The organism is Jannaschia sp. Os4, from assembly GCF_016820245.1.
Lineage (GTDB): Bacteria > Pseudomonadota > Alphaproteobacteria > Rhodobacterales > Rhodobacteraceae > Jannaschia.
On sequence record NZ_JAFCAR010000006.1, the window covers coordinates 57,672 to 114,188 of the forward strand.

Here is a 56,517-nt window from a genome sequence, read left to right on the forward strand (position 1 = left end):
GCCGATGTCGTTGGTGAAGAACTCGGCGATGTCCTCGTAGGCGGACCAGTTGACCGGGACGCCGAGGTCGTAGCCGTACTTCTCGCGGAAGGCGGCCTGATACTCCTCGTTGTCGAACCAGTCCTTGCGGAACCAGTAGAGGTTCACGAACTGCTGGTCGGGCAGCTGGTAGAGCTTGCCGTCCGGGCCGGTCGTGAACTCGATCCCCATGAAGTCGTCGAGGTCGAGCGTCGGCGAGGTGACGTCGGCCCACGGGCCTTCCATCATGTCCGACAGCGGGTAGGCCTGCTGCAGGCGCGAATGCGTGCCGATCAGGTCGCTGTCGTTGACGTAGGCGTCATACAGGTTCCGGTTCGTCTGCATCTGCGTCTGGACGGCCTGCACCACCTCCCCCTCCCCGAGGATCTGGTGGTTGACCTTGATGCCGGTGATCTCCTCGAACGCCTGCGTCAGCACGTCGGATTCGTACTGGTGCGTCGGGATGCCCTCGGAGAGCACGTTGATCTCGAGGCCCGCGTAGGGCTGCGCCGCCTCGATGAACCAGCGCATCTCCTCGAGCTGCTCCTCCTTGGAGAGCACCGAGGGCTGGAACTCGTCGTCAATCCACCGCTGTGCCGCGGCCTCGTCGGCCCACGCGGGGCCGTTGGCCGCGACGACGGCCAAAGCCGCCACGGCCGAAAGCAGATGCGTCCGCATCGCTGATCCTCCCTGTTTCATCCGGACCTGCCGGATGCCCGCGAGGCGACCATGCCGTTCACGCATCTGTCAACTATGAAATTAGTATCTACGAAGGAATTCGCAGTTGACCCTCGGTCGGCCTTGCCCGAATCCCGGAGGCGGGCCAGCGTGCGCCCGTGGACGAGGGACCCGTGCGATGGCGCGACGGCGCAGCGAACTCCTGACCGGCGTCGAGCTGGAACTGATGAAGGCGCTCTGGTCCTTAGGCCGGGGCACCGTGCGGCAGGTGATGGCCGCGCTCGCGCCCGCCGCCGACGGGGCAGGGGGGCGGGCCTATACCTCCGTCGCCACGACGCTGCGGATCCTCGACGACAAGGGCTACCTCACCTCGGAGCCGCAGGGCCGCGCGCTGATCTACGCGCCCACGCTCACGCGGCGCGACTACGAGGCGCGCTCGCTGCGCAGCCTCGCGCGCTCGCTCTTCGGCGGCGAGCCCTCGGCCCTCGTCGCGCGGCTGGTCGACGACGAGGCGCTGGACGAGGCGGAGATCGCTGCGATCCGGGACGTGATCGACGCGCGGATGGGGCGCGGCGATGGCTGAGACGCTGGTGGAATGGACGATCGCCGCGAACGCCGCCGTCCTGCTGGCGGCCGCGGCCCTCGCGATCGCCGACCGCCTCGCCGTCGCCTCGGGCCGCCGCCGCGACTGGACCCTGCGCAGCTGGCTCACCTCCGCCGCGTGGGCCTTGGCCCTCGCGCTGACGCTGATCTGGATCGCGCCGCTGCCGCGCGGCGGGGTCAACGGGACCGACCTGCTGGTCGGGCAGTACCTGCGCGGCAACCTCGTGGTCTCCGCCTCCGACCTCTCCGCGCTGCTGGCGTGGCGGGGGGCGCTGGCCCGCGAGCTCGCCGCGCTGGAGCAGCCGCTCCACGCCGCGCTGGCCGCGGTGATCGTGGGCGCCGCGATCCTGCGCGCGGGCGCGGTGGCGCTCGCGGCGTGGCGGCTGCGCACGCTCTTGGCGGGCGCCCGCGTGCTGCGACGGATCGGACGGGTCCGCATCCTCGCCACCGGCGCCTGCGCGGTGCCCTTCGCCGCCGCCGGGCCGCGCGCCCGCCATGCGGTGCTGCCCGAGGATCTGCTCCGCCGCCCCGGGGAGGCGCGGCTCGCCCTGACCCACGAACTGCAGCACCTCCGCAACCGCGACCCCCAGCGCGAGGTGCTGGTGGCGCTGCTCTCGCCGCTCTTCGCCGCGAACCCCGCCTTCTGGTGGCTGGTCCGCCACGCCCGCCGCCTGCGAGAGCACGGATGCGACGCCGCCTGCCTCGCCCGCGCGGACGTGGACGCGCGGGCCTACGCCATCAGCCTGCTCTCCGCCTCCCGGCGGGCGGCGGGGGCGGCGGCGCCCAAGGTGCTGACCGCGCCTCTGTTCCGGCGCGCCGCGCCGGGGGCGCCGGGCTTCCTGCGGTCCCATCTCGGACGCCGGGTCGATGCGATCACGCGTCCGCCTCTCGCGCGCCCGTTGGGCGGCGCCGGCCGGATCGCGGCCTTCGCGCTGCTCTGCGCATCCGTCCTCCTCGCGGGGTGGATGCTGCGTCCGCCGGGGGACTGGAGCCACGAGCGGCTGATGCTGTCCTCCGTCACCAACCTCGAGCGCATGGCCGGCGGCGGCCTTGGCCAGCGACCGCTGCGCTGAGTCGACGGTCCGACCGCATCTCGATGACATAACCGCGCTTATTCGAGTGTCGCGCGGTCGTGACCGGGATGTCCCTGTCCGGCGTGGCCCCCGTGGCTCGGCGACCCTGTGGAGATGATGCCGCCATCGGACGTGGCGGAGCTGATACGAGCCGCCGGGCGCCCGTCCGTCAGGCACACCGCACGAAGCTCGGCCTCGGTCTCCTCGCCGATGGGGCCGGTCGCCTCGCCGTCGGGACGGCCCGCGACCGTCTCGGTCCGGTCGGCGGCCACGTCGAGTTCGGAGGCATCGCCCGAAGGTGACGTCGTCGCCGAACCCCGCCCGGCGCATGGCTGGATTCCCGGCGAGGCGGCATGCGCGAGGCAGCGGAACGTGCTCCGCAACCGGGCCGGCCTACTCGGCCGCCGTGGCGCGCGTGGACATCAGGCGGCGGAACTTCTCGCCCTGCACCGCCACGTGGTCGCGGGTGGCCGTCGCCGCGCACGCCGCGTCGCCCGCCTCGAGCGCGGCGATGATCTCGCGGTGCTCGGCCAAGGACTGCGCCATCCGGCCCCGGAGCCGGAGCTGGAGGCGGCGATACGGCTTGAGCCGGCGGTGGAGACGCTGTGCCTCGCCCTCGAGGAAGCGGTTGCCCGACTCCGCGTAGAGCCGGAGGTGGAAGCCCTCGTTCGCCCGGTAGTAGCCGTCCGCGTCGCCCGCCTCGACGGCGGCGGCGCAGGCGGCGTTGGCCGCCGCCAGCCCGGCGAGCGCGTCGTCCTCGATCCGGGCGGCGGCGAGACGGGCGCAGACGGCCTCGATCTCGGCCATCACCTCGAACATCTCCAGTAGCTCGACCGGGCCGGGCTGCCGGACGAAGGCCCCGCGCCGCGGGCGCAGGTCGACGAGGCCGGTCAGGGACAGCCGCTGGATCGCCTCGCGCACCGGCGTGCGCGACACGCCGAAGCGTTCGGCCAGCGTCGCCTCGTCGAGGCGATCCCCGTCCGCGAAGGCGTCCGAGAGGATCAGCTCCTCGATCTCGTCGGCGATGGTCTCGGCGCGTCGCTGCTCCATGCCGGGACTCTAGCGGACGAAGCTGCGTGTGCAATAGCATGCAGATTGTATGCAAGAACGTTGACAGAGCATCCGGCGATCGCGCAGTTTGGCCGCCAGGACCGGGAGGAAACGGGTCCATGGGAGGAATGACATGACGATGAAGACGACGCTTTCCGCGCTCGCGGTGGCCGCGCTCGCGCTGCCCGCCGGCGCCGCCGAGTTCCGGCTGTCGCACCAGTGGTCGACCTCGGACGTGCGCCATCAGGTCGCGCAGATGATCGCCGACGAGGTGGCCGACGACGGGATCGACATCACGATCTTCCCCTCCGCGTCCCTGTTCAAGGCGCGCGAGCAGTATCAGCCGCTGACCCGCGGCCAGCTCGACATGACGGTTCTGCCGCTCTCCTACGCCGGGGGCCGCCAGCCCGCCTTCAACCTGACGCTGATGCCGGGGCTCGTGAAGAACCACGACCACGCCGCGCGGCTCAACGACTCGGAGTTCATGGGCCGGATCGAGGAGAAGCTGGCCGAGGACGACGTGGTGGTCCTCGTGCACGGCTACCTCGCGGGGGGCTTCGCGGGGAAGGACGGCTGCATCACCTCCCCCGACGACATGGAGGGGCTGCAGACCCGCGCGGCCGGCAAGGCGTTCGAGCAGATGCTCGCGGGCGCGGGCGCGTCGATCGCGTCCATGGCCTCGTCCGAGATCTACAACGCGATGCAGACGGGCGTGCTGGACGCGGCGAACACCTCGTCCTCGTCCTTCGTCTCCTACCGCATCTACGAGCAGGTGGCGTGCTACACCCCCGCCGGCGACTACGCGCTGTGGTTCATGTATCAGCCCCTCCTGATGAACAAAACGGCCTTCGACTCGCTGACCGAGGAGCAGCAGGCCGCGCTGATGGAGGCCGCCGCCAAGGCCGAGGCGTTCTACCTCGAGGAGGCGAAGAAGCAGGACGCCGAGTCCGCGCAGGTCTTCGCCGACAACGGGGTCGAGATCGCCGAGATGTCCGCCGAGGAGTTCGAGGCGTGGCGCACGCTCGCGCAGGAGACGTCCTACAAGGCCTTCGTCGAGGAGACGCCCGACGGGCAGGAGCTGCTCGACCTCGCGTTGTCGGTCGAGTGACGTGACCGGGGCGGGCCGCGCGGCCCGCCCCTCCCAACCTTCGGAGGGCCGCCCGATGGCGACCGCATCCTCGGCCCACGCCGCGCGCGACGGGGGCAACCCGTTCCTGCGCGCGGTGGGCTGGATCAGCACGGTGGCGGGCTGGGCCTCTGCGGCGATGATCGTCGCCGCCGTGGCCATCACCTGCCAGATGATCTTCGTGCGCTTCGTGCTGAACCAGTCGACGGTCTGGCAGACCGAGAGCGTGATCTACCTGATGATCGCGGCCACGCTGGTCGGGCTTCCTTACGTCCAGCGCCTGCGCGGTCACGTGAACGTCGACCTGATCCCGCTCGCCCTCAAGGGCGGGGCGCGGCGGGCGATGTTCTACGTGACGATGGGCCTGTCGATCCTGATCGTCGCCATCATGCTCTTCTACGCGTGGGAGTTCTGGCACATGGCCTTCTCGCGCGGGTGGAAGTCGGACACCGTCTGGGGCGTCCGCCTCTGGATCCCGTACCTGTCGCTGATCGTGGGCCTCGGGCTGCTGCTGCTGCAACTCGTCGCCGACACGCTGGCGGTGATGCTGGGGCACGACGCACCCTACGGCCTCGACGAGCCGCTCGACGCGGCCCCGGTCGCCCGCGACGTCATGGAGGGCCGCTGATGGACCCGCTCGTCCTCGGCCTCCTGGTCGCCGTCGCCACCATCGTGGTGCTCTTCTCCGGCGTCTCGGTGGCCATCGGCCTGCTGATCGTGTCGGGGGGCTTCCTCGTGATCTTCGACGGGATGCGCTCGCTCGAGCTGATGCCCGAGATCATGTTCGGCAAGCTCGACAACTTCGCCCTGCTCGCGATCCCGATGTTCATCCTCATGGGCGCCTCCATCGCGTCCACCCGCGCGGGTGCCGACCTCTACGAGGCGCTGGAGCGGTGGCTGACCCGCGTGCCCGGCGGGCTCGTGGTGTCGAACCTCGGCGCCTGCGCGCTCTTCTCGGCAATGTCCGGGTCCAGCCCCGCGACCTGCGCCGCCATCGGCAAGATGGGCATCCCCGAGATGCGAAAGCGCGGCTATCCCGACGGCATCGCCGCCGGGTCCATCGCCGCGGGCGGCACGCTCGGCATCCTGATCCCGCCCTCGGTCACGATGATCGTCTACGGCATCGCCACCGAGACGAGCATCGGGCGCCTCTTCCTCGCCGGCGTGTTCCCCGGACTCCTGCTCGTGGGGCTGTTCATGGCGTGGTCGCTCTATGCGACGTGGCGGTCCGGCGACGCCGCCGTCCTGACGCCCACGACCTACACCCTGCGCCAGCGGGTCGAGGTGCTGCCCCGCGTCCTGCCCTTCATCGCGATCATCCTCGGCGTGCTCTACGCGATGTATGGCGGCATCGCGACGCCCAGCGAGACGGCGGCCATCGGCGCGCTGCTCTGCCTGCTGATCGCGATGGTGATCTACAAGCTGTGGTCGCCCGCCCGCATCTGGGACGTGCTGCGCGACACGACCAAGGAGTCGGTGATGATCCTGTTCATCATCGCCGCCGCGGGCGTGTTCTCCTACATGCTGTCCTCGCTCTTCATCACGCAGAGCATCGCGCAGTGGATCGGCACCTTGGAGGTCAACCGCTGGGTGCTGATGGGGGCGGTGAACGTGTTCCTGCTGGTGGCGGGCTTCTTCCTGCCGCCCGTGGCCGTGATCCTGATGGCGGCGCCCATCCTGCTGCCGATCATCACGACGGCCGGCTTCGATCCGATCTGGTTCGCCGTGGTCCTGACGATCAACATGGAGATCGGGCTGATCTCCCCGCCCGTGGGCCTGAACCTCTACGTGATCAACGGCATCGCCCCGGACATCAAGCTGAAGACCATCCTCACCGGCTCGCTGCCCTTCGTGGGCTGCATGGTGGTGGCGATCGTGCTGCTCTGCCTGTTCCCCGGCATCGCGACGTGGCTGCCCGACGCGGTGATGGGGCCGTCGCTGTGAGCCTGCTGGCCGACATCCTGTCCGGCCTCTTCGACCGCCGCCGCGCGCCGCCGCCCGTGGACAAGGACGACCGCCGCGCGCCCTCGGACCTCGCCCGCGCGCTGATGCGGGCACCGGGCGAGGACGCGCAGCGTGACCTCGCCGCCCTGCTCCTGTCCCGCTACGCCGAGCAGGACGACGCCGGGAAGCGCGCCCTCTTCCTCGCGCTGGCCCGGGACATGGACGTGGACGCCGCCGCCGTGCGCGCCGCCGTGGAGGCCTACGCCGCCGCGCCCGACCGCGACACGTACCGCGCCTTCGCCGCCGCCGCCGAGCCGCCGCGCCAAGACCTGATCCGCCGGGTCAACCGGGTCACCGACGCCACGGGCCAGATCGTCCGGATGCGCGCCGACCTCCTGCGCCTCATCCGCGCCGGCGGCGGCGACGCCCCGGCCCTCGCCGCGCTGGACGAGGACTTCCGCCACCTCCTGTCGTCGTGGTTCAACCGCGGGTTCCTCGTGCTGCGCCCGATCACGTGGGAGACGTCGGCGGCGCTGCTCGAGAAGATCATCGCCTACGAGGCGGTGCACGACATCGGCGGCTGGGACGACCTGCGCCGCCGACTCCAGCCGCCCGACCGGCGCTGCTTCGCCTTCTTCCACCCGGCCATGCCCGACGAGCCGCTGATCTTCGTCGAGATCGCGCTCACCCGCGGCATCCCCGCCTCCGTGCAGGGAATCCTCCACCCCGAGCGCAGCCCCATCCCCGCCGCCGAGGCCGACACCGCCTGCTTCTACTCCATCTCGAACTGCCAGCCGGGCCTGTCGGGCATCTCCTTCGGCAACTCGCTCATCAAGCAGGTGGTGGCCGACCTGCGCGAGGCGCTGCCCAACCTCTCGACCTTCGTCACCCTGTCCCCCGTGCCGGGCCTCGCTCGCTGGGCCGAGGACGAGGGGATGGGTCCGCCGCCGGACGCGCAGAGCGCCCGCCGCCGCGCCGCGCGCTACCTTGTGCGGGCCAAGTCGTCCGCGGGGGCGCCCCGCGACCCGGTCGCGCGCTTCCACCTCGGCAACGGGGCGCGGCTGCACGCCGTCCACGCGGGCGCCGACACCTCCGAGCGGGGGCAGCGGCAGTCATGGGGCGTGATGGTGAACTACCTCTACGACCGGCCCGAGATCGCGGGGAACCACCGCCGCTTCTCCGAGACCGGCGAGATCGCCGCCAGCGACGCCGTCCGGGCGCTGGCGGCCGAGCGCCCCGCGCCCCAGCCTGAGGAGGTCCGATGACCGCGAACCACGGATACGACGCCCTCGTCGGCCGCCACGCCGGATCGGACCGGCCGTTCCTCCGGGCGCCCGACGGGACCGCGTGGAGCTATGCCGACTTCGCCGACCGCGCCGCCCGCCTCGCCGGGGCGCTCGCCTCCCACGGCCTCCGGCCCGGCGACCGCATCGCGGTCCAAGTCGCCAAGCACCCGGACGCCCTCGCGCTCTACGCGGCGTCCCTGCGGGGCGGGCACGTGTTCCTGCCGCTCAACACCGCCTACACCGCCGCCGAGCTGGACCACTTCGTCGGCGACTCCGGCGCGGCCCTCGTGGTCTGCGACCCCGACACGCACGAGGCCGTCGCCCCCGTCGCCGACCGCTTCGGCGCGCGCACCGCGACCCTCGCCGCCCTCGCGGCGGACGCGGACGGCGCGGACCCCGCCCCCGTCGCCGCGCGCGCGCCCGACGACCTCGCCGCGATCCTCTACACCTCGGGCACCACGGGCCGGTCCAAGGGCGCGATGCTGACCCACGACAACCTGCTGTCCAACGCGGCCACGCTGAAGGACGCGTGGCGCTTCACGGCGGACGACGTCCTGATCCACGCCCTGCCCATCTTCCACACCCACGGCCTGTTCGTGGCGACCAACGTCACCCTCGCCGCCGGTTCGTCGATGATCTTCCACGACCGCTACGACCCCGACGCCATCCTCGCCGCCATGCCGGAGGCCACCGCGATGATGGGGGTGCCGACCTTCTACACCCGCCTGCTCGACCACCCCGGCCTGACGCGGGAGGCGACCGGAGGAATGCGCCTCTTCGTGTCCGGCTCCGCGCCCATGCTCGCCGAGACGCACCGCGCGTGGACCGACCGCACCGGCCACCGCATCCTCGAGCGCTACGGCATGACCGAGACCAACATGAACACCTCCAACCCCTACGACGGCGACCGCCGCCCCGGCACCGTGGGCCTGCCGCTGCCGGGGGTGGAGGTGCGCGTGGTGGACGGCGACCGCGCGCCGGTCCCCGCGGGCGAGACCGGCATGATCGAGGTGCGCGGACCCAACGTGTTCCCCGGCTACTGGAACCTGCCCGAGAAGACGGCGGAGGAGCTGGGCCCGGACGGCTGGTTCGTCACCGGCGACCTCGGGGTGCTGTCGGACGACGGCTACCTCTCGATCGTGGGGCGTCAGAAGGACCTCGTCATCACGGGCGGCTACAACGTCTATCCCAAGGAGGTGGAGGAGGCGCTCGACGACCAGCCCGGCGTGCTGGAATCGGCCGTGTTCGGCGTGGCCCACCCCGACATGGGCGAGGGGGTCGTGGCCGTCGTCGTGCCGGAGGCGGGCGCCGCCCCCGACCCCGACGCGCTGCGCGCCGCGCTGGAGGACCGCCTCGCCCGCTTCAAGCAGCCGCGCCGGATCGAGGTGATCGACGCCCTGCCCCGCAACGCGATGGGCAAGGTCCAGAAGGCGGCCCTGCGCGAGCGCTACGCCGACAGCTTCGCCTGAGCTAGCCCACCGCCTCGGCGGGCGCGCCGTAGCCTGCCACGGCGGCATCCACCGTCCACAGCGGCAGCCCCTCGGCCCGCGCCTGCGCCAGCAGCAGCCGGTCGAACGGGTCCGCATGGCGCGGGGGCAGCCGTCCCACGCCCAGCACGTGGGGCGCCTCCACCGCCAGTTCCTCGTAGCCCCCCGCGACCAGCCCGCGGCGCAGCGCGGCGGCGTCCACCGTGAAGTCCGCGCGGCCCAGCCCCGCCTTGATGACCACCTCCCAGAGCGAGGCCACCGAGAACGCGGGGCGGAACCCCGGATCCCGCAGCGCATCCGCCACCGCGCCCGGCAGGCGGTCCGACCCCGTCGCCGCCCAGAGCAGCAGGTGCGTGTCCAAGAGCGCCGTGCGCGCGCTTATCCGCCGAACGCCGCCGCGATCTCGTCCCCGCCCATCGTGTCGAAGTCGTCCGGCACCGCCGCGTCGAGGAAGCCGATCCGCCGCCCCGCCGCCTCCTCGGCCGACAGGCCCACGATCTTGACCAAGGGCGTCCCCGCCTTGGCGATCACGATGTCCTCGCCCCGCCGCGCCGCCTCGACCAGCCGCGACAGGTGCGTCTTGGCCTCGTGGATGTTGACCGTCCGCATCGCGCCCTCCAAGGGTTGGTCCACTGGACTTAGTCCATCCGCCCCGCCCGCTCAAGCCACGCCGCCGCTGTTGCGCGCCCGTCACCGGCCTGTCACGACTTCGTTGCGAACCGGCGCCATCGCGCACCGGACGCACGGGCCGCCGGCCCCAAAGGGAGGAGACACACACATGACCCACGCCAAGCTCTTGGCCACCGCCGCCCTCGCCGCGCTCGCATGGGGGATGCCCGCCCATGCGCAGGACTGCGAGCGCGGCACGCTGGACGACCGCTACTGCGACGCCGACGGCGACCTGATCGCCGACATCCCGACCGACGAGTCCCAACTGGTCGATCCCGACACGCTCATCTTCGCCTACACCCCCGTCGAGGACCCCGCCGTCTACGAGGCCGCATGGTCCGACTTCCTCGCCTACCTCGAGGAGCAGACGGGCAAGGACGTCGTCTTCTTCCCCGTCCAGAACAACGCCGCCCAGATCGAGGCGATGCGCTCGGGCCGCCTGCACATCGCGGGCTTCAACACCGGCTCGAACCCGCTGGCCGTCAACTGCGCGGGCTTCCGGCCCTTCACCATCATGGCCGCCGAGGACGGATCCTTCGGCTACGAGATGGAGATCATCACGCACCCGGATTCGGGCATCTCCTCGGTCGAGGACATCGCGGGCGGGCAGCTGGCCTTCACCTCCGAGACGTCGAACTCCGGCTTCAAGGCGCCCTCGGCGATCCTGGCCAGCGAGTTCGGCATGACGGCGGGCGAGGACTTCGAGCCCGTGTTCTCCGGCAAGCACGACAACTCGATCCTCGGCGTCGCCAACAAGGACTACCCGGCGGCGGCCATCGCCAACTCGGTCAAGCAGCGGATGCTGGAGCGCGACGTGGTCTCCGACGACCAGCTCGTCACGATCTACACCTCGCAGACCTTCCCTACGACGGGCTACGGCACCGCGCACAACCTGACGCCGGAGCTGCAGCAGTCGATCCGCGACGCGTTCTTCTCCTTCGACTGGGCGGGCACGACGCTGGAGGAGGAGTTCGGCAAGAACGGCGAGGCGCAGTTCCTCGAGATGACGTATCAGGACTTCTGGTCCGTGATCCGCCAGATCGACGAGGCGAACGGCGTCTCCTACAACTGCTCCTGACGACCTCGGCGCGGCGGCGGACGTCGCCGCGCCCCCTCCCGGAAGGACCGGCATGCTCGACCTCCAAGGGCTGACCAAGACCTACAAGACCGGCGACCAAGCCCTGAAGGGCATCGACCTGACGGTGCCCTCGGGACAGGTGCTGGCCCTGATCGGCCCGTCCGGCGCGGGCAAGTCGACGATGATCCGCTGCATCAACCGCTTGGTGGAGCCCACCGGCGGGGCGGTGATGCTCGACGGCACGGACCTGACCAAGCTCGGCTCCGGCGCGCTGCGCAAGGCCCGGCGCGAGATGGGCATGATCTTCCAGGAATACGCGCTCGTGGAGCGCCTCACGGTGATGGAGAACGTCCTGTCGGGCCGCCTCGGCTACGTGGGCTTCTGGCGCTCCTTCCTGCGCCGCTACCCGCAGTCGGACGTGGACGAGGCGTTCCGCCTGCTCGACCGCGTCGGCCTGCTGCACATGGCCGACAAGCGCGCCGACGAGCTGTCCGGTGGCCAGCGCCAGCGCGTCGGCATCTGCCGCGCCCTGATCCAGGACCCGAAGCTCCTGCTCGTGGACGAGCCGACCGCCTCGCTCGACCCCAAGACCTCGCGCCAGATCATGCGCCTCATCTGCGAGCTCTGCGCCGAGCGGGGTCTCGCGGCGATCATCAACATCCACGACGTCGCGCTTGCGCAGATGTTCGTGCCCCGCGTCGTCGGCCTGCGCTTCGGCGAGATCGTGTTCGACGGCCCGCCCGAGGGGCTGACCCCCGACCGCCTGACCGAGATCTACGGCGAGGAGGACTGGGAGGCGACCATCGAGGCCGTGGACGAGGACGACGCGGTGGAGGCGGTGGCGTGACCACCGCCACCCACCGCGAACTCGACGACATGCTGGGCCGGGGCTGGCGCAAGCCGCCCCTCGTCAGGCGCCCGTGGCTCCGCTGGACCCTCGTCGTCGGCTCCGTCCTCTACCTGATCGCCGCCGTCTCCACGATCGAGGTCGACTGGAACCGCGTCTACGAGGGGCTCGACCGCGGCGCGCAGTTCGTGCTCGCCTTCACCTCGCCCGACTTCACCTCCCGCGCCTCCGACATCTGGAAGGGTCTGAGCGAGTCCATCGTGATGACCATCGCGTCGTCGGTGGTCGGCATCCTGATCTCCATCCCCATCGGCCTCGGCGCAGCGCGCAACATCGCCCCCCTGCCCGTCTACCTCGTCTGCCGCGGCATCATCGCCGTCTCCCGCGCCCTGCAGGAGATCATCGTCGCCATCCTCCTGGTCGCCATCTTCGGCTTCGGCCCGCTGGCGGGCTTCCTGACGCTCAGCTTCGCGACCATCGGCTTCCTGTCCAAGCTGCTGGCCGAGGACATCGAGGCGATGGACCGCGTCCAAGCCGAGGCGATCCGCGCGTCGGGCGCCCGTTGGACCCAGTGGATTAACTACGGGGTCCAGCCACAGGTGATGCCCCGCCTCGTCGGGCTGTCGATCTACCGCGTCGACATCAACTTCCGCGAATCCGCGATCCTCGGGCTGGTCGGCGCGGGCGGGATCGGGGCCACGCTGAACACCGCGTTCGACCGCTACGAGTACGACACGGCGGCGGCGATCCTGATCCTCATCATCGGCATCGTCATGGTGCTGGAATACCTGTCCGGCGTGGTCCGGGCGAAGGTGCAGTAGGGTGCCCGTCCTCGAGACCGACGCCGGCCCGATCTGGCGCCGCCGCACGCCCAAGCAGGCCCTCGTCCGCTGGTTCGGCTGGCTCGTGGGCCTCGCCGTGTTCCTGTTCTGCTGGCAGCGCATCTCGGACGCGACGACGTGGTTCTTCGTGTGGGACGCGCCGCGCATCGCGGGCGACATCTGGGACCGCGCGACCCCGCCCCGGTGGGAGTACATCGCCCGCCTCGGACGCCCGATCTGGGACACCATCAACATCGCCACGCTCGGCACGCTGATCGCCCTCGTCCTCGCCGTCCCCGTGGCCTTCCTCGCCGCGCGCAACACCACGCCCTCGGCGCTGATCGTGCGGCCCGTGGCCCTCCTGATCATCGTCGCGACCCGCTCGATCAACTCGCTGATCTGGGCACTCCTGCTGATCGCGATCATCGGGCCGGGCGTGTTCGCGGGCGTCGTCGCCATCGCCATCCGCTCCATCGGCTTCTGCGCCAAGCTGCTCTACGAGGCCATCGAGGAGATCGACCGCACCCAGGTCGAGGCGATCACCGCCACGGGCGCGTCGCGCTGGCAGGTCATGGCCTACGGGATCGTGCCCCAGATCGCCCCCGCCTTCGCGGGCATCGCGGTGTTCCGGTGGGACATCAACATCCGCGAATCCACCGTTCTCGGCCTCGTCGGCGCGGGGGGGATCGGGCTTCAGCTGCAGGGCTCGCTCAACACGCTGGCGTGGCCGCAGGTCTCGCTGATCCTGCTCGTGATCCTCGCCGCCGTGGTCATCTCCGAATGGGTCTCGGCCAAGGTGCGCGGCGCGATCATCTAGTGGACCTCGTCGCCGCCTACGAAGCCGTCCGCCCCCGCCTTCCCCCCGCCACGGCGGGCGGGGCCTGCGAGGAGGTGGCGGACCTCGCCGCCCTCGCCGACCGCTTCGACACGTTCCTGCTCGACGCGTTCGGCGTGCTCAACGTGGGCGAGACCGCGATCCCCGGCGCGGCCGGGCGGATGGCGGACCTGCGCGCGAGGGGCAAACGCCTCGTAATCGTCTCCAACGCCGCGGGCCTCCCCCATGCCAAGCTGATGGAGAAGTACGACCGGCTCGGGATGGGCTTCGCGCCCGAGGACGTCGTCACCTCCCGCCACGCCCTGCTCCACGCGCTGCGGGCCGAGCCGCCCCGCCTCTGGGGCGTCATGGCGGACCCGGCATGGCCGCTCGACGGGTTCGGGCGGACGATCTTCCTCGAGGACGACCCGGCCCCCTACGCCGCCGCCGAGGGCTTCCTGCTCGTCGGAGCCGCCCGCTGGACCGAGCGCCGCCAAGCCCTGCTGGAGGACGCGCTGCGCGAGCGCCCCCGCCCCGTCCTCTGCGGCAACCCCGACCTCGCCGCCCCGCGCGAGGGCGGCCCCTCGCGGGAGCCGGGGCTCTGGGCGCACCGCCTCGCCGATCGCACGGGGGTGGAGCCCACCTTCTACGGCAAGCCGTTCCGCGCCATCTACGACCTCGCCTTCGCCCGCGTCCCCGATCCGGGCCGCGTGGTGATGGTGGGCGACAGCCCCCATACCGACATCCTCGGGGCGCAGGTGGCGGGCGTCGCCTCGGCGCTGATCACGGGGCACGGCATCCTGCGCGGCGGGGACTGGCGCGCGGCGGTCGAGGCGACCAGCCTGCGCCCCGACTTCGTGATGCCCGACCCGTAGGACCCGCGCCTCAGGTCCGCGCCGCCTCGAACGCGGCCCATGCGGTGCGGAGCCGCTCAATGTCGAACCCCGCTTCGCGGGCCGGGCCGAGGATCAGCGCTTCGCTGCGGTGCAGCGTGGCGATCGCCTCCCCCAGGTCGGGCAGAACGCCGGGCGGGACGACCACCGCGCCGTGGCGGTCCGCGTGCACGAGGTCGCCGTCCTCGACCCGCAGCCCCATCACCGTGGCCCCGGTCCCGATGCCCGTGACGTGCACGAACCCGTGGCTCGGCCCCACCCCGCCCGCGAGCACCGGGAAGCCCGGGTCGAGGTCGCCGAGGTCACGCACCAGCCCGTTGGTCAGCGCGCCCGCCATCCCGAGGCCGAGATGCACGGCGACGTGCACCTCGCCCCACCACGCGCCGAGCGGGGCGTCGTCCTCGTCCTCGATCACCGCGACGGCGGGACGCGGCCCGGCGGCCATGTGCTCGAAATAGGCCATGCGGCGGGCGCGGATCTCGTCCTTCGGCTCCGTCGGAGCGGTCGTGCCCCGGATGCGCGCGGTCCGGGCGTAGCCCACCATCGCGGCCCCCGGCTCGGAGGCGACGGGCGTGCCCCGCGTGAAGGCGTCGAACCCGCGCCGCCCCTGCGCGACCTCGATGGCGTTGCAGACGGTCGGCGTGTCGACCGACCGGAGCAGGTCGAGCAGACTGGTATCCAAGATTCGCCTCCCGGCCCGCGTTAATCGTTGCAATCGTATGCACCCCCGTTACGCTCGCCCGCAATGGGAGTGCTGGATTGGGAGGTCCGCAATGAAGACTTGGATTTACGGCGCGTCGGTGGGCGCGCTCGTCGCGGCGGGGGCCGCGTATGCGGACGGGCACCAGATCGAGTACGGCCTCCTGCCCGACAAGCCGTTCGAGGGGACGACGCTGAACGTTCTGTCGGTGGTCACGCCGCAGTTCGACGGGCTGATGCTGCGCGACGACGAGTTCACCGACCTGACCGGCATCGACGTCGAGTGGACGTTCATCCCCTTCGGCGGCCTGCAGGAGAAGCTCAACGCCGAGGGCGTCGCCGCCAACGGCACGTTCGACGTGGTCAACTACCTCGACACGTGGGGGCCGCCCAACCGCTACTGGCTGCGCCCGATCGACGACCTGCTGGAGCGCGACGGCATCTCCATGGACCGCTACCCGTCGGCCTTCGCGGCCTCGGCCTCGTTCAACGGCGAGACGATGGGCTTCCCGCTGCGGGCGCATCCGCAGCTGATGTTCTACCGCTCGGACCTGATCGACGAGGCGCCGCAGACGTGGGACGACGTGATCCGCATCGGCAAGGAGTTGAAGGAGTCGAACCCCGACATCGCGCCGCTCGCGATGTACTACGTCAACGACGGCAACCGGCAGAACCTGTTCGTCTGGCTCAACTTCGTGTGGGCCGCGGGCGGCGACATCCTGAACGACGACTGCACACCCGCATGGACCTCCGAGGAGGCGCTGTCGGCCACGGAGGACTACATCGCGCTGCACACGGTGCACGGGATCACCAACCCCGATTCCGTCGGCTTCAACGAGGCGGACGCGCGGATCAGCTTCCAGCAGGGCAACAGCGCGATGATGCCGGTGTGGTGGTGGGCCTACTCGCCGATGACCAACCCCGAGCAGTCCACGCTCACCGCCGAGCAGGTCGCCTTCACGGGGATGCCCTCCTACCAAGGCCGGACGGAGACCTACGCGATCTCCATGCCGTTCTCGATCTCGACCTACTCCGAGAACCAGGACGCGGCGTGGGAATTCATGAAGTGGCTCTCCAACCCCGAGATGGACAAGGCCAACGCCATCGAGCGCGAGGTCGAGGGGCAGGCCATCGTCAACAACGTGGTCACGCACATCTCGTCGCTGCAGGACCCGGAGGTGAACGCCGCCAACAACGACATCCAGCAGGCGGCGTGGGCGTCCCTCGAGAACTCGGACATCATGCCCCAGATCGAGGAATGGCCCGAGGTCGGCGACCTGCTCTCGGCGGCGATCGCCGAGGCGGCGGCGGGCGGCGACACCCGCCAGCTGATGACGGACGCGGCCGAGCAGGCGACGCGCGTCCTGACGCGCTCCGGCTGCATCGCGCGCTGATCCACGGGCGGGCCGTCCTGGCCCGCCTCCGCCGCCCCGCCAGCGGGGCGGCCCTTCCCGGCGGATGGACCGATGCGCGACGACACCCTGAAATACCTGCTCGTCGCGCCCGCCGTGGTCGTGGTGCTGGCGACCGCCATCTGGCCCCTGTGGGAATCCCTGCGCCTGTCCTCGACCAACGGCCGCCTGTCGCGCCCCGGCTCGATGGACCAGTATATGGACCCGCTCTGGGACCAGTACGCGTGGGCCTTCCTCTACGAGCCCGCCTTCTGGAACTCCGTGCAGGTGACGGCGGTCTATACGGTTGTCACGGTCGCCGCGACGACGCTGCTGGCGCTCGGCCTCGCGCTGCTGCTGGCGCCGGGCGGGCGGTTCCGCTCGGGCGTCCAGACGCTGCTGATCCTGCCCTTCGCCATGAGCCCCGCGCTGATCGGCGTGTCGTTCCGCTTCATGTTCAACCCGGAGTTCGGCCTCTTCGACGCGTTCTTCGGGGTGATGTTCCCGTGGCTTGCCGACATCTCGTGGCTGGCCGACCCGACGCTCGCCTTCGCGGTCTGCGTGATGGCCGACGTCTGGGGCTGGATCCCCTTCCTCACCCTCGTGCTGATCGGCGGGCTGGCGAGCGTGCCGCAGGACACCATCGAGGCCGCGCAGGTCGACGGCGCGTCGGGCTGGCGGGTGTTCCGCGACGTGACGCTGCCGCAGCTCCTGCCGGTGCTGGCGGTGGTCGTCATTCTCAAGGCGATCTTCTCGCTCAAGGCGTTCGACCAGATCTTCATGCTGACCAACGGCGGCCCCGGCGACGCGACCCAGACGCTCAGCCACTACATCTACTTCGCGGGCATGAAGTACGGGCAGATCGGCTACGCGGCGGCCGTCGCATGGATCATGGTGATCCCGATGGTCGCGCTCACCTTCGCCTACGCCAAGTTCGTGTTCCGGAAGGACTGAGATGACCCTCGCCCCCCCGCCGGACCCCCGCCGCTTCGGCCTCTCGGGCCGCCAGCGGCGCCGCGCGCTCGGCACGGTCCAGATCGTCCTGATCGTGGTGGCCATCGCGATCATGCTGGTCCCGATCGCGTGGATCTTCCTCGCGGCCTTCAAGAACCTGCGCGACGTCTACACCCTGTCGCTGTGGTTCACGCCCACGCTCGAGAACTTCGCCACCGTGTTCGAGCCGCCCTACTCGCTGGGCGCCAAGCTCTGGAACTCGACCCTCGTGGCGACCGTGACCGTGGTCCTCGCCATCCCGGTGGCGACCATGGCCGCCTACAGCTTCTCGCGCTTCCGCCTGCGCGGCGAGACCACGATGCTGGTGATCATCCTCGCCACGCAGTTCGTGCCGGCGGTGGTGATCGTTCTGCCGTTCTTCGTGATGTTCCGGGACATCGGGCTCTTGGACACGCGCCTCGGTCTGATCCTCGTGAACCTCGCCATCGTGATGCCCTTCGCGATATGGATGATCAAAGGCTTCATCGACGGCATCCCCATCGACACCGAGGAGGCCGCGATGGTCGACGGCGCCTCGCGGCTGCGGGTGATCCGCGACGTGGTCCTGCCGATGGCCGCGCCCGGCCTGCTGACGGCGGGCATCTTCTGCTTCATCATCGCGTGGAACGAGTTCCTCTTCGCGCTGATCCTCACCAACAAGGAGGCGGTGACGCTGCCCATCGGGCTGGCGCTCTTCAAGGCGGAGGAGGGGGACCTGTGGAACCTGCTCTCGGCGGCGGGGATCATCATCATGGTCCCGATGTTCGTGCTGGCGCTGCTGATCCGGAGATACTTCGTGCAGGGGATGACGATGGGGGCGGTGCGGTGAAGATGCGGAACGGAGCGCATCGCAGGGCCGTGGCACGGCGAGCCGACCCGACCGCGAAGCACTTTATCCATCACCCCCGCACGACGCCCCCGCGTCGGGGAACCTCAGACCGATCGCCGGGCCGGGGGACGGCCCGGCGATGCGCGGACCGCTACGCGGTCGTATCGCGCGGGCGCGTAACACGACCGGGAGCCGCCGCATGGCCGAAGTGATCCTCAAGGACCTCACCAAGCGGTGGGGCGACTTCGTGGGCGTCGACGACCAGTCGCTGCATGTCCACGACCGCGAGTTCCTCGTGCTGCTGGGGCCCTCGGGCTGCGGCAAGACCACGACGATGCGGATGATCGCGGGGCTGGAGGATCCGACGAGCGGCGAGATCTGGATCGGGGACCGCCGGGTCGACGACGACCTGCCCAAGGACCGGGACGTCGCCATGGTGTTCCAGAACTACGGCCTCTACCCGCACATGACGATCCGCGAGAACATCGCCTACCCGCTCAAGGTGCGCGGCGTGCCGAAGGCCGAGATCGGCCCCCGCGTGGACCGTGCGGCGGAGCAGGTGGAGCTGACCGAGTTCCTCGACCGCAAGCCCAAGGCGCTCTCGGGCGGGCAGCGGCAGCGCGTGGCGCTGGCCCGCGCCATCGTCCGCACGCCCAAGGTCTTCCTGATGGACGAGCCGCTGTCGAACCTCGACGCCAAGCTGCGCGTGACCATGCGGGCCGAGCTGAAGCACCTCTCGCGCGAGCTGAAGATCACGACCGTCTACGTCACCCACGACCAGATCGAGGCGATGACCTTGGCCGACCGCGTGGCCGTCATGCGGCACGGGGTGATCCAGCAGCTCGGCACGCCCGACGACATCTACAACGACCCCGCCAACCTCTTCGTGGCGGGCTTCATCGGCAGCCCGGCGATGAACCTGATCGACGGGCGGGTCGAGGGCGGGGCCTTCGTCACCACGGGGGGCAAGACCCTCGCCCACGTCGCCGGCCCCGACCGCGCGGCGGCGGTGCTCGGGGTGCGGGCCGACGACATCGCCGTGACCGAGGCGGGCGCGGGCGCCATCGACGCCACGATCTACGCCTTCGAGAACACCGGCGAGGCCACGCTGCTGACCGTGCAATGGGGCCGCCAGCGCGTCATCGCGCGCGGGGACCGGCACCTGAGGCTCGACCAAGGGGACGTCGTGGGGATCACGCTCGACCCCGCGCATCTCTACCTCTTCGACCCCGAGACCGGCCTCCGCCTGCGCGACGCCTGACGCCCCTCGATCCCCGCGCCCGCCCGTGCGATGCAGCCGATCGGGCCACCGGGGAGGGAGCGGACCGTGGAGATCGTGATCGGCGCAGCCGCCCTCCTCGCCATCGCCGGGGGCGCGCTGCTCTGGCGCCGCCGCGGCGCCGGACCCGACCGCCGCGCATGGACGGCGCGCCGCCTCGCCGGGACGGCGGACCGGCTGCGCGGCGCGGCCGACCGCGTCGCCGCGCCGCGCGCGACCACCTTCCGCGACATGGCCGAGCGGCTCGAGCGCATCCGCGCCCATGTCCGCGCCCGCCCGGCGGTCCCCGGCGGCATCCGCCGCCTCGCCGGCCACCACGCCGCCGTCATGGCCGACCTTGCCGACGACTACGCCGACCTCGAGGCTCGCACCCGCCCCGAGCAGGCCGACCGCCTCGACGCGCTCGGCGCGCAGTTCGCCGACCACCTCGACGTGCTCGACCGGCTCGACGCCGCGCTGGTCGAGGCCGACTTCGCGCGGGTCGAGGCCGCGATGGAGGTGCTCGACCTGCAGCTCGCCCGCCTGCCGCAGAGCCGCGCGTGAGCGACGGCCCCTTCGCCGCGATGCGGTTCCGCCATCCGTGGCGGGCCTATCAGGCGCGCGTGCTGGCCGACCTCGAAGGGCACATGGACGACGACCGCCTCCACGTCGTCGCCGCCCCCGGCGCGGGCAAGACGGTGCTCGGGCTGGAGGTGATGCGCCGCCTCGGGCGCCCCGCCCTGATCCTCTCCCCCTCGCTCGCGATCCGGAACCAGTGGATCGACCGGCTCGCGGACCTCTTCCTCGACGGGGCGCGGCCCGGCTGGGTCTCGACCGACCTGCGCGCGCCCGCCCCGATGACGGTGGCGACCTACCAAGCGCTCCACGCCCTCGGCGACCTCGCGCCCTTGGCCGAGGCCGGGTTCGGCACGCTGATCCTCGACGAGGCGCACCACCTCCGCCGCGCGTGGTGGGCCGCGCTCGCCGATCTCGGGGACCGCGTCGACGCCCGCTCCGTCGCGCTGACGGCCACCCCGCCCTACGACGTGTCGGGGGCCGAGTGGCGCCGCTACGACGCGCTCGCCGGCCCCGTCGACGCCGAGATCGGCGTGCCGGAGCTCGTCCGCACCGGCGACCTCGTGCCCCATCGCGACCTCGTCCGCCTCGTGCGCCTGCCGCCGGGGTCCGGCCACGCGGACCTCGCGCGCGCGGACGCGGATCTGCGCGCCGCGCTGCGCGGGCGCGCCGACCTCTGCGACCTGCTTCTCGGGCATCCTTGGATGCGCGATCCGCATTCCGATCTCGACGCGCTGCTGTCCGCGCCGGACCTCGTGGCCGCGATGATCGTCTACCTCGCCGACGCAGGGCGCGACCCGCCCGCCGAGGCGCTGCGCGTCCTCGGGCTGCGCGGGATCGCGATCCCCCCCGTCACCGACGCGTGGCTCCAGACCCTCTGCGGCGGGCTGCGCGACGACCTGCCCGCCGCGGTCGTGGCCCTGCTGCGGCGGCACGGGGCGCTGGCGCGCGGGCGGGTGTCGATCCCGCCGGGCGGGGCGCGGCGGCGGACGATGCTGCGGGACGCGCCGGACCTGTTCGAGGCGGTCCGCGACGCGGTGGACGTGGAGCGCGGGACGCTCGGCCCGGACCTCCGCATGGCGATCCTGTGCGAGCATGTCGGCGCGGGCGCCGTCACCCTCGCCGCGCAGGAGCCGGGCGCCTTCGCCCCCGACGCCGTCGCGGGCCGCGTCCGGGCCGACCGCCGCGCCGGGCGCCCCGACGCGGGCACGACCTTCGAGCGGCTGCGCGCCGGGCCGGGCGCGCCGGACGACCTCGGGGTGCTGACCGGCTCGCTCTGCATCGCCCCCGCCGCCGCGCCGCGCGGCGAAGGGGTCGCGGCCCGCCCCCTGCCCCACGATCCGCGCTACGTCCGCCTGACCTTCGAGGCGGGGGCGGACCGCGTCGCGCGGATGTCCGACCTCGTGGCGGCGGGCCACGTCCGGGTGCTGATCGGCACGCGCGCGCTGCTGGGACAGGGCTGGGACCTGCCCGCGCTGAACGCGCTGGTGCTGGCGACGAACGTGGCCTCCTTCGTGTCGTCCAACCAGATGCGCGGGCGCGCGATCCGCCGCGACCCCGCCGCGCCGGGCAAGACGGCGAACATCTGGCACGTCGCCGTCGCCGACCCCGAGGGCGGGGGGCCGGAGGTGGACGACCTGCGCGCCCGATTCGACACCTTCGTGCATCTCGATCCCGTGCGCGGCTCCATCCGCTCCGGCTGGCTCTCCCCCGGCGAGGCGGACCCTGCGCGGCAGGCGGCGCGCGCCCGCGACGGGGCGGGCCTCGCGCGGGCGTGGGACGCGGCGCTGGAGGCAGGGGGGCCCTCCCCGCGGCTCCGGCACCGGGTGGCGACCGCGACCGCGCCGCGCGGCCTCGTGCGGACCGACGTGCTGACGCGCGCCGTGCCCCGGATCGGCGCGGCGGCGGCGCTCGGGGTCGGCTGGGGCACGCTGTCGGGGGGCCTCTGGACCGGCGTGGCGGCGCTGGCGGCGGCGGGCGCGCTGGCGGTGCCGACGGCCCCGTCGCTGCTGCGGCTCGCGCGCCACGGCACCTTGGCCGGAAGCCTCGGCCAAGCCGGCGCGGCGCTCCTGCACGCCATGGCGGAGACGGGGCTCGTCCGCACGCCGCGCGCCGCGCTCTCCGTCGAGACGGGGACGGAGGACGGCCTCGCGTGGGCGGCCCTCCGCGGGGGGACGCTGCCCGAGGAGACGCGGTTCCAGTCCCTCCTCGCCGATCTCCTCGGGCCGGTCGGCAATCCCCGCTACCTGCTCCTGCGCGAGAGCTACCTCGGCGACCGCCTCCGCATCGCCCCCCACGCCGTGCCCGGCGACCTCGGGCGCAACCGCGACGGCGCGACGGCCCTGCTCGACGGCTGGCGGCGGCATGTCGGCCCCGCCCGGCTGGCCTACACCCGCACCGTGGAGGGGCGGCACGCCCTGCTGCGCGCGCGGATGGTGCAGCTGGCCGACGCCCCCGCGCCGCGCCGCGGCACGGTCTGGGCCTAATGCGTGGACCCCGCGCCATGATGCGCGCCCCGCGCGGGCGCGGCCCCTTGAACCCCCCGGGGGGCCTCCGGTTAATGGCGCCGGCGGGGACGAGGGGGACCGGGACGTGAGGGACGACGACAAGACGCGGCCGCCCGCGACCGCCCTGCGCGACGGCAGCGCGGCGGCGATCTTCGCGCAGATCCCCGAGCTCTCCTCGCTGATGCAGCACGAGGCCCGGCCCGACGAGGGCGCCCTCGACTTCCTCGGGCGGCTCCGCTCCTCGACGACGCCGGAGGAGGCCGTGACCTTCACCGCCTTCGCGGCGCTGCCGCAGATGGGGGTCTGGTGGGGCTACGAGTCGCTGCGCTCGCTGGCGGGCGCGATCCCGGCGCGCGACCACCCGCTGATGGAGACGATCGCCACGTGGATCGCGGCGCCCACGGACGACCTGCGCCACCGGATCATGCGCGAGGCGCTCTACGCCCCGGCCCGCTCGCCCGCCGTGCTGCTGGGCCTCACCGTGGGATGGTCCGGCGGCTCCATCGCGCCGAACGACACCGCGCCCGTCCCGCGCCACCGGGGGCCGCGCGCGCTGAACACCGCGATCCTGTCGGGCCTCGCGCGGATGCCCACCGGCGAGCGCTCGGTCCGGCTGGCGCGGGTCATCGCGCTGGCCGAGACGATGTATCGGGGCGCCTGATGGCCTTGGTCCTGCGCCTCGATAACGTCGACCGCCTGCCCGACGGCGGTCCGGTCTCGATGCCCTTGGGCGAGGGGCGGCTGCAGGTCGGGCGGGGGGCGGGCATGGACTGGATGCTGCCGGACCCGTCGCGGCACCTGTCCTCGCACCATTTCGACGTCGTGTTCCGGGACGGGGCGCACTGGCTGGAGGACGTCTCGACCAACGGGACGTTCCTGCAGGGCCAGCGCTACCGCCTCGATGGCGCGCACCGGCTGCAGGCGGGCGACCGGTTCCAAGTGGGGTCCTACGTGGTGGCCGTCGAGGGACCGGGCATGGCGGCGCCCGCGCCCGCGCCTGCGGCGCCCTCCGCCGACGCGACCGGCGGGTGGGCCGCGGCGGACGACCCGTGGGCGGTGGGCGGCCCGCTGCCGCCCGTCGATCCGATGCCGCCCGCCCGGACGGGGCGGCGCGACGACTTCGCCGACGAGTTCATGGCCCCGCCGCGCTTCGCCGCACCCGCGCCCGCGCCGGAGGCGCCGCCTGCGGCGGTCCCGCTGGAGGCCGTGCCGCCGCCGCAGCCTCACCTGCGCCCGCTGACGGCGGCCCCGCGCCCCGATCCGGCCGCCCTGCCCCCCGCCGCCCAGCCGACGCCCCCTCCGGCGCCCCCCGCCGCCGCGCCCGCGCCGGCCCCCGCCGCGCCGCCCCCGCCGCCCGCGCCGGGCGAGATCGTCGCCGCCTTCTGCGAGGGGGCGGGCCTCGACCCCGCCGCGATGGGCGGCGCCGACGGGCTGGCGCTGGTGCGCGAGGCGGGGGCCGCGCTGCGCGCCGTGACGGAGGAGACGCTGCTGCACCTGCGCGCCCGCGCCGCCTTCCGCGCCCAAGCGCAGGGCAAGGTCGAGCGGACGATGGCGGGCCTCGCGCCCAACCCGCTCAAGACCGCCCCGCAGGCCGAGCGCGCGCTGGACGAGCTCTTCTTCCGGCCCCGCGCCGGGGCGGAGGCGGGGGCCGCCGCGATGGGGGCGGCGGCGCGCGACCTGCGGCGCCACCACCACGCGCTGATCGCCGCGCTCCAGCCCGCGCTCGGCGCGGTGCTGCACGACCTCGCGCCCGAGGAGATCGAGGCGGCCGCGGCGGGCGGCCTGCTGTCGGGCAAGCGGTCGCGCGCGTGGGAGACCTTCGTGGAACGCTGGGACGGCAAGGCGTCGGCCCACGAGAACGGGATGCTGGACGAGTTCCTGTCGCATCTGATGCAGGCCTATGCCGACGCGCTGCGCGCGGCGGACGACGAGGGGGGAGAGCGGCGATGAGCACGCTGGAATGGCTGACCGAGCCGGTCGAGGCGGACCCGCCCTGCGGGCCGGACCTCGAACTGGCCGAGGACGACGACTTCCTCGACTACTACTACGACGCGGAGGGCCGCCTGCCCGCCCGCTACATGGACACCGGCCAGTCCCTCGGCGCCGACGGGCGCCCGCGCGACCGGCTGTTCGACGCCTCCTCCGTGGACCTCGCGGGGGAGCGGCGCGAGATCGAGGGGCTGCTGCGCCGCTCGCGGGACCTGCGCCCCCTGTCGCTGCTGGCGCGCTGGGGCGCGCTGGCGTGGCGGACGGACGTCCTCGCCGACGCGGTCGAGGGGATGGCGGCCTTGGTCGCCGCCCACGGGGACGCGGTGCATCCCGCGCTGCCCGAGCGGTCCCGCGATCGGCGCGGGGCGATCGAGGCCTTGGCGACCCCCGCCCACGTCATCCAGCCGCTCAACCACCTCCCGCTCACCGGCACGGGCGAGGTCACGTGGCGCCGCTGGCAGGTCGCGCAGGGCCGGGTCGAGCCGCGCGCGGGCGAGGAGGAGGCCGACGGGACCGCGATCCTGCAGGCCTTGGGCGACCGCGCCAACGCGTCGCAGGTCGAGGCAGTGCAGGCCGACCTCGCCCGCGTGGCGGCGGCGGCCCGGACGCTGCACCCGAACCTGCTCGAGCGGCTGCTCGACACGGTGGACGGGATCCTCGGGCTGATCGCGCAGGCGCGGCCCGAACTGACGGCGCCCGCGCCGGACGCCCCGGCGCCCGCCGACGCGCCCGAGGCCGGAGGGGCGCCCGCCGAGGCGGAGGCGTCCCCCGCCCCCGCCGCGGTCGAGGAGCTGCCCGCCGACGCCCCGCAGGACCGGGCGCAGGCCAAGGCGGCCCTCGTCGCGGTCGAGACCTACCTCGCGCGGAGCGAGCCCGCCTCGGCGGCGCTGCTGCTGACGATCCAAGCGCGGCAGCTGATCGGGCGGCCCTTGGTCGAGGCGCTGGAGACGCTGCTGCCGGGGGACGCGCCGCGCGCGGTGATCGACCTCGGAAGCTCGGGCTTCGCGCTGCCGATGGACCGGCTCAAGGCGCTCAGCGGCGAGATCCCCGCCCCCGACGCCGCGACCGCCGGGGAGGCCGCCGCCGCCCCGGAGGTCGTGGACCGCGGGCAGGCGGCGGGCCAGCTGCGCGCCATCGCCGCGTTCTTCCGCCGGAGCGAGCCCGCCTCGCCCGTCCCGCTCCTGCTCGACCGTGCGCGCACGTGGCTCGAGCGGGACTTCGAGGGGCTGCTGAGCGAGCTTCTCCCGCCGGCGGCGGAGGGGTGAGCGACACAGGGAACGGATTATCCACGAGACGCGCGTTGACTTACGGGAAAGCCCTCGGTTGACGTTGCATCAACCAATTTCGACCAGAGCACGGAGAGCAGGCTCATGGCGTCCGACAAGGCCACCGACTTCATCAAGCGCAACCGCCCGCCGCGCGTGAACATCAGCTACGAAGACCCCTACGACAGCGAGAAGATGGTCGAGCTGCCGTTCGTCATGGGCGTGATGTCCGACCTGTCGGGCAACGACTCCGAGGTCGAGAAGGCCCCGATGGACGAGCGCGACTTCGTCGACGTGACCGGCGCGACGCTGGACACGGTGATGTCGAAAATCAGCCCCGCCTCCTCCTTCGCGGTCGAGGACAAGCTGAACGAGGACTCCTCCGACAAGCTCGGCGTCCGGCTCGAGTTCAACTCGATGGACGACTTCAACCCGGCCCGCGTGGCCGAGCAGGTGCCCGCGCTCAAGAAGCTCCTCGAGGCGCGCAAGCAGCTGGCGAACCTGCAGCGCTACATGAACTCGAAGCCGAAGGCGCAGGATCAGATCAAGACCCTGCTCAACGACCCCGAGCTGATGGCCGCCCTGGCCGCGCGCGGCGCGTCCGACGACGCGGAAGGAGACGCCTGATGGCCGACACCCAGACCCAAGCCGGGGCCGAGGCGGGCGCGCTGTCCGAACTCGACGAGTTCTCGGACATCCTGCGCCAGACCATCAAGCCGCGCTCCGAGGCCGCCGCCGCCGAGGTGGACAACGCCGTCACGGCGCTGGTCCGCGAGGCGATGGACGACCAGACCCTCGTGACCGAGGACGTGCTCGACACGATGGACGCGATCCTCGCCAAGCTGGACCAGAAGCTGTCGGACCAGGTCAACGCGATCATGCACCACGAGGAGTTCCAGAAGCTGGAATCCGCGTGGCGCGGCCTCGCCTACACGGTCAACAACTCCGAGACCGACGCGACGCTGCGCGTGAAGGTCATGAACGTGTCCAAGCAGGAGCTGGCCTCCATGTTCCGCGCCTATCCGGGCGCCCGCTGGGACCAGTCGCCGCTGCACCGCAAGATCTACGAGCAGGAGTTCGGCACGCTGGGCGGCAACCCGTTCGGGGCGCTGGTCGGCGACTACTACTTCGGCATGAACAGCCAGGACGTCGGCGTCCTCTCGGGCATCTCCAAGATCGCCGCCACGGCCCACGCGCCCTTCATCTCGGCCGCCGCGCCGGAGCTGCTGGGCATGGACACGTGGAACGAGATCGGCACCCCGCCGGACCTGTCCGAGATCTTCGAGACGCCCGACTACGCCAAGTGGAACACGCTCCGCGAGAGCGAGAACAGCCGCTACCTCGCCCTGACCCTGCCGCGCGTGCTGTCGCGCGACCCCTACGGGCAGGACAGCGAGAGCCAGGTGGCCGAGTTCAACTTCGAGGAGGAGACGGACGGGCACGGCGGCGAGAAGTACGCGTGGATGAACGCGGCGCACGCCTTGGCCGCCAACATCAACCGCGCGCACAAGATGCACGGCTGGACCGTCCAGATCCGCGGCGTGCAGGCGGGCGGCGAGGTGATGAACCTGCCCACCCACACCTTCGAGACCGGCGACGGCGACAAGGACCTGAAATGCCCCACGGAGGTGTCGATCACGGACCGCCGCGAGGGCGAGCTGTCGGCCGCCGGGCTGATCGGCCTGATCCACCGCAAGAACACCGACAAGGCGGCGTTCATCGGGGCGCAGACGCTCTACAAGCCGAAGAAGTACGTCGACGAGGCGGCGACGGCGTCGGACAACATGTCCTCGCGGCTGCCCTACATCTTCGCGGTCTCGCGCTTCAGCCACTACCTGAAGTGCATGGTGCGCGACAAGATCGGCCAGTCCCCGTCGCGCCAGCAGCTGGAGAACGACCTCCAGTCGTGGGTCAACAAGTACGTGGAGCCGAATCCCGACACCGCGTCCGAGGCCCAGAAGGCGAAGAAGCCCCTCGCCGGGGCGACCGTGCAGGTCGTCGAGGACGAGGAGAACCCGGGCTACTACGCCGGAAAGTTCTTCCTGAAGCCACATTTCCAACTCGAAGGAATGGATATCGGGATGAGCCTCGTCTCGAAGTTGCCGAACGGCAAGTGAGGCGCTAACCCTACGTCAAGCACGGCGCCCCGGAGGGGGGCCCGCGCCCCCAGTCAACCAGAGAGAGAGTACTATGGCTGTCGATATTTTCCTTCACCTGGCCAACGGCATCAAAGGCGAGTCGCAGGATTCCACCCACAAGGACGAGATCGACGTCCTGGCGTGGAACTGGGGCCTCACCCAGTCGGGCACGACCCATGTCGGCGGCGGCGGCGGCGGCGGCAAGGTCGAGGTGTCGGACATCACGCTGACGAAGTACGTCGACCTCGCGTCGAACGACCTGATCAAGCGCGCGACCTCGGGCGAGCACATCGCCGACGGCCGCCTCATCGTCCGCAAGTCGGGCGGCGGCGCTCCGGTCGAGTACTTCATCATCGACATGGAGAACATCATGATCACGTCCTACCAGACGGGCGGATCGAAGGACGGCCTGGACCGCATCCAGGAGACGCTCACGCTGAACTTCCGCAAGTTCCAGATCACCTACACCCTGCAGGAGGAGACCGGCGTCGCCGGGCCGCAATCCTCGACGGGTTGGGACATCGCCGAGAACGCGGAGTGGTCGGTCTGACCGCCACGCGGTGACGCGGCGACGACACGGACGGGGGCCCGCCGCGAGGCGCGGCCCCCGTCCCCTTGAGGGCGGACGCCTTCCGTAGTCTCCTCGCCCCGACGACACGGACGACGACAGGCACCTGCACGATGGCCCGATCCACCGACGTGACCCGGCCCGACCTGCGCGGGGGCCAGCGCGGCAAGCCGCCCCGGCAGATGTCGATGATGCACGTGTTCCGCGCCTCCGCCGAGGCGGGCGACGCGCGCGAGGATCCCTTCGACCGCGGCCACGACGCCCCCGAGGGCGAGCGCGCGCGCCGCACCTTCCGCGACACCATCGACGAGGGCGAGCTGCGCCGCCATCTCGCGCTCGACCTCGAGAGCCTGATCTCCACCGTGCGCCTCGATTCCGCGATCCGCCTCGACCCCGAGACGCGGGTGGCCCATTCGGTGGTCAACTACGGCTTCGCCGACCTCAGCCGCGCCAGCGGGACCGACACGTCGCGGCGCACCATCGCCAGCACGATCCGCGCCTCGCTGGAGGCGTTCGAGCCCCGGCTCGTCCCCGGCTCCGTCGTGGTCGAGCCGCTGGGCGAGGACGAGAAGGGCACCAACCGGCTGTCCTTCCGGGTCGCCGCCGACATCGCCGCCGACCCCGCCGACCTGCCGCTGGACTTCGTCGCCGAGGTGGATCTCGGGGCGGGCAAGCTGCGCACCAAGCGGCTCCGGCAGCAGCGCCGATGAGGAAGGCGTTCCGCGACGCCTACGAGCGCGAACTCTCCCTGCTCTACGAGCGCGGGGCGGAGTTCGCGGCCGAGTATCCCGGCATCGCGGGACGGCTCGGCGGCCTCCTGCGCGACAACGCCGACCCGGCGGTGGCGGGCCTGCTGGAGGGCGCGGCCTTCATGGCGGCGCGGGTCCATCTCAAGATGGACGAGGAGTTCCGGAACTTCACCACCGAGCTGCTGGACCAGGTGTTCCCCGACGCCTTGGCCCCCCTGCCCTCGATGATGCTGGCGCAGGCGGCGATCCCGGCGGACGCGGCCAACCTCGCCGAGGGGCTGGAGGTGCCGGTGGGCGCGGCGATGGACGCGCGCTTCGTCGACGCCGACCACCGCGTCGCGTGCCGGTTCACCACCGCCGCCCCGCTGACGATCTGGCCCCTGCGCCTCGGCGAGATCGACTACCTCGGCAGCGCGGCCGAGCTGTCGGCCTTGGGGCAGGACGCCGCGCCCGGCGCGCTCGCGGGCCTGTCCATCGCGCTCGCCGTCACCGGGGACGCGGACGTTCCCTTGGGCGAGCTGCCCGTGGGCGACCTGCCGGTCCACTTCACCGCCTCGATGGGCGACGCGACCGCCCTCTACGAGCAGGTCCACTGCGATGTCGTGCGCGCCTCGCTCCGCTGGCTCGACGAGCAGGGCGACCCGGTGATCCGCCGCCTCCCGCCCGGCGCGATCGACCAGATCGGGTTCGACCGCTCCGAGCGCATCCTGCCCCACGACCTGCGCCTGTTCGACGGCTTCGCGCTGCTCCGCGAGGGGTTCGCCTTCCCGCGTCAGTTCCTCGGGATGCGCCTGCGTGACGCGAGCCGCCATCTCGCGGGGATCGCCGCGCGCGAGGTGCAGCTGATCCTCGAGTTCGACCGCCTCGACCCCGGCCTGATGGAACGGCTGCGCCCGGCGCACCTGCGGCTGCACTGCGTGCCGGCGGTCAACCTGTTCCCCGAGAGCGCGCAGCCCATCCGCCTCGACGGGAAGCGGCACGAGTTCGTCGTCACCCCCGCCTCCAGCCCCGCGACCCACTACGAGGTGCACCGCATCCTCGACGTGCGCGCCCACTACGGCAGCTCGCGCGCGCGGATGCCGGTGCATCCGCTCTACGGCCTGCCGGACGACGGCGCGTCCGACCCGCGGCAGGCGCTCTACTACACCAGCCGCCGCAAGCCGCGCCGCCTGACGGAGGAGGAGCGCCGCTTCGGGCGGCGCCAGCCCTATCTCGGGACCGAGACGTTCCTGTCCTTCTGGGAGCCGCCGGACCTCGACGACGGCGCCGACGACGCGCAGGGGCACGGGGCGCAGCGCCTGCACGTCCGCTGCCTGTGCTCGAACCGCCACCTGCCCGCGATGCTGCCCAAGTCGGACGCGGCGGGCGCGTTCACCCTGCTCGACGACACGACCGTCACCCTCGCGGCGGTGGCCGGGCCGACCGCCCCCCGCGAGTCCTTGGGAATGCTCGACCTCGACGCGCCGCACAGGGCCGTGGCGGGCGACGTGCAGTGGCGGCTGCTGAGCTACCTTTCGCTGTCGCATTTCGGGATCGAGGACCGGGCGGGCGGGGATTCGGCGGCCGCGCTGCGCGAGATGCTGTCGCTCTTCGCGGACCTGTCCGAGGCCACCTCCGAGAAGCAGATCGGCGGGATCGTCGGGCTGGAGACGCGGCCGGTGACGCAGCTGATCGCGCGCGAGGACGGGCACCTGCCCGCGCGCGGCATCGAGCTGCGGATCACCTTCGACGAGGACGCCTACGAGGGGGCGGGCGCGGTGCTGATGGGGGCGATCCTCGACCGCTTCCTCGCCGAGTACGCGCCGACCAACAGCTTCACCCGCACCGTGGTCGCCTCGCGGCAGCGCGGCGACATCAAGACGTGGCCCGCCCGCACCGGCTCGGGGCCCCTCCTGTGAGCCCCGCCCGGCCCGATCCGGTCGAGGCGCGGCGGAGGGAGGCGACGCGCCTCGGGCTCTTCGCTGCGCTGCGGCGACAGGAGCGCCGCAACCCCGACCGCCCGCCGGTGGGCCGCAACGCGCGGCTGGCGGACGAGGTGGCGGTGCTCGGGCAGGATCCGTCGCTCGACTTCCCCGCCGCCGACGTCACCGACTTCGAGCGCCTCGCGGACGGGCGGATCAGCGTCCGCACCGCCGTCCTCGGCTATTTCGGGCCGCAGGGCGCGCTGCCGCTCAACACCACGGAGGAGGTGCTGCGCTGGTCCGTCGCCGCCGGGGACGAGAGCTTCCCGCGCTTCGCCGACGTCTTCGCCACCCGGTTCCTGCAGCTGTTCTTCCGGGCGTGGTCCGATGCCCGCGCCGTGGGCCAGTTCGACCATCCCGACCGCGACCGCTTCCGCGCCCACGTCGCGGCGCTGTCGGGCATCTCGACCCCCGCCTTCCGCGACCGCGACGGCATCCCGGAGATCTCGCGCACCCGGCTGGTCGGCCTCCACGCGACGCGGGTGCGCTCGGCCGTGCGCCTGCGGCAGCTGATCGAGCTCTACCTGCGCGCCGAGGTCGAGGTGGAGGAGCACGTCCCGACATGGATCGTCTTCGAGCCGGAGGACCGCTCGCGGCTGGGCCTCGGCGCGGCGACGCTGGGGCGCGACGCGGCCCTCGGATCGCGCACGCGCAGCGTCAACGACCGCATCCGCCTGCACATCCGCACCCGCGGGCTCGAGGACTACCACGCCTACCTGCCGGGCGGCCTGCGCCACCGTCAGCTCGCCGACCTCGTGTTCTGGTTCCTCGGGCGCCGGACGGAGGTGGAGGTGGCGCTGTCGCTGCCCGCCGAGACGGTGCCGCCGGGGGCGTTGGGCAAGACGATGGCGCTGGGGTGGATGGCGGCGCTCGCGCCGGACGAGGACGCGACCGGCCCCATCGAGGTGGCGCGGTTCGAACTGGACGCGGCGTGAGACTGCGCGACTGAGAGGGGAACGGGCCGATGGCCGAGATCACGATCGAGAAGTTTCTGGGGAAGGCCAACCGGACCGGCTACGACGCCTTCCTCGGCGCGATGCGGCAGGCCCGCTCGGAGGAGAACGCGCGCGTCGAGGCGGTGCACTGGCTGTTCCATGCGCTGTCGGACAAGGACAGCGACTTCGCCCTCACGCTGGGCGCGATGGACGTGGACCGGGGCGAGGTGCTGCGCCAGCTGGACGCCGCGCAGTCCGCGCTCCGCAAGGGCGTCACCGAGGCCCCGCAGGTCTCCGACAACCTCAAGAAGCTGCTGGAGCTGGCGTGGACCTACGCCACCCTCTTCTTCGGCGAGGCGCAGATCCGCACCGGCCACGTGCTCTTCGCCGCGCTCTCCGACGAGCGCCTGCGCCGCGAGGTGACGGCGGCGGCACCCGCGCTCGACGCGCTGTCGGCGGACCGCATCGCGCGCGAGCACCAGGCGATCTGGGCGCAGTCCAACGAGGAGAGCCTGCGCCCGATGGACGGCTCCGGCCTGACCGCCGGGGGCGCGCGGGACGCCGCCGAGGGCCGGGGCGGCGACACGCCGCTGGGGCGCTACTCCGTCGACATGACCGCGCAGGCCGAGGCGGGCGGCATGGACCCCATCGTCGGCCGCGACCCGGAGATCCGGCAGATCGTCGACGTGCTGCTGCGGCGGCGGCAGAACAACCCGATCCTCACCGGCGAGGCGGGGGTCGGCAAGACCGCCGTGGTCGAGGGCTTCGCGCAGCGCCTCGCGGCGGGCGACGTCCCCCCTGCCCTGCAGGGCACCCGCCTCCACGCGCTCGACATCCAAGCGATGCAGGCGGGCGCGTCCATGAAGGGCGAGTTCGAGCAGCGGCTGAAGTCCGTGATCGACGAGGTGCAGGCCTCGCCCGTCCCGCTGATCCTGTTCATCGACGAGGCGCACACGCTGATCGGCGCGGGGGGTGCCGCGGGCACGGGCGACGCGGCCAACCTGCTTAAGCCCGCGCTCGCCCGCGGCACGCTGCGGACGATCGCGGCGACCACGTGGTCGGAGTACCGCAACCACATCGAGAAGGATCCGGCGCTGACCCGCCGCTTCCAGCCCGTCGACGTGCCCGAGCCGGACGTGGCCCGCTGCTGCACGATGCTGCGCGGCATCCTCGAGCCGATGGAGGCGCATCACGGCGTCCGCATCGCCGACGAGGCGCTGGTCGCCGCCGTGTCGCTGTCGGACCGCTACATCCCCGCGCGCCAGCTGCCGGACAAGGCGGTCTCGCTGCTCGACACGGCCTGCGCCCGCGTCGCCGTCTCCCAAGCCGCCACGCCCGCGCGGATCGCGGACCTGCGCGCCCGCATCGCCGCCCTGTCGTCCGAGATCGCCGCGAAGGAGGCCGAGCGCGACCTCGGGGCGACGGACGAGGACCGGCTGGCCGAGGCGATGGAGGAGCGCGCGACCGCCGAGGCCTCCCTCGCCGAGGAGGAGGCGCGCTACGCCGACGAGAAGGCCGTCGTCGACCGGATCGTGGAGCTGCGCCGCAGCCTGTCCGAGCCGGGGGAGGACTTCGACGAGGCCGCCGCCCGCGCAGAGATCGCCGCCAAGATGGACGACCTCTCGGCGCGCGACGCGGACGACCGCATGGTCTACCCCCACGTGGACGCGCAGGCGGTGGCGAGCGTCATCTCCGACTGGACCGGCATCCCGGCGGGCCGGATGGTCGCGGACGAGTTGCAGCAGGTGCTGACCCTCGCCGACACCCTGCAGGAGCGGGTGATCGGGCAGGACCACGGGCTCCGGATGATTGCCAAGCGGATCGAGACGAGCCGCGCGGGGCTGGGCAACCCGGACAAGCCCATCGGGGTGTTCATGCTGGCCGGCCCCTCGGGCGTCGGGAAGACGGAGACGGCGCTTGCACTGGCCGAGCAGCTGTATGGCGGCGAGCAGAACGTCATCACGATCAACATGTCCGAGTTCCAGGAAGCGCACTCGGTCTCGCTGCTCAAGGGCGCGCCGCCGGGCTACGTGGGCTACGGCGAGGGCGGGCGCCTGACCGAGGCGGTGCGGCGCAAGCCCTACTCGGTCGTGCTGCTCGACGAGGTGGAGAAGGCCCACCCGGACGTGCACGAGCTGTTCTTCCAAGTGTTCGACAAGGGCATCATGGAGGACGGCAACGGGCGCCCGATCAACTTCCGCAACACGCTGATCCTGCTGACGTCGAACGTCGGCACGGACGTCATCATGGAGATGGCCGCCGATGGCACGGTGGACGACATGGAGGAGCTGGACGCCGCGCTGAAGCCGTTCCTGCTCGACGTGTTCCCGCCCGCCCTGCTGGGCCGGATCGTGACGATCCCCTACGTGCCGCTCTCGCCGTCGGTCCTGCGCGGCATCGCGGAGCTGAAGCTCCGCTCGGTCGCGCGGCGCATGAAGGGCGCGCACGGGGCGCGGCTCACGTGGACCGACGCGGTGCTGGACCACATCGTCGACCGCTGCCGCGACCCCGACTCGGGCGGGCGGATGATCGACAACATCATCACCAACTCCATCCTCCCGGACCTGAGCCGGGACGTGCTGGGCCGCATGGTCTCGGGCGCGGAGATCGGGGACGTGACCATCGAGATGGGCGAGGACGGATTCGCCTACGGGTTCGGGTAGGGGAGAGACGGCATGGCCTTGGACATCTTCGTGTCGGTCGATGGGACCGGACCCTATTCCGACGGCGTCTACGCCGCGGACTTCGAGGACAGCCACGTCAGCAGGCTTCACCGCGAGTGGCATACCCACGCACGGTTCTATCGGCGCGGCCCCGGCGCGCTGGGGACGGCGACCGGCTCGCTGGGCTACGACATGTTCATGCGGGCGCGCCATCACTGGCACCGCGCCGGGCGGGAGGGGGGAAGCCGCATCTTCCTGTGCGGCTACAGCCGGGGCGCGGCGGCGGCGATCGTCGCGGCGCGCTACATGCAGCGCCACGGGATGCGGGTGCATCACCTGATGCTCTTCGACGCCGTCGACCGCTCGCCGTCCCCCGACACCGAGACGATCCCTGCCAACGTCCGCATCTGCTCCCACGCCCGCCGGGCGCCCGCGGCCGCGTCGCGGGAGTTCTTCGGCAATTGCGGCACCCGCGCCGAGGACGGCGCAGCGACGTCCTATCACGAGGAGACGTTCCACTGCACGCACGGCGCGGTGGGCGGGATGCCGTGGGAGGGAACGGCGCAGACCGGACGCGTGGAGGAGATGCGCCCCGGCCTTGCGCGCGGGTTGAATCGGATCGGAGAGATCCTGTCGGACGCGTCGCGCTCGGACCACAGTTCGATGATGCGCCGGGACCGTCCCCGGGCGAACCTGTACCGGGCCTACCGCGCGACGGGCGTGACCGCTTCGCAGGAGGCGGCGGGCGCGGCGCGCTCGTGGGACTGGATGCGCGCGGAGCTCACCATGACCAAGGCGCTCCACATGGACGACGCCGTGGTGGAGGCCGACCGCCTCTAGCCGGCCGCCGCCAGCACGTCGTCCACCAGCTCCACGTAGGCCTCCACCTTCGGGTCCGGCGGCGGCGGGGGCGCGGCCGCCACGGTGGCCGGGGCCGCCTGCCCGCGCCCGCGCATCTTGCGGTCGGCCCACGCCTTGAGGTCGGCCACGTCGTAGTTGCGCAGGAACGGGTTGGCCCGCACCACCCCCGCCCCCATCAGCGCGAGGATGGTCACGTCGTCGCGCGTCGACAGGACCTTGTCCGCGCCCCCCGGCCCGAGGAAGTGCGCGAGGTAGAGGCGCCCGGCGGTGATCGCGTGCCCGCGCGAGCGCAGGTAGCGCTCGTTCTCCTGCGCCAGCCGGGTGACCATCTCGCGGCTCAGCGTCGGGTCGAAGCGCAGGCGCAGCAGCTCGCCGCGGTTCAGCGTCGCCACGAGGTCGGGACGGTAGGTCCGCATCATCCGCAGCCACGTGGACTCGATGAACTGCCCGAGGCCCGTGGCCGTGGAGAGCGGGTTCTTGGCCCGCGCGTTGCCTGCCGACTCGACCCTGATGATCTGGCTGACCAAGGCCTCGACGGCGCCGGACGCCTCGGCGGGGGCCGTGGCGATCACCCGCTCGCCGGTCAGGAGCGGCATCGGGTCGGTCGGCTCGCCCGCCAGCCGCGTCTCGAAGTGGAGGTGCGGCCCCGTGGACCGGCCCGTCGTACCGACCTGCCCGATCACCTCGCCCGCCGCGACCTCCGTGCCGACCTCCTGGCCCGGCGCGAAGCGGTGGAGGTGGGCGTAGCGCGTCTCCAGCCCGCCGGGATGGGCGATGGCCACGAGGTTGCCGTAGCCCCCCGCCGTGCCGCGCCGCACGATGCGCCCCGCCATCGCGGCGCGCACCGGCGTGCCGGTCGGCGCCGCCCAGTCGACCCCCGCGTGGAGGCGCACCGTCTTGAGGATCGGGTGGCGGCGCGGCCCGTAGCGCGAGGTCAGCACCCCCTCGACGGGCGCGACCAGCGTGGCCGCCCCGCGCGCGGCACGGCCCGGCACGTGGCAGCGGAACCCGCCCTCGGACTCGTCGGGCACGACGTAGCAGCGCCACGTCTCGGATCCCCCCTCGAGGGCGGCGTACATCAGCTGCCCGTCCGCGCCGCCGCCGGGGCCGTGATCCTCGGCGAAGGCGAGGACGATGCGCTCCCCCTCGCGGGCGGGACGCTCGAGGTCGAGGTCCTGCGCGAGCACGGCCGTGAAGCTGCCCGCAAGGTCGGACGGGACGCCCGCGCGCAAGGCGGCGGAGTAGATCGCGTCCATCAGGCGGAAGGTGGCCCCGGCCTCGGGGGCGGCGCCCACGGCGAGGTCGGACAGCCCCTCGCCCACCCACGGGTCGGCGGCGGGCAGCGCGCCCGACGGCGTCGGCGCCACCGTGCCGAGGTATCCGTCCGGCCCGATCACCGTGACGTGCGAGGCCCGCGCCCCCCCGTCCACGAGGCGCAGCGCCACCAAGCCCCCGCGCGGCAGGCGCGCCGCATCGGGCAGGACGGCGGCGACCTGGTCGGCGAGGGGACGCCCCCGGTCCTCCAGCGGGCTCTCGGCGAGCAGGTCGCCGAGGTCGCGGGGCTGCTCGGCGCGCAGCACCACGTCCTCGAAGAGCGGCACGCGCAACGCCTCGCGCCGCAGGAAGGTGAGGCTCGTCTCCTCGACCGGCGCGGCGGCGACGGCGGGCGACGGCGCGGGGACGCCGCCGTCCTCCAGCCCGGCGATCTCGACGCCGTAGCTGTCCTCGCCCAAGCCCTCCTCCGTCTCCAGCCCGGCGAGGTCGAGCCCCGCCAGCTCCGCCAGCGCCGCCGGATCGGCCATCGCCTCGCGCAGGTCGCGGGCCGCGCGGTCCTGCTGCTGCTGGAGGAAGGCGAACTCCTCGCGCGACGAGGGCAGCACCGTCATCAGCCGGCTCTCCGTCACCACGAGGTCGTCGCGCAGCACGGCCACCCGCTCGGGCCGGGGCAGGCCGAAGCGCGAGATGTCCAGCATCGCGGGACCGGTCACGCGGGCGAGGCCGTCCTCGACCGCCTCCGGCGGCAGGCGCAGGATCGTGGGATCGCCGGGGATGTGGGCGAAGGCGTTGCCGGTCACGACGGGGGCGACGACGATTTCGTGCTCGATCTGGACCAGCGTCTCGTCGGCATCGCCCGCCACCTGCCACCGGTGGACGGCGTCGCGGACCCCGTCGGCCACCCGCGCGGGCACGTCGGTGAAGGCCCACAGCGCCGCCCCCGCCAGCGCGGCGGGGAGCACGCCCCACAGGAGGGCCCTGCCCCCGGCCCGCCGGGCGCGCCGGGCGCGGGCCCTTGCGCGGGCGGCGCGGAACTTGGGATCGACCTCCATGCGCGGACGCCCCCCGGCCCTAGCGGAAGGCGCCGCTGAAGGTCGGGTTGATGCGCCCGCCGCCGGACGGGGCCGGGGCCGGCGCGGCGCGCGCGGGCGCGGTGCGGGCGGGCGCGGCCTGCCGGGCCTGCGTCCGGGCGGGGGCCGCCCGGCGCGTGGTGGTCGCCGCCGGGGCGGCGCGGCGGGGGGCGGCGGCGACGACGGGCGCGGGGCATTCGATGTCCTCGCGCAGGATCACGTCGCGGAACAGGGCGACCTGCGCCTCGCGGGTGGGCGCCGCGCCGCCGCGCTGCGCGTAGTAGCGGTCCACCGCCCCGCGCGAGCCGTTGCCCCAGTCGCCGTCGATGGCCAGCCGGTAGCAGCCCATCCGCTGCAGCGCCGTCTGGAGCGCGGCGGGCACGGCCTCGGGCAGCGGGTCGAACACGCCCTGCGCCACGAGCCGGGCGTAGTTCTCGGGATCGGCGGCGCGCAGCCGCTCGCGCGCCGCGTAGCCGTCGACGTCCACCCCCTCGCCCGCGAGCGCCCCGCCCTCGTCCACCGGCGCGCCGTCCTCCGCGCCGGGCAGGCGTCCCACGATGATCGACGGGCGCGGCAGGCCCGCCTCCGGCGCGCGGGCCGACAGCAGCGCGGCGGGCTGGGTGACCGTCCCGATGGAGAGCGACGCCCCGCCGGGGCGGAGCGCGACGGGCTGCACCCGCCCCGTCGCCACGCCCCCGAGGGAGGCCGACCCGATCGTCACCGCGGCCGCCGCGCGCCCGATCACGACGCCGCCGCCGCCCGCCGCGGGACGGGACGGGGCCACCGGGCCGCCGCCGATCACCACCGGCGCCGCCTCGCGCCGGGCGGGGGCCGCGCGGAGCGGGCCGAAGCCGCCTCGCAGGACGAGCGGCTCCATCGCCGCCACGCCGCCCTCGGCGAGGCCGGCCCGCACCACGGCGGGCAGGTCGACCTCCGGGCAGGCGCCGTCCGCCCCGCGCTCCGGGGCCAGCATGGCCACGGCCCCGTCCCCAGCCCAGTCTCCGGCCACTTCCCCGGCCTCGTCCGCGTCGCGGCAGGCCGCCCCGATCAGCAGCACCTCCCGCGCGCCGCGTGCGCGCAGGGCGGCGGCGGGCGCGGAGATGGCCGACGGGTCGGCGGCGACGATCACGACGCGAGCGCCGCGGGGCGCGGACAGGGCGGACGGCGCGGCGTCCGCGGAGACCCGGCGCACGTCCCACCCGGCGGTGAGGAAGGCGCGGGAAAGGCCGACCACGGCGTCGGCGGCGCCCGCGGGCGCGCCCGCGTCGCCCACGAGCCACGCCAGCCGCGCCCCGTCGGCGGCGGCCCCGCTCCCCCCCGCGCAGGCGGCGGCGAGCGCGATGATCGCGGCAAATCCCCTCATGGGGGGCACCTTACCGGATCGCGGCGGGAGGTGAACCGGCCCCGGCCGCGTCACCCGCGCGCGGGGCGCTCCGGCCACGGGTCATTCGGGGATCGGCGCGAGGAACAGGCGCCACGCCTCGGCGGCCCCCGTGTCCACCAGCAGGAACCGCGCATCGAGATGGCCGCGCACCGCGCAGTCCGCCGCCGCCCCCTCGATCACGAAGCGGCCCGGCGCCACGCAGAGCGGCACCGACCCGGACAGCAGCGTGCGCCCGAACACGTCGAGTGCGAAGACGTGGACCGGCCCGCCGCGCAGGCGATCGGGGATGACCTCGGCGCACTGGTTCGGGCCGATCTTCCACCAGCCGCGCGTCTCGACCGTGCCGCGCTCGTCCCGCCCGATGGCGACGTTGGCGACGTCGAAGCTGCGGTTGCAGATGGTGAATGCGGCGGAGGCGGGGCCGGGGGCCGCCCAAAGCAACGCGGCTGCAACGCCGAACAGTGCATTTCGCATCGCCGCCTCCCGTTTCCGCGCGGGCCGTGCTAAGGCCGCTCCACACGCGGGAGATATCGCCCATGCTGCGCGCCGTTGCCATCACCATCGGAACCACGGTCCTGGCCGCCGGGGCCGCCGTCGCGCTGTCCTTCGGGCACCAGGCGCGGTCCGGCTACGAGCAGCACGCGGTGTTCCGTCCGGTCGGCGCCGACCCCGGCGTGGCCCGCCGCGCCGCGGCGCCCGATCCGGTGGCCGCGCGCGCCGTCCCGCGCGCCGCGTCCCGTCCCGTCGCCGATCCGGCGGCGCACCGCTTCGTCCCGCCACCCGCGCCGACGGCGGAGGTCGGGTCGCGCGCCCTCGCCGCCTCGATGCGCCCGGTGGCGCGGACCTCCGCGCGCATGGGGGTGGTGGGGGGCGCCGACCTTAGCCTCGGGCGCGCGCCCGCGTGGGATCCCGGCGCCGGACGGGTCGCGGCGACGCCCCGCTCCGACGGGGGCATCGCCGCGAGCGCCGTCTGGTCGACCGGCGTCTACCGCTAGGGCGCCGCGCGGCCCCCGGAGGCCGCCCCGACCGGCCTTGACCTCCCCGGACGCTTGGGGTCCGCTGCCGCCGATCGGCGCACCGCCGTCCCGACCGCCCCGTCCCGACCTCCGGAGCCTCCATGATCCGTCCCCTGCTCGTGTCCATCGCCCTCCTCGCCTGCTCCGGCGGCACCCTCGCCGCGCAGGAGCAGCCCGAGGCCGCCGCGCCTGCGGCCCCCGCCGCGACCTTCGACCTTGAGTTGAACAACGCCGCCACGCTCGACGGCGGGACGTGCCAGCTGACCTACGTCGCGGCCAACCGTTCCGAGGTCGATCTCGCGCAGGTCTCCTACCAGGTGGGCTTCTTTGACGCCGAGGGCGTGGTGCGGCAGATCCTCGTGCTGGAGTTCGGGGCGCTGCCGCCGGGCAAGACGCGGATCGTGCCCTTCGTGCTGCCCGACCGCTCCTGCGAGGACCTGTCGCGCATCGTCGTCAACGACGTCGCGGCCTGCCAGACGGCGGAGGGCGGCACCGCCGACCTCTGCCTCTCCGGCCTGACGACGGCGTCGCGCGCCGACATCGACTTCGGGATCTGACGCGGATGCTCGGGGGGATCGACCCGGTCACGGGGGCCGTGTTCGCGGCCTTGGCGGCGCTCTCGGTGGCGGCCCTGACCGTGTGCCTGTTCAAGCTGATCCAGTTCCGCCGCCTCGGCGTCGGGCGCGAGGACCGCGCCGAGGCGATCCTCGACGCATGGCTCGGCGGGCGCCCCGACGAGGCGACCCGCGCCGCCCGGACCCGCGACGCGGTCGGGCCGCGCGTGCTTGAGGCGGTCCTCTCCGCCCTGACCGCCCGGCCCAACGACACCGCCTATGCCGAGGAGCTCGGGCGCACGGCGGCGATGGGCGAGATGGCCCTGCTGTCGCGCCGGATGCGGGTGCTGGAGGCGGTGGTGCAGGGCGCCCCGATGCTCGGCCTGCTCGGCACGGTGATCGGGATGATCGACGCCTTCTCGACCCTGTCGCTGGCGCAGGGCGCCGTCGACCCCGCGCTGCTGGCGGGCGGCATCTGGACTGCGCTGACGACCACCGCCGCCGGGCTGGCCATCGCGCTCGCGACCTACTTCGTGGCGACGTGGCTGGAGGCCCGGATCGAGGGCGAGCGCCAGATGATCGAGGTGGCCGTCTCGACCGCGATCCACGGTCGCGTCGCGTCCGCCTGACGGCCCGGTGGCCGCCTCCGCCCCTCCGGTTCGCGCGATCCTGCCGCCACGCGCGCCGCGCCGCTACCGCTTCGCGCTGACGCCCTTGGCGGACGCGATGTTCCAGTTGCTGATCTTCTTCATGCTGGCCTCGTCGCAGGTCCCCTACTCGCTGCTCACCCTCAAGCCCGGCACCCCCGCCGGCGCCGCCGCAGCCGCGCCGTCCGAGGCCCCCGCGCCGGTGGGCGAGACCGCGCTGTGGTCCATCGACAGCGGCGCGGTCGTGGCGGGCGGCCAGCGGTTCGGCTTCGACGCGCTGCCGGACCTCGCGGGCGCCCTCGTCGCGGCGGGGACCGAGCGGGTGGTGCTCGTGGCCCGCCCGACCGCGCGGGTGCAGGACCTCGTCGCGGTGGCCGAGGCGCTGACCGGGGCGGGGATACCCTCGGTCGCCGTCACGCGGGCGGGCGCCCCGTGAGCCGCCTGCTCCCCCCGCGCCGCACGCCGCCGATCCTCGACGTCTCGCTGGCGATCGTGAACATCGTGCTGCTGCTGATCTTCTTCTTCCTCGCCACCGGGCGGCTGCTGAACCCCGTGGGGCCGGACATCGACCTGTCCGAGACCACCGACCTGCCGCTCGACATCCTGCCCTCGCCGATCCTCGTGGTGGCGCCGGACGGCGGCTGGCGCCTCGACGGGTCGCCCCTCGCGCCCGAACTGCTCGAGGCGGCCGTGGCCGGGTTCGAGGAGCCGCCGCGCCTGCACCTGCTGATCGACCGCGGCGCCCCGGCGGGCGCGCTGCTCGACGTGGTGGGGCGCCCCGAGCTGGAGCCGGTCGAGCTGCGCCTCGTGACGCTGCACCGCCGCGCGGTGGCGCGGTGAGCCGCCTCACGGGCCGCTCGGAGAGCGGGGGGCACTGGGCCGCCGCCTCCGCGCTGTCCTTCGGCGTCCACGCCCTCGGCCTCGCATGGGTGCTGGGGATCGTGCCCGACCTGTCGCCCGCGCCGCCCCCGCCGCCGCGCCAGACGGTCATCACGCTCGCCCCCGCGCTGGAGTTGCCGCCCGAGGCCGTGGACGCCGCAGCCCCGACCATGGGCGAGGCGGAGGCGCCCGCGCCGGAGACCGCCGCGACGGCGCCCGAGGCGGGGGCCCTCGCCCCCGCGGCGGCGGAGGCGGTGGCCCCCACCGCCGAGGTGCCGCGCCTCGCCGGGACCGAGGCCCCGACCGCGTCCGAGGCCGCGCCGCCCGCCCCCGCCGCGACCGCCGCCGTCCCCCGCGCCGCCATCGCCCCGGTGGAGTCGCTGGGGACCGCGGCGATCGCCTCGCTCGCCCCCGTGGCGCCGACGGCCGCCCCGGTCGGGGATCCCGCGCCGGCCCTGCCCTCCGTCGCGCCGCCCGCCGCATCGGCCGGGGCGGCGGAGGTCGCCGTGCTGCCCAGTGCCCTGCCGCCGGCCCCGGCGCCCGCCGCCCCGGCCGCCCCCGCGCCCGCCGGGCCGCCGCCGGACCCCGCGCTGGTCGCCTTGATCGAGCGCATCCGCGCCCGGCTCGACGACGCCTGCCTCGTGGCCCTGCCGCGCCCGCAGGCCGACCCCCTCCCCCCCTTGGTCACGACGCTGACCGACCGGGACGCGACCGGGGCCGCCTTCGCCCGCGCCGTGCTGTCGGATCCGGGACTGCCGGTGGAGCACCGGGACCTGCTGGTCGACGCGCGGCAATGCCCGGCGCTGACCTTCCTGCGCGGCGCGGCGCGCTACCCGGCCTTCGCGCTGGACCTGTCGCTCGCGCGCTCGCAGCTGGCCTCGGGCGAGGTGCTGAACGGGCGGATCGACGGGGCGGCGGGGGCCTACACCTCGCTGCTGCTCGTGGACGACAACGGGGTGGTGCAGGACCTGCGACGCTTCCTGCGCTTCTCGGGCGGGCGCGCGGAGTTCTCGATCCCGATGACCCGCGACGGTGCCCCGCGCGAGACCCAGGCGCTGCTGATCGCGCTCGCCACGCCGGGGCGGCCCGACGCCGTCGCGCGACTGGCCGGACGGCTGGCCGAGGAGGTGTTCCCCGCCCTGTCCGCGCAGGTGGACGCGCGCGCGCGGCTCGCGGTGCAGGCGATCGATGTCCGCTAGGGCGTGAGCTCGAAGCGCGCGACCTGCGCCACCGCGCCGGCCTCCGACGCCTCGGGGAGCAGGCGGTCCGCGAGGGCGGCCATGTCGGAGCCCGGCACCAAGGTCGCGGCGGCCACGAGCGGGTCGGGCGAGGCCAACGCGACGAGGAGTTGGGGCTGCGGCTCGGCCACCCCGGCGGCCGCGAGGGTGAAGGCGAACAGGAGGGAGCCGTCCGCCTGCGGCTCCAGCCGGGGCGAGAGGTCGTAGGTCTCGCCGTCGCTCGTCACCAGCAGGAGGGCCACGCCCCGCCCGCTCGCGCCGGAGACGCGACCGAGGACCGTCCCGCCCTGCGCCACCTCCGCCGCGTCGAGCACGAGGGCCGGGGCCGTCCCCCCGCGGCCCTGCAGGCCGCGCGCGACGGCGAGGGCCGGGCACTGCGCCGGGGCCACGCGCTGCCGCACGAGGGCGGGCGCCACGCCGAACGCCTCGCCATAGGCGTCCGCGAGGCCCGGCGCGGCACCCTCGCGGTCCGCGAACACCGCGATCCGGCCCGCATCCGCGCCGGCGGTGACGCGGGTGGCGTAGGCGCAGCCCGAGACCGCGCCGGCGAGGAAGCCCGCGCGCGTCGCCGCGTCGGGCGGCGGCGGGACGAAACCCGCGGGCGCGGGGTCCGGCGCCCCGCCGGGGTCGGGCGCGGCGACCTCCACCGGCGCGGCGGGCGCGGGGAGCGGCAGCCGGTCGCGCAGGAGCCACGCGCCCCCGCCGAGCGCGGCGAGCAGCGCCAGCAGCCCGATCCACGGCCCGGCCCGCCGGGCGGGTGCCCGCGCCGGGGCCGCCTCGGGCGGCGCGGTCGGCATCCGGAACGGCCCCTCGGTCGTGTCCGTGACCGGGGCGACCGGGCGACCGAGGCCCGTGGTGCGGGGCGGGCCCGAGACCGGCGCCGGACGCGCCTGCCCCTGCGCCGCGCCGGGCGGCGTCGCGATGACCGTGCGGTCCGGCGCGGGCGGCGCGGTGACGCGGCCCGGGTCGTCGAGCAGGGCGGCCACCTCGCCCATGGAGGCGGGGCGCGCGGCGGGGTCGGGCTCCAGCATCCGGGCGATCAGCGGGCGCAGCCGCTCGGGGATTCCGTCGAGCGCCGGCACCCGCTCGCGGGCCATCACCGCGTCGGGGAAGGAGCGCCCCATGTCGAGCGCCTCGCCCCGCGCGGCGGCGGCCAGCAGCAGGCCGAGCCCGTAGATGTCCGTGCGCGGCCCGACCTGCCCCCCGTGCAGGCCCAGCTGCTCGGGGGCCACGTAGCGGTACTTGCCCGCGAACCGCCCGAAGAGGGTGGCCTCCGACTTGTCCTCGGCGGTGGCGATGCCGAAGTCGATCAGCGCGGCGCGCGCGACCTCGCCGTCGCGCAGCATCACGTTGTCGGGCGACAGGTCGCGGTGGACCACGCCCAAGGAGTGCGCCTTGCCCAGCCCGATGGCGAGGCGGCGGGCGAGCGTGACCACTTGGTCCAGCGGCAGCGGCCCCGACGCCTCCAGACGGTCGGCCAAGGGCTCGCCGTCGATGTACTGCATCACGAGGCAGTAGCGGTCGGACTCGCGGTGGTGGAAGCTGTCGAGGTAGCGGACGATCGCGTCGTCCGAGAGGTCGAACAGGATGCGCGCCTCGCGGCGGAACAGCCCGACGATGGCCTCGTCCGCCGACAGCTCGCGCAGGATCATCTTGATCGCCACGCGGTTGCCCGTGAACAGGTGCTCGCCCTCGTAGACCTCGCCCATCCCGCCCTCGCCGATCTGGCGGTCGATGCGGTAGTTGTCGTTCAGGACGGTGCCGACGGGCGAGGGCGCGGCGGGCCCCTCCGGCGCAGGGTCGGGCGTGGGCGCGCGCGGCGGCTCGGTCCGCTTCCCGGGCGGGCCCTCGGGATCCTCCGGACGGGTCATTCGGCCGCGAGGTCGCGCGCCGCGCGCACCACGACGCAGGTGACGTTGTCCACCGCGCCCGCCGCCAAGGTCTCCTCGACCAGCGCCTCGCAGATCGCCTCCGCCGGGCCGCCGCCGCGCAGGCGCTCGGCCAAGGCGGCGTCGCCCACGTGCTCGGTCAGCCCGTCGGAGCAGAGCAGGAACAGGTCCCCCAGCGCGACCCGTCCGCGGGCCACATCGCAGGTCGGCGGGCCGGTCACGCCCACGGCGCGGGTGATGACGTTGCGCCGGGGCCACGTCGCGGCCTCCTCGGGACGCAGCGTGCCCGCGTCGATCAGGTCCTGCACCTCCGTGTGGTCCGTGCTGACCTGCGACAGGACGCCGTCGCGCATCCGGTAGAGGCGGCTGTCCCCAGCCCACGCGCAGGCGAACTCATCCTCGTGGACCATCAGCGCGACGACCGTCGCCCCCACGGTCCCGCCGAGCTGCGCGGCACGGGCGGCGATGGCGTGGTGCGCGCCCTCCAGCCGCTCCAGCACCCGCGCCTCCAGATCCTCCAGCGACGCGGCGAGGCCCACGGAGTCGAGCGCCGCGACGATGGCCCCGCTGGCATAGTCGCCGGCCGCATGGCCCCCCATGCCGTCGGCCACGGCGAAGAGCCCGAGGTCGGGGCGCGACAGGGCCGCGTCCTCGTTGTGGTCGCGCACCCGCCCGGTATCCGTGCGGAACGCGGCCTCGAACCGGTCAGCCTGCATCGCCCCGCCCCGTCATCACCCATGCCAGCGCCCGCCCGTCCGGCAGCCCCGTCGCCGAGACCACCCGCGCGGCATCGCCGCCCGCCGTCCACCAGTAGCTGCGCGACTGTGTGGCGCGCGCCATGTCCTCCGCGGCGATGTCGGACAGGAGGCCCGCCACGTCGCCGCTTCCGTTCATCGCCCAGAGCAGGTCCTCGACCGGCGGGGGGGCCGCGTCGCCCGGCACGGGCGCGTCCGGGTCCGCGCGCACCGCGTCCAAGGCCGCCTCGAGGGCGTCGAAGGCGGACTGATCCGCGTCGAGCGGCGGCGGCGCGATGGCGCCCGCGCCCCACGCGATCAGCGGGTAGCGGCGCCCCACCCTGTCGCGCGAGGGGGCCATGACGCCGGAACGCCCTTCGCCCAGCACGCCGCCGCCCAGCCAGAACCGCACCGGGCGGGCCGCGTCGAAGGCGTCGGCCCAAGCTTCGCCCGCCTCGGCGCGCCACGCCCCGAGCGCCCCGTCGAGCCAGTCCTGCATCGCCGCCTGCAACGGCTCCGCCACGCCGCGCGAGACGAAGTCGCCCAAGCCGGGATGCTTGCCGAACCAGCCGAACCGCAGCGCGTCGTCCACCGGGCTCAGTCCAGCGACTGCGGGCATTCGAACTCCCGCAGCTCCGGCATGGTGAAGGGGTTGGCGATGGCGTTGATCGTGAAGTCGTAGGTGATGTTGCGCCCGCCGATGGTGAAGGTGGCCCGGGTCGTGTCGCCGTTGCGTGTCTTGCCCGTCGCCGCGTCCAGCAACTGCATGAAGGTCCACGCGCTGCCGGTGAAGCCGACGGTGGACGGACGCCCGAGGTCGGGCAGCAGCTGGATCGCGGTGGCCGAGCCGGTGCCCGGCCAGACCACCGTCTTGGGGATCTCGTAGCGCACGGTCGGCACGCGCTGGTCGTTCACGATCAGCACCGCGCTCTCGACGGTGACGTGGTTGTCCACCTGCTGGACGGAGATCTCCACCTCGGGCTTGGTGCCCCCGCCCGCGAAGAAGGCCTGCCGGATGCGCTCGGCCCGGTCGAACTGGCGCAGCGCGCCGGGCGACAGGCGGCCGGCCAGCGGGCCGTCCTCGCGCCAGCGCAGGCCCTCGGAGGTGCGCTCGGCATGGGGGGCGAGGAACTCGGTGTAGAAGCGGTCCATGTCCCCGTTCGGCCCGAAGAACCGCGCGAAGTTGTCGATCGACAGCGCCCGCGACGAGTCCGAGAACGGGTAGCTCGGCGCGATCGTGTCGCGGCAGAAGAAGGTGATCTGGTTGGCGAGGGCGCGGTTCATCGTCTCGATGTTCGCGTCCGTCGCGCCCTGCCGGAAATCGGCCTCCGCCTCGTTGACGAGCGCGGCCACCTCCGTGGGCAGCTGGCTGTTGTAGCGGGTCAGCTCCGACAGGATCTGCGGCAGCAGGACAGCCGTCTGCTCCGGCGAGGAGCGCCCGGCCGCGAGCGCCGTCCAGACCGAGCCGAGGTTGCCGAGCACGGCGTCGATCGGCCGCTTGCCCGGCTCGCCCGACAGCAGGACGGACCAGTCCTCGTATTCCTCGGCGATCCGCTCGATCGGCGTGACGAGCCCGTCGCCGCCCCCGCCGGACGCGCCCGCGACGCCGATGCGCCCGCCGCCCCCGCCGGAGGTGGCCGCCTCCATCAGGATGCGCTGCACCCCGGTCGAGCGCGAGCGCACCCGCTGCAGCACTTGGCTGCCGACGTTGCCCGCGATCCCCTCGGCGTCGACCCCGCCGGCCAAGGCGTCCGGGGTGAGGCCCTCCAGCCCCTCCAGCTCGCGCGTGACCTGGGTCTCGGTGTCGACCGCGCGCACCAGCATCAGCAGCGGCGAGGAGATCTCGGAGGCCAAGAGCCCCAGCGTCTCGTAGCGCGGCGCATCGGCCACGAGGCTGTTGAGCGACAGGTTCCCGAGCACCGCGTCCCACGCGGCCTTGTGACCCCGGCGGTAGCGGTCGAGCAGGGTGCGGTCGAGCGTCCCCATCCGGGCCTCGAACTCCTCGGAGGCGGCGTCCTCGCCCAAGACCCACTGGTCCGCGCGCAGCCGCTCGGCCACCTCGTCCAGCGACGGGTAGAAGTAGGCCCAGAACCCCTCGTAGGTGTAGAGCGCGGGCACCGTCAGGCGGGACAGGTCGGTGCCGTCGCGGGTGCTGAACACGCGGTCCGAGCCGCCGCCCGCCGCCGTCTCCAGCGACCAGTCCGGCAGGCCCGCGCTCGCCACGCCGTCCTCGATCAGCGCCCATGCCTGGTCCGCCGGGGTCAGGCGCGTGATGGCGCCCCGCGCCAGCGCGATGGTCGCCTCGTCGATCTCGACCAAGGGGTCGCGCACGTCGTCCAGCTCGAGCATCGCGCCGAGGTGGCGCATCAGCGCCTCGCGCGTGTCGAGCCCCGCCAGCCCGTCGTAGATGGCGCGCCACGTGTCCTCGAACCACGACAGGATGGCCCCGTCGTCCGTCCGCCCGCCCTGCGCGCCGAGCAGCATGTAGACCTTGAGCGCGCGGTAGATCTCCGTCGTGTCGCCCCGGCCGACGATCAGCGGCATCTCCTGCTCCAGCGACAGGATCAGGCGGGGGCGCAGCATCCGCTCCAGCGCGTCGGAGTAGGCCACCTCCGAGGCGTCCTCCAGCCGGTCCCGCTGCCCGAGGCCCAGCCCTTCCCAGACGGGGGAGTCCGCGTCCGTCCCGTAGCCCGCGGGCATCGCGCGCAGGTCGTCGAGGATCGGCAGGATCGGCTCCAGCCGGGTGTCGTCGATGATCTGGCGGTCGATCTCCTCGCTGGCTTGGCGCGCGTAGGACGCGGCCTCGGCGCGCGCCACGTCCACGAGCGAGGCGTTCCGCCAGTAGGACCAGCCCATCCCCGCCAGCGCGGCGGCCGCCAGCACCGTGACGGCGGTGAAGCCCACGCCCCGCGCGACCGCCTGCCGCCGCACCGCGCGGCGGTCGTGGGAGACCCAGTCGCGCTCGGCGAAGATCACCTTCTCGAGGAGGTCGCGCAGGAAGAAGGACTTGCCCTTGCCGGACATGAAGCCCGTCCCGAAGCCCGCCGCGCCGTCGTCGATCGCGCCCAGCACCTGGTCGATCGGCGTCCCCTCCTGCGTGCCGGAGGCGAAGTAGAATCCGCGCAGGATCGCGTTCGACGTGTAGCGCGTCGGCTCGAACACCCGGCGCAGGAAGTCGGACACCCCCTCGCGCAGCATCGCCATCTGGCCGGGCAGGCCGAAGATGGCGATCCGGCTGATGCCGTCGGGCTCCTCGTTGAGCCGGTCGATCACCTCCTCCGAGAGCCGCCCCACCAGGCGGTCGAACTCGGCGGGCACCGCCTCGTGGGTGAGCGCCTTGCGGTCCTTGGTCTGGAAGGTCGTGCCCCAGACCGCGTTTCTGCGCTGCAGCGAGAACGAGCCGAAATACTCCCGGAACCCCGCGACCAGGTCGGCCTTGGTGAAGAGGACGTAGACGGGGAAGTCGACCTTCAGCGTCTCGTGGATCTCGGCCAGCCGGGCGCGCACGGTCTCGGCGTGGCGGGCCACGTCGTCGCCCATCACGTCCTCGATCGACAGCGCGAGGATGACGCCGTTGATCGGCTGCGAGGGCCGCGTCCGCTTGAGCAGGTCGAGGAACGCCCGCCACGAGGCGCCGTCGGCCTCGGCGTGGCTGTCCTGCGTGGTGTAGCGACCGGCGGTGTCGATCAGCACCGCGTCCTCGGCGAACCACCAGTCGCAGTTGCGCGTGCCGCCGAACCCTTCCAGCGCCCCGCCCGTGCGGTCGAGGGGGAACTCGATCCCGCTGTTCTTCAGCGCGGTCGTCTTGCCCGCGCCCGGCGGCCCGATGATGACGTACCACGGCAGGTCGTAGAGGTATGTCCGCCCGCCCGCCTTCTTCAGCGTGGCCAGCGCCTCCGTCATCCGCTCGGCGAGGACCTTGCCGTCGCCCACCGGCTCGACGGGGACCATCGCCTCCTCCAGCTCGCGCGCCGCCCGGCGCCGCTTGAGGAACCGCACCAGCCAGACCGTGAACACGATCCCGAGGATCGTCCCGATCACCGTCGCGCGCAGCCAGACGGTGCCCATCACCACCACGCCGGTCATCGGGAAGCCGATCCACACGGCTACGCACAGGCCGATCAGGCCCAGCACCATCAGCACCGTGCGGAACCAGCCGTGCTTGAAGAGCTTGCGGAACAGGCGGCGCATCATCTCAGAAGGTCCCCTCGCGCGCGATCGACACCTCGACCCGCCGGTTCTGCGCCCGGCCCTCGGGCGTCGCGTTGTCGCCGATCGGATCGGCCTCGCCCCGGCCCACCGACTCGACGCGGGCGCCGTCGGACAGCAGCGGCCCGATCACCGCCTCCACCGCCTCGGCGCGGGCGACGGACAGGTTCAGGTTGGTCTGGGGCTGGCCGACGCTGTCGGTGAAGCCCTCGATCCGGATCGGGCCCGGCTCGGCGTCCAGCACCTCGGCGATGCGGGCGGCCACGGGCGCGAACTCCGCGCGCAGATCGGCCCGCCCGCTGTCGAACAGCAGCAGGTTGCCCACGCGCACGTAGATGAAGTCGCCCTTGGACCCGACCTCCACCTCGCCCGCCGCGATCTCCGGCGCGAGGGCCGCGCGGATGCGGTCGAGCTGCGCCTGCGGGGCGACGAAGGGGGTGGCGGGGCCGGACCGCTCCAGCGCGACGGAGACGTCCGTGGGATGCATCCGGTAGAGCGCGTTGGCGACCTCGCTCCCCTCGCGGTTCAGCAGCGTCGAGAGCGTGGCGAAGAACCCCACCACGAGGACGGCGGCGAGGCCCGCGTAGGCCCAGACGGGGATGCCCCCGAACCGCCGCCTGCCGCGCAGGATGACCGGCGCCCACATCGGCGAGACGTCGTCGTCGGGGCGCGGCTTCACGCGGCGCAGCGTCTCGTAGATGGCGTGGCGGATGCGGGCCAGCTCCGTCGCCCCGTTGGGCCGGGTGCGGTACTCGCCCTCGAACCCGAGGCTGAGGCAGGTCAGCATCAGCTCCAGCAGGTCGTAATGCTCGGCCGGGGCCTGCATCGCCTTCTCGGCCTCGTGGAAGAAGCCCACGCCCGTGTCGCGCGTGTTGAAGAAGCGCGCGGCCATCGAGTACTCGGCCCATTGGCCGCGGTCCGCGCCGGGCAGGTTCTGCACGATGTCGTCCGCCGTCCCGCAGAGCGCGTACTTGGCGACCTCGACCGTCTGCGGCGGCAGGCCGGCGGCGGAGGCGGCGCGCTCGAAGGCCACGATCTCGTGGTAGACGTGCTCCATCAGCGGCGCGGCCTGCATCTCCACGAGGCCGGTGCGCAGCCGCCCGAACAGGATCAGCAGGTTCGCGGCGGCGGCGACAAGCGGGTTGGACGAGCCGCCCGCCCCGAGGCCGGTGCCCCGCATCGCCTGCTCCAAGGTGATGCGCGGGGCCGCACCGCGCGGCGCGGCCTGCGCCTCGCGCGGGGTCATCTCCGGGAAGAACCCCTGCCCCTCCGACCCGGCGGGCCGCCCGATGCCGCCGCCCGCGCCCGGCCCCATCCCGGCGCCGAGCCGCGTGCCGAAGCCCGGCCCCGATCCGGCGGCGCCGGCGGGCGGGGCCTGCGGCGCGGGCGCCGCCGGGCGCCCCGCGACCGGGCCGCCGACCCACGTGCTGTCCTCGGGCGCGACGCCCGCCCCGATGCGCGCGCCGCTCGACGGCGCGGGACCGCCGCCGATGACCGTCCTGTCGCCGCCCGCGCCGCCGGGCGCCCGTCCGAACGGGTCGGGCCGACGCCCCGCCCCGCCGCCGAGGGCGGGGCCACCGATCACCGTCTTGTCGCGATCGTCGCGCCCGGCCATGTCACTCGGCCTCCGGGATGGCCCAGAGCTCCAGCTTCAGCTCCGGCCAGTCGCCCGCGAAGTGCATCCCGATGGCGGGTGCGGTGGAGAACTCGCTCCAGAGCGGGGTCTTCTTGTCGAGCAGGAAGTAGACGTTGGACGGCACCACCCGGATCTGGCGGGGCGGGTTGGGCAGGTGCACGAGCCCCACGCCCGGCAGGTTGTTGCGGACGATCTCGCCCATCCGGGTGTTGGGGCCGACCTTGGCGAGCTGCGGGAACTGCGACTGCACCTGGGTCATCGGCTTGGCGCTCTCGACCTCGACGACGAAGGAGGCGTTGCGGAACAGGTGCCGGTCCTGGACCTCGGCGATGTAGCTGTTCTGGCGCACCTGCCGCAGGTCGAGGCGCACCGCCCGGCCCACGTCGCGGCTGAGCAGGCGCTGGATGTCGCGCACGACCGGGCCGAAGCCCGCCTTGGGGTCGTGGTGGTCGTAGGCCGCGTAGGCGGGCGCGAGGCGGTTGGCGTTGTCGAAGGTCGACAGCTCCCCCGCGAGCCCCACCAGACGCTCGAACAGGTGCTCGGGATGGACCGCGTGCAGCCCCGCCATGTGGCGCAGCACGCCCACCTCGCGGTTGAGCGTCATCAGCATCAGGTAGTCCGCCGCCTGCATCCCGCCCCCCGCCGAGGGGTCCGAGGCGTAGCGCGACAGCGTCTCGAGCTTGGCCTCGATCCAGCCGACGACGCGGCTGAGGTAGCCCAGCAGGACCGGGTGCGCCGCGAGCACGAGGGCGGGCGGCGGCAGCGTGTCGTCGAAGGAGACCACCCCGTCGCGCACCTCCGTGATCGCGGCGAGGCGCAGGCACTGGTAGCCCGGCCGGGGCGTCTTGCGGACCGCCAGCTCCAGCCGGGGCACCGCGATCTCCAGCACCTGCTCGGAGCGCGTCCCGCTGGCGTCGTCGGCCACGGTCTCGGTGGCGAGCGCGTAGCGCGTCACCGCCCCCTCCCCCTCCGGCCCGACCTCGCGCCCGTTGGGCGAGGCCTCGGGAAGGGTCAGCCAGACCGACAGCCCCGCCGCGTCCTCCGGGCAGGGCACCGCCACGGGCAGCGGCCCGGTCTCGGGGGCGTCGAAGGGGGTTCCGTCCGGCATGATCCCCGCCACGCGGCGCAGGCCGATCTTGCCCTGCTGCGCGAGGTCGCGGTCCAGCGCCATCTCGGCCAGGCCCCACGGGTAGGGCGACAGGTGGCGCAGCCGCGCGTCCAGCAGGTGCCGGACGTTGCGGTCCGCCTGCTGGAGATGATGCGGCTGGAGGAACAGCCCCTCCTTCCACGCGACCTTGCTGACCAGCGACATGCGCGTCCCCTCTCTGCGCGCCCGCACGGCGGCGGACGCGGATCCCTCTCACCCGGCGGGCGTCACCACTGCCACCGGACCTGCCCCGTGATGCCATAGCTCGACAGGGAACTCGACTGGCGTGCGTCGATCCGCGCCGACGCGCTGAACTGGCGCCCGCGCGACCCGTCGAGGATGCGGACGTAGTTCACGCCTACCGACACCTCGCCGTAGCTCTCGAGCGGGCTGGAGGTCAGCGTCCGGTCGTTGGCCGGGTCGACGGCGTCGTCGAACCGCGACACGAGGTCGTCGGAGAAGTCCGCGTAGTAGGTCCCCGTCGCGAAGTAGTTGAGCGCCGACTTCCCCGAGGCCGCCACCTGGGTGCGCGACACGGTGCTGCCGAGGAAGGCGAGCTTCTGGTCGTAGGATTCGAGCGTCAGCGTCGAGCCGTCGTCGAAGTCCAGCGTCCCGCCATCGGCCTTGGTGTAGCTGAAGCCCGCCGTCGGGACGACCGTCCAGCCGCTCTCGCCCACGGGGAAGGACCGGCTGACCGAGCCCGACAGCGTGATCGCGTCGACGTCGAGCTTCTGGTCCGTCAGCCCCAGCGCGAGGCCGGCGGCCGCGCGGTTGTTGAAAACGAACTCCGTCTGCTCGGCCCGCAGCTGCAGGTCGCCGACCAGCGGCCCCCGCGCCCCGGTGACGTAGAAGCCGAGATACTGCTGGTCGAAGTCGGAGGTCGTGACGCTGTCGACCACGTCGGTCTGCGCCCCGCCCAGCTGCGCGAGCTGGAGCACCTCCTGCGTGGTCGAGCCGGTGTTGACCCCGGCCGTCGCCCCGAAGGCCAGGTCGAACCCGCGGATCGCCCCGTTGAAGCAGGCGAAGTCGCCGCCGATCTGGAGGCCTTGGTAGGTCGCGTCCACCGTGCTCGGCAGGTCGTTCGTGCCGTCCGTGGTGCTGCCCGTCGCGTCGGCCTGGCCGGCGGTGAGGCGCGACCACGCGCCCGCGCCGCAGGTCGGCTCCTGCGTCGAGGCGAGGCCCACCACGAAGGGCGAGGTCGGGCGGTTCACCAGCGCCCCGATCAGCGACTGGGTCAGCGCGACGTTGCCCGCGATCCCGCCGATGGCCGGGTTGAGCTGGCTGGTCAGCAGCAGGTCGCCCGCGCCCACGTCGGGCCGCAGGACGTAGACTTGGCGGGCCGAGACCGGAAGCTCCGTCGCCGGGTCGATGCTGGCCGAGATGTCGCTGCCCGCCCGCCCGTCGATCAGGACGATCCCCCGCGAGAGATCCGCCGTCGTCCCCTCGTTCAAGAGGTTGAAGGACAGCAGGTAGTCGCCCGTGACCGCGCCCGTGGACACGACGCGGTCGCTCGTGCCGCCGTCGAGGTCGAGGTCGAAGGCGAGGGTCAGGCCGTCGCCCGCGAGGCGCGGGACCGTCAGCACGTCCGTCGTCGCCCCGTTCTGGAGGTCGATCGTGCCGGTCCCCGAGAGCGTCCCGCCGAGGATCGCGGGCCCGCTCCCCGAATAGGAGAGGCCGCCGTCGATCCGGGCGCTGCCGGTGACGAAGCCGTCCGGCCCGAGGACGAGCGTGCCGCCCGCCGCCGTCTGCGCCATGCCGTCGAGCGTGCCCTCGATGGTCAGCGCGCCCTCGCGCTGCAGCAGCCGTCCCGCCGCCAGCGTCTCGCCGGCCCCGATGGTCCGCGAGACCGAGTTGTCGAACGTCCCCGTGATCGAGACCCCGTCGGCGAGGGTCAGGGTCGACCCCTCCCGCGCCGTGAGGTTCCCGTCCACGCCGGTGTCCAAGGTCAGCGTGCCGCTGTTGGCGACGCTGCCCGTCACGAGGCCCCCGAACGTCGCCTCCCCGAGGTTGATGACGTCGCCCGTGGTCGCGCCCGAGACCGTCAGGTCCGCGCCCGCCCGGTTCGTCGTGCCGCCCGACAGGCCCACCACGTCGATGGTGCCGCTGTTGTCGACGGACCCGCTCGCCAGCGTGCCGCCGGTCAGGCCGGTCCCGGCAAGGACGGTCGTCTCCCCCGCGACGGTGAGCGTGTCGTCCATCGTGACGGCGCCGCCCTCGACCGAGAGGTCCCCGCCGACCGTCACCGGCCCCGTCAGGCTGGCCGTGCCGCCCGTGTTGACGAGGTCGCCGCCCACGTCGCCGGACAGGGCCAGCGTCGCGGCGTTGGTCACCGAGCCGGTCACCCCGCCGCCCAAGGTGGCGGTCCCGGCATCGTTCGAGACGGATCCGTCCAGCCCCGCCGTCACCGTCGCGGTGCCGGTGTTCGACAGCCCCGTCCCGCCGACGGTCAGCTCCGCCGCGTCCGAGGTGAGCGTCCCCGCGTTCTCCACGCCGCCCGCGACGTCCAGCGGGCCGCTCACCGTCGCGTCGCCGTCGTTCTCCAGCGTCCCGCCGATGGCCCCCGCGAGGGTCGAGTTCCCGGACAGGTCCGCGTCGCCGTCGATCTCGCCGGTCAGCACGACCGTGCCGCCGCCCTCCGAGGCGACGTCGCCGCGCGTCCGGCCCGCCACGTCCAGCGTGGCACCGTCCGCCACCGCGACGTCGCCGGAGGCGAGGTCGCCCGCCGCGGTGATCGTCGTCGTGCCGCCGGCCACGTCCACGCCGCCCGACGCCAGCTCGCCGTCGATGGTGGTCGCGCCGGTCGAGGTCAGCGTCCCGCCGATCGCGCCCGACGCGGTCAGCGTCCCGGCGTTGGTCACCGGCCCCGTGATCTCGCCGCGGTTCGTCGCGGTCCCGCCCGCGAGGTTCTCGAGCGCGCCCGTCAGCGTCCCCGACGCGGCGTTGGTGAAGCTGCCGTCGGACGACAGGGCCGACATCGTCACCTCGATCTCGCCGCGGTTCGTCAGCGTGCCCGAGTTGGCCAGCGCCCCGGCCTGCAGGGTCGCGCCGGTCCCCACGGTGGCCGTGCCGG

The 56,517-nt window shown here is 73.6% G+C and carries 51 protein-coding genes (2 of these 51 running past the window's edge); 35 read left to right on the forward strand and 16 right to left on the reverse strand.

All coding sequences use genetic code 11. The annotated features are described in order from the left end of the window. A protein-coding gene (locus tag JQC91_RS17110; RefSeq protein WP_203288772.1) for an ABC transporter substrate-binding protein crosses the window boundary here: on the reverse strand, nt 1-696 show its start. 1,044 nt of this gene lie to the left of the window's left edge; only the first 696 of its 1,740 coding nucleotides appear in the window; its start codon is at nt 694-696; its stop codon lies off the left edge, out of view. 178 nt (nt 697-874) lie between these two features. Between JQC91_RS17110 and JQC91_RS17115 the strand changes: the two genes are divergently transcribed. Together JQC91_RS17115 and JQC91_RS17120 are read left to right on the forward strand one after the other, a co-directional pair. Beyond that, complete coding sequence (locus tag JQC91_RS17115; RefSeq protein ID WP_203288774.1) at nt 875-1,279, forward strand: BlaI/MecI/CopY family transcriptional regulator; 405 nt, start codon at nt 875-877, stop codon at nt 1,277-1,279. Beyond that, entirely contained in the window at nt 1,272-2,372 is a 1,101-nt protein-coding gene (locus tag JQC91_RS17120) for a M56 family metallopeptidase (RefSeq protein ID WP_203288776.1), read from the forward strand. Before JQC91_RS17115 ends, JQC91_RS17120 begins: the two co-directional genes overlap by 8 nt. A 38-nt stretch (nt 2,373-2,410) precedes the next feature. Here JQC91_RS17120 and JQC91_RS17125 read toward each other — a convergent pair whose 3' ends face one another. After that, nucleotides 2,411-2,644, reverse strand: a complete 234-nt coding sequence (locus tag JQC91_RS17125) for a hypothetical protein (protein ID WP_203288778.1) — start codon at nt 2,642-2,644, stop codon at nt 2,411-2,413. Nucleotides 2,645-2,765: 121 nt separating this feature from the next. Then, nucleotides 2,766-3,422 carry a GntR family transcriptional regulator gene (locus tag JQC91_RS17130; protein WP_203288780.1) on the reverse strand — a complete coding sequence of 219 codons (657 nt, stop codon included), beginning with the start codon at nt 3,420-3,422 and terminating at the stop codon, nt 2,766-2,768. Between the two features lie 139 nt (nt 3,423-3,561). Between JQC91_RS17130 and dctP the strand changes: the two genes are divergently transcribed. The 5 genes from dctP to JQC91_RS17155 are packed head-to-tail and all read left to right on the forward strand — an operon-like array spanning nt 3,562 to nt 9,247. Then, nucleotides 3,562-4,530, forward strand: coding sequence for a TRAP transporter substrate-binding protein DctP (gene dctP, locus JQC91_RS17135; RefSeq protein WP_203288844.1), 969 nt, complete (start codon nt 3,562-3,564; stop codon nt 4,528-4,530). 55 nt (nt 4,531-4,585) lie between these two features. Continuing rightward, the gene (locus tag JQC91_RS17140) at nt 4,586-5,176 is read left to right on the forward strand and encodes a TRAP transporter small permease (protein ID WP_203288782.1); all 591 of its coding nucleotides are present in this window, start codon (nt 4,586-4,588) and stop codon (nt 5,174-5,176) included. Beyond that, nucleotides 5,176-6,492, forward strand: coding sequence for a TRAP transporter large permease (locus JQC91_RS17145; RefSeq protein WP_203288783.1), 1,317 nt, complete (start codon nt 5,176-5,178; stop codon nt 6,490-6,492). The genes JQC91_RS17140 and JQC91_RS17145 overlap by 1 nt, the downstream gene beginning before the upstream one ends. Then, complete coding sequence (locus JQC91_RS17150) at nt 6,489-7,757, forward strand: malonyl-CoA decarboxylase family protein (protein WP_203288786.1); 1,269 nt, start codon at nt 6,489-6,491, stop codon at nt 7,755-7,757. Before JQC91_RS17145 ends, JQC91_RS17150 begins: the two co-directional genes overlap by 4 nt. Continuing rightward, on the forward strand, nt 7,754-9,247 hold the full coding sequence (locus JQC91_RS17155) for a malonyl-CoA synthase (RefSeq protein WP_203288788.1): 1,494 nt from the start codon (nt 7,754-7,756) through the stop codon (nt 9,245-9,247). The genes JQC91_RS17150 and JQC91_RS17155 overlap by 4 nt, the downstream gene beginning before the upstream one ends. A 1-nt stretch (nt 9,248) precedes the next feature. Here JQC91_RS17155 and JQC91_RS17160 read toward each other — a convergent pair whose 3' ends face one another. Together JQC91_RS17160 and JQC91_RS17165 are read right to left on the reverse strand one after the other, a co-directional pair. Next, on the reverse strand, nt 9,249-9,626 hold the full coding sequence (locus JQC91_RS17160; protein ID WP_238941655.1) for a type II toxin-antitoxin system VapC family toxin: 378 nt from the start codon (nt 9,624-9,626) through the stop codon (nt 9,249-9,251). 17 nt (nt 9,627-9,643) lie between these two features. Next, nucleotides 9,644-9,898 (reverse strand): type II toxin-antitoxin system prevent-host-death family antitoxin, encoded by a 255-nt coding sequence (locus JQC91_RS17165; protein WP_343070007.1) that lies wholly within the window; start codon nt 9,896-9,898, stop codon nt 9,644-9,646. Nucleotides 9,899-10,043: 145 nt separating this feature from the next. On the opposite strand from JQC91_RS17165, the gene phnD reads away from it, so the two are divergent. From phnD to JQC91_RS17190, 5 genes are read left to right on the forward strand one after another with little or no spacing between them, the layout of a single operon-like run. Next, entirely contained in the window at nt 10,044-11,012 is a 969-nt protein-coding gene (gene phnD, locus JQC91_RS17170) for a phosphate/phosphite/phosphonate ABC transporter substrate-binding protein (RefSeq protein ID WP_203288790.1), read from the forward strand. 52 nt (nt 11,013-11,064) lie between these two features. Then, nucleotides 11,065-11,859, forward strand: coding sequence for a phosphonate ABC transporter ATP-binding protein (phnC, locus tag JQC91_RS17175; protein WP_203288792.1), 795 nt, complete (start codon nt 11,065-11,067; stop codon nt 11,857-11,859). 29 nt (nt 11,860-11,888) lie between these two features. Then, nucleotides 11,889-12,680, forward strand: coding sequence for a phosphonate ABC transporter, permease protein PhnE (gene phnE, locus JQC91_RS17180; RefSeq protein WP_203288847.1), 792 nt, complete (start codon nt 11,889-11,891; stop codon nt 12,678-12,680). A 1-nt stretch (nt 12,681) separates the two neighbouring features. Next, the gene (phnE, locus tag JQC91_RS17185; RefSeq protein ID WP_203288794.1) at nt 12,682-13,497 is read left to right on the forward strand and encodes a phosphonate ABC transporter, permease protein PhnE; all 816 of its coding nucleotides are present in this window, start codon (nt 12,682-12,684) and stop codon (nt 13,495-13,497) included. Beyond that, nucleotides 13,497-14,369 (forward strand): HAD hydrolase-like protein, encoded by an 873-nt coding sequence (locus JQC91_RS17190; RefSeq protein ID WP_343070008.1) that lies wholly within the window; start codon nt 13,497-13,499, stop codon nt 14,367-14,369. Before phnE (JQC91_RS17185) ends, JQC91_RS17190 begins: the two co-directional genes overlap by 1 nt. 10 nt (nt 14,370-14,379) lie before the next feature. Here JQC91_RS17190 and JQC91_RS17195 read toward each other — a convergent pair whose 3' ends face one another. Further along, nucleotides 14,380-15,069: an RraA family protein gene (locus tag JQC91_RS17195; RefSeq protein WP_203288797.1), complete on the reverse strand. Its 690-nt coding sequence runs from the start codon at nt 15,067-15,069 to the stop codon at nt 14,380-14,382. A 91-nt stretch (nt 15,070-15,160) separates the two neighbouring features. On the opposite strand from JQC91_RS17195, the gene JQC91_RS17200 reads away from it, so the two are divergent. The 17 genes from JQC91_RS17200 to JQC91_RS17280 all read left to right on the forward strand — a co-directional run bounded on the left by JQC91_RS17200 (nt 15,161) and on the right by JQC91_RS17280 (nt 35,748). Then, complete coding sequence (locus tag JQC91_RS17200; RefSeq protein WP_238941659.1) at nt 15,161-16,480, forward strand: sugar ABC transporter substrate-binding protein; 1,320 nt, start codon at nt 15,161-15,163, stop codon at nt 16,478-16,480. 72 nt (nt 16,481-16,552) lie between these two features. Further along, nucleotides 16,553-17,431: a sugar ABC transporter permease gene (locus JQC91_RS17205; RefSeq protein ID WP_203288799.1), complete on the forward strand. Its 879-nt coding sequence runs from the start codon at nt 16,553-16,555 to the stop codon at nt 17,429-17,431. Nucleotide 17,432: 1 nt separating this feature from the next. After that, a complete protein-coding gene (locus tag JQC91_RS17210; RefSeq protein ID WP_203288800.1) occupies nt 17,433-18,299 on the forward strand; it encodes a carbohydrate ABC transporter permease in 867 nt (288 codons plus the stop codon). A 199-nt stretch (nt 18,300-18,498) separates the two neighbouring features. Then, nucleotides 18,499-19,560, forward strand: coding sequence for a sn-glycerol-3-phosphate ABC transporter ATP-binding protein UgpC (ugpC, locus tag JQC91_RS17215; protein ID WP_203288801.1), 1,062 nt, complete (start codon nt 18,499-18,501; stop codon nt 19,558-19,560). A 66-nt stretch (nt 19,561-19,626) separates the two neighbouring features. After that, nucleotides 19,627-20,121: a hypothetical protein gene (locus tag JQC91_RS17220; protein ID WP_203288802.1), complete on the forward strand. Its 495-nt coding sequence runs from the start codon at nt 19,627-19,629 to the stop codon at nt 20,119-20,121. Next, a complete protein-coding gene (locus JQC91_RS17225; RefSeq protein ID WP_203288803.1) occupies nt 20,118-22,619 on the forward strand; it encodes a DEAD/DEAH box helicase family protein in 2,502 nt (833 codons plus the stop codon). The genes JQC91_RS17220 and JQC91_RS17225 overlap by 4 nt, the downstream gene beginning before the upstream one ends. 106 nt (nt 22,620-22,725) lie before the next feature. Next, nucleotides 22,726-23,301, forward strand: coding sequence for a hypothetical protein (locus JQC91_RS17230; protein ID WP_203288805.1), 576 nt, complete (start codon nt 22,726-22,728; stop codon nt 23,299-23,301). After that, nucleotides 23,301-24,590, forward strand: a complete 1,290-nt coding sequence (gene tagH / locus JQC91_RS17235; protein WP_203288807.1) for a type VI secretion system-associated FHA domain protein TagH — start codon at nt 23,301-23,303, stop codon at nt 24,588-24,590. Before JQC91_RS17230 ends, tagH begins: the two co-directional genes overlap by 1 nt. Beyond that, nucleotides 24,587-25,894, forward strand: coding sequence for a type VI secretion system ImpA family N-terminal domain-containing protein (locus JQC91_RS17240; protein ID WP_203288809.1), 1,308 nt, complete (start codon nt 24,587-24,589; stop codon nt 25,892-25,894). Before tagH ends, JQC91_RS17240 begins: the two co-directional genes overlap by 4 nt. A 105-nt stretch (nt 25,895-25,999) precedes the next feature. Next, a complete protein-coding gene (tssB, locus tag JQC91_RS17245) occupies nt 26,000-26,521 on the forward strand; it encodes a type VI secretion system contractile sheath small subunit (RefSeq protein WP_203288811.1) in 522 nt (173 codons plus the stop codon). Further along, complete coding sequence (tssC, locus tag JQC91_RS17250) at nt 26,521-28,011, forward strand: type VI secretion system contractile sheath large subunit (protein WP_203288813.1); 1,491 nt, start codon at nt 26,521-26,523, stop codon at nt 28,009-28,011. Before tssB ends, tssC begins: the two co-directional genes overlap by 1 nt. Before the next feature lie 73 nt (nt 28,012-28,084). Beyond that, complete coding sequence (locus tag JQC91_RS17255; RefSeq protein WP_203288814.1) at nt 28,085-28,582, forward strand: type VI secretion system tube protein Hcp; 498 nt, start codon at nt 28,085-28,087, stop codon at nt 28,580-28,582. A 131-nt stretch (nt 28,583-28,713) separates the two neighbouring features. Then, nucleotides 28,714-29,310, forward strand: coding sequence for a type VI secretion system baseplate subunit TssE (gene tssE / locus JQC91_RS17260; protein WP_203288815.1), 597 nt, complete (start codon nt 28,714-28,716; stop codon nt 29,308-29,310). Then, entirely contained in the window at nt 29,307-31,247 is a 1,941-nt protein-coding gene (gene tssF / locus JQC91_RS17265; protein ID WP_203288816.1) for a type VI secretion system baseplate subunit TssF, read from the forward strand. The genes tssE and tssF overlap by 4 nt, the downstream gene beginning before the upstream one ends. Next, on the forward strand, nt 31,244-32,245 hold the full coding sequence (gene tssG, locus JQC91_RS17270) for a type VI secretion system baseplate subunit TssG (protein ID WP_203288817.1): 1,002 nt from the start codon (nt 31,244-31,246) through the stop codon (nt 32,243-32,245). The genes tssF and tssG overlap by 4 nt, the downstream gene beginning before the upstream one ends. 29 nt (nt 32,246-32,274) lie before the next feature. Further along, entirely contained in the window at nt 32,275-34,908 is a 2,634-nt protein-coding gene (gene tssH, locus JQC91_RS17275) for a type VI secretion system ATPase TssH (protein WP_203288818.1), read from the forward strand. Between the two features lie 12 nt (nt 34,909-34,920). Further along, a complete protein-coding gene (locus JQC91_RS17280) occupies nt 34,921-35,748 on the forward strand; it encodes a hypothetical protein (protein ID WP_203288819.1) in 828 nt (275 codons plus the stop codon). Here the strand turns inward: JQC91_RS17280 and JQC91_RS17285 are convergent. From JQC91_RS17285 to JQC91_RS17295, 3 genes are all read right to left on the reverse strand, one after another. Then, nucleotides 35,745-38,096 (reverse strand): peptidoglycan DD-metalloendopeptidase family protein, encoded by a 2,352-nt coding sequence (locus tag JQC91_RS17285; RefSeq protein ID WP_203288820.1) that lies wholly within the window; start codon nt 38,094-38,096, stop codon nt 35,745-35,747. The genes JQC91_RS17280 and JQC91_RS17285 overlap by 4 nt on opposite strands. A 19-nt stretch (nt 38,097-38,115) precedes the next feature. After that, the gene (locus JQC91_RS17290; RefSeq protein WP_203288821.1) at nt 38,116-39,477 is read right to left on the reverse strand and encodes a hypothetical protein; all 1,362 of its coding nucleotides are present in this window, start codon (nt 39,475-39,477) and stop codon (nt 38,116-38,118) included. An 81-nt stretch (nt 39,478-39,558) separates the two neighbouring features. Next, complete coding sequence (locus JQC91_RS17295; RefSeq protein WP_203288822.1) at nt 39,559-39,972, reverse strand: DUF1036 domain-containing protein; 414 nt, start codon at nt 39,970-39,972, stop codon at nt 39,559-39,561. Between the two features lie 62 nt (nt 39,973-40,034). On the opposite strand from JQC91_RS17295, the gene JQC91_RS17300 reads away from it, so the two are divergent. From JQC91_RS17300 to JQC91_RS17325, 6 genes are all read left to right on the forward strand, one after another. Next, complete coding sequence (locus tag JQC91_RS17300) at nt 40,035-40,493, forward strand: hypothetical protein (RefSeq protein ID WP_203288824.1); 459 nt, start codon at nt 40,035-40,037, stop codon at nt 40,491-40,493. Between the two features lie 122 nt (nt 40,494-40,615). Next, nucleotides 40,616-41,071: a hypothetical protein gene (locus tag JQC91_RS17305; RefSeq protein ID WP_238941661.1), complete on the forward strand. Its 456-nt coding sequence runs from the start codon at nt 40,616-40,618 to the stop codon at nt 41,069-41,071. Nucleotides 41,072-41,076: 5 nt separating this feature from the next. Then, a complete protein-coding gene (locus JQC91_RS17310) occupies nt 41,077-41,697 on the forward strand; it encodes a MotA/TolQ/ExbB proton channel family protein (protein WP_203288825.1) in 621 nt (206 codons plus the stop codon). Nucleotides 41,698-41,704: 7 nt separating this feature from the next. Next, nucleotides 41,705-42,151, forward strand: a complete 447-nt coding sequence (locus tag JQC91_RS17315) for a biopolymer transporter ExbD (RefSeq protein WP_203288827.1) — start codon at nt 41,705-41,707, stop codon at nt 42,149-42,151. Further along, complete coding sequence (locus JQC91_RS17320) at nt 42,148-42,555, forward strand: biopolymer transporter ExbD (protein WP_203288828.1); 408 nt, start codon at nt 42,148-42,150, stop codon at nt 42,553-42,555. The genes JQC91_RS17315 and JQC91_RS17320 overlap by 4 nt, the downstream gene beginning before the upstream one ends. Then, nucleotides 42,552-43,793, forward strand: a complete 1,242-nt coding sequence (locus tag JQC91_RS17325) for a hypothetical protein (RefSeq protein WP_203288829.1) — start codon at nt 42,552-42,554, stop codon at nt 43,791-43,793. Before JQC91_RS17320 ends, JQC91_RS17325 begins: the two co-directional genes overlap by 4 nt. Here JQC91_RS17325 and JQC91_RS17330 read toward each other — a convergent pair. The 7 genes from JQC91_RS17330 to JQC91_RS17360 all read right to left on the reverse strand — a co-directional run. Continuing rightward, on the reverse strand, nt 43,790-45,703 hold the full coding sequence (locus tag JQC91_RS17330) for a serine/threonine-protein kinase (protein WP_203288831.1): 1,914 nt from the start codon (nt 45,701-45,703) through the stop codon (nt 43,790-43,792). The two genes, JQC91_RS17325 and JQC91_RS17330, sit on opposite strands and share 4 nt — an antisense overlap. Continuing rightward, the gene (locus tag JQC91_RS17335) at nt 45,700-46,437 is read right to left on the reverse strand and encodes a protein phosphatase 2C domain-containing protein (RefSeq protein ID WP_203288833.1); all 738 of its coding nucleotides are present in this window, start codon (nt 46,435-46,437) and stop codon (nt 45,700-45,702) included. Before JQC91_RS17335 ends, JQC91_RS17330 begins: the two co-directional genes overlap by 4 nt. Next, nucleotides 46,427-47,074: a type VI secretion system-associated protein TagF gene (gene tagF / locus JQC91_RS17340; RefSeq protein WP_203288835.1), complete on the reverse strand. Its 648-nt coding sequence runs from the start codon at nt 47,072-47,074 to the stop codon at nt 46,427-46,429. The genes JQC91_RS17335 and tagF overlap by 11 nt, the downstream gene beginning before the upstream one ends. Next, nucleotides 47,053-50,649, reverse strand: coding sequence for a type VI secretion system membrane subunit TssM (tssM, locus tag JQC91_RS17345; RefSeq protein ID WP_203288837.1), 3,597 nt, complete (start codon nt 50,647-50,649; stop codon nt 47,053-47,055). Before tssM ends, tagF begins: the two co-directional genes overlap by 22 nt. A 1-nt stretch (nt 50,650) precedes the next feature. After that, nucleotides 50,651-52,279 (reverse strand): type IVB secretion system protein IcmH/DotU, encoded by a 1,629-nt coding sequence (gene icmH / locus JQC91_RS17350; RefSeq protein ID WP_203288839.1) that lies wholly within the window; start codon nt 52,277-52,279, stop codon nt 50,651-50,653. Nucleotide 52,280: 1 nt separating this feature from the next. Further along, the gene (gene tssK / locus JQC91_RS17355; protein ID WP_203288841.1) at nt 52,281-53,612 is read right to left on the reverse strand and encodes a type VI secretion system baseplate subunit TssK; all 1,332 of its coding nucleotides are present in this window, start codon (nt 53,610-53,612) and stop codon (nt 52,281-52,283) included. Between the two features lie 62 nt (nt 53,613-53,674). After that, on the reverse strand, nt 53,675-56,517 hold the final stretch of the coding sequence (locus JQC91_RS17360; protein WP_238941663.1) for a hypothetical protein. Its footprint extends 3,619 nt past the window's final position; the window shows 2,843 of its 6,462 coding nt (coding positions 3,620-6,462); its start codon lies beyond the right edge, outside the window; it ends in the stop codon at nt 53,675-53,677.

What these genes read in the sequence shown, in the direction of transcription:
- dctP (WP_203288844.1), top strand. Translation starts at nt 3,562, where the DNA reads ATGAAGACGACGCTTTCCGCGCTCGCGGTGGCCGCGCTCGCGCTGCCC.
- tssK (WP_203288841.1), bottom strand. Translation starts at nt 53,612, where the DNA reads ATGTCGCTGGTCAGCAAGGTCGCGTGGAAGGAGGGGCTGTTCCTCCAG.
- tssC (WP_203288813.1), top strand. Translation starts at nt 26,521, where the DNA reads ATGGCCGACACCCAGACCCAAGCCGGGGCCGAGGCGGGCGCGCTGTCC.
- tagF (WP_203288835.1), bottom strand. Translation starts at nt 47,074, where the DNA reads ATGCCCGCAGTCGCTGGACTGAGCCCGGTGGACGACGCGCTGCGGTTC.
- JQC91_RS17205 (WP_203288799.1), top strand. Translation starts at nt 16,553, where the DNA reads ATGCGCGACGACACCCTGAAATACCTGCTCGTCGCGCCCGCCGTGGTC.
- JQC91_RS17285 (WP_203288820.1), bottom strand. Translation starts at nt 38,096, where the DNA reads ATGGAGGTCGATCCCAAGTTCCGCGCCGCCCGCGCAAGGGCCCGCGCC.
- JQC91_RS17255 (WP_203288814.1), top strand. Translation starts at nt 28,085, where the DNA reads ATGGCTGTCGATATTTTCCTTCACCTGGCCAACGGCATCAAAGGCGAG.
- JQC91_RS17140 (WP_203288782.1), top strand. Translation starts at nt 4,586, where the DNA reads ATGGCGACCGCATCCTCGGCCCACGCCGCGCGCGACGGGGGCAACCCG.
- JQC91_RS17290 (WP_203288821.1), bottom strand. Translation starts at nt 39,477, where the DNA reads ATGAGGGGATTTGCCGCGATCATCGCGCTCGCCGCCGCCTGCGCGGGG.
- tssF (WP_203288816.1), top strand. Translation starts at nt 29,307, where the DNA reads ATGAGGAAGGCGTTCCGCGACGCCTACGAGCGCGAACTCTCCCTGCTC.
- JQC91_RS17120 (WP_203288776.1), top strand. Translation starts at nt 1,272, where the DNA reads ATGGCTGAGACGCTGGTGGAATGGACGATCGCCGCGAACGCCGCCGTC.
- JQC91_RS17280 (WP_203288819.1), top strand. Translation starts at nt 34,921, where the DNA reads ATGGCCTTGGACATCTTCGTGTCGGTCGATGGGACCGGACCCTATTCC.
- JQC91_RS17210 (WP_203288800.1), top strand. Translation starts at nt 17,433, where the DNA reads ATGACCCTCGCCCCCCCGCCGGACCCCCGCCGCTTCGGCCTCTCGGGC.
- tssM (WP_203288837.1), bottom strand. Translation starts at nt 50,649, where the DNA reads ATGATGCGCCGCCTGTTCCGCAAGCTCTTCAAGCACGGCTGGTTCCGC.
- tagH (WP_203288807.1), top strand. Translation starts at nt 23,301, where the DNA reads ATGGCCTTGGTCCTGCGCCTCGATAACGTCGACCGCCTGCCCGACGGC.
- phnE (WP_203288847.1), top strand. Translation starts at nt 11,889, where the DNA reads ATGCTGGGCCGGGGCTGGCGCAAGCCGCCCCTCGTCAGGCGCCCGTGG.
- icmH (WP_203288839.1), bottom strand. Translation starts at nt 52,279, where the DNA reads ATGGCCGGGCGCGACGATCGCGACAAGACGGTGATCGGTGGCCCCGCC.
- tssE (WP_203288815.1), top strand. Translation starts at nt 28,714, where the DNA reads ATGGCCCGATCCACCGACGTGACCCGGCCCGACCTGCGCGGGGGCCAG.
- JQC91_RS17145 (WP_203288783.1), top strand. Translation starts at nt 5,176, where the DNA reads ATGGACCCGCTCGTCCTCGGCCTCCTGGTCGCCGTCGCCACCATCGTG.
- JQC91_RS17305 (WP_238941661.1), top strand. Translation starts at nt 40,616, where the DNA reads ATGATCCGTCCCCTGCTCGTGTCCATCGCCCTCCTCGCCTGCTCCGGC.
- JQC91_RS17115 (WP_203288774.1), top strand. Translation starts at nt 875, where the DNA reads ATGGCGCGACGGCGCAGCGAACTCCTGACCGGCGTCGAGCTGGAACTG.
- tssH (WP_203288818.1), top strand. Translation starts at nt 32,275, where the DNA reads ATGGCCGAGATCACGATCGAGAAGTTTCTGGGGAAGGCCAACCGGACC.
- tssB (WP_203288811.1), top strand. Translation starts at nt 26,000, where the DNA reads ATGGCGTCCGACAAGGCCACCGACTTCATCAAGCGCAACCGCCCGCCG.
- JQC91_RS17300 (WP_203288824.1), top strand. Translation starts at nt 40,035, where the DNA reads ATGCTGCGCGCCGTTGCCATCACCATCGGAACCACGGTCCTGGCCGCC.
- JQC91_RS17240 (WP_203288809.1), top strand. Translation starts at nt 24,587, where the DNA reads ATGAGCACGCTGGAATGGCTGACCGAGCCGGTCGAGGCGGACCCGCCC.
- phnC (WP_203288792.1), top strand. Translation starts at nt 11,065, where the DNA reads ATGCTCGACCTCCAAGGGCTGACCAAGACCTACAAGACCGGCGACCAA.
- ugpC (WP_203288801.1), top strand. Translation starts at nt 18,499, where the DNA reads ATGGCCGAAGTGATCCTCAAGGACCTCACCAAGCGGTGGGGCGACTTC.
- JQC91_RS17155 (WP_203288788.1), top strand. Translation starts at nt 7,754, where the DNA reads ATGACCGCGAACCACGGATACGACGCCCTCGTCGGCCGCCACGCCGGA.
- JQC91_RS17330 (WP_203288831.1), bottom strand. Translation starts at nt 45,703, where the DNA reads ATGACCCGTCCGGAGGATCCCGAGGGCCCGCCCGGGAAGCGGACCGAG.
- JQC91_RS17200 (WP_238941659.1), top strand. Translation starts at nt 15,161, where the DNA reads ATGAAGACTTGGATTTACGGCGCGTCGGTGGGCGCGCTCGTCGCGGCG.
- JQC91_RS17295 (WP_203288822.1), bottom strand. Translation starts at nt 39,972, where the DNA reads ATGCGAAATGCACTGTTCGGCGTTGCAGCCGCGTTGCTTTGGGCGGCC.
- JQC91_RS17310 (WP_203288825.1), top strand. Translation starts at nt 41,077, where the DNA reads ATGCTCGGGGGGATCGACCCGGTCACGGGGGCCGTGTTCGCGGCCTTG.
- JQC91_RS17130 (WP_203288780.1), bottom strand. Translation starts at nt 3,422, where the DNA reads ATGGAGCAGCGACGCGCCGAGACCATCGCCGACGAGATCGAGGAGCTG.
- phnD (WP_203288790.1), top strand. Translation starts at nt 10,044, where the DNA reads ATGACCCACGCCAAGCTCTTGGCCACCGCCGCCCTCGCCGCGCTCGCA.
- JQC91_RS17335 (WP_203288833.1), bottom strand. Translation starts at nt 46,437, where the DNA reads ATGCAGGCTGACCGGTTCGAGGCCGCGTTCCGCACGGATACCGGGCGG.